This window comes from Pseudomonas sp. 1152_12, from assembly GCF_052850675.1.
The window spans coordinates 113,610-164,229 of record NZ_VXCW01000013.1; the positions used below are offsets into that span (position 1 = coordinate 113,610).

A 50,620-nucleotide genomic window follows, 5' to 3' on the forward strand; every position below is an offset into this window, starting at 1 on the left:
AGGGCAAACCTACACTCAGAACACCGTGTTCAAATTCTCCGCCGACTAATGGCTGGAAGGGGGCGTGCTCCCAATGGCCGTGTGGCAGTCAAAGCCTCTGCCGACTGACACCCCGCCATCGAGAGCAAGCGCCTTCACACCTCTTGATCCCCTCAGTTCCAGAGGCCGATTTTTTCCAGTTCCTGCTTGAAGTTTTCGCGGGTGATCAGCGTCACTTCATCCATGGCGGTGTACTTCGGTGGTTCCTTGCCGGTGGTGACCCAGTCGAACATCATCTTCGCGGTGTTGTAGCCTTCGATGTGCGGGCTGGGCAGCATCGAGCCGAAGAAGCCGCTATTGGCTTTCTTCAGTTCGCCAATTGCGTCGGTGCCATTAATGCCGATGCCGATCACATTGGTGGCGGCAAACCCGGCCGTTTCGGTAGCGCGCACGCCGCCGAGCACGGTGTTGTCGTTCATGCCGCCGATAATCAGGTTCTTGGCTCCGCTGGGCAGTTTGACCAAAGCCGAGTTGGTGGCGTCCATGCTGCCGGGTACATCGAGGGTCTTGGCGGCGGTGAACAGGATGTGATCCTTGGGGAAGCCCGCGTCTTCGAGGGATTTGACCGAACCGTCGGTGCGCTTTTTACCGGTATCGAGTTCGTTGAAGGTGTTGATCACCGCATAGGTGTCCTTCCAGTCCCAGCCGCGTTTTTTCGCTTCAGCCGCCATCGCGGCACCCTGCTTCTGGCCGACTTCAAACGCCGCCATGCCCAGGTACGGCACGTCCTCCATGAAGTCGCCCTTGGCATCGACGAAGCGATCATCCACTGCAATCACTTTCAGGCCGTTCGCCTTGGCCTTAGCAACGATGGCAGGCCCGAGGGACACGTCCGGCGGACAGATCACAAACCCCTTGGCGCCGTTGGCGGCGAGGCTGTCAATGGCCGACAGGGTTTTCTCGCCATCCGGCACTGCGATCTTGATCACCTTAAAGCCATGCTCCTTGCCGGCTTTTTCGGCAAAGGCCCATTCGGTCTGGAACCACGGCTCTTCAGCCTGCTTGACCAGAAAACCGATCTTCACTTCTTCAGCGGCCAGCAACAGGCCGCTCAAGCTCAGGGCCGACACCGCCACAGCGGCGCAGCACAGGGAACGTAAACCACGACGACGATTCATACAGGTGACTCCTTGTTGTTGTTTTTGAATGTCAGGATTTAACCGGCAAAGCGGTGACAGGGTTTGCCTGGCACGTCGACCTCGATGGCCAATACCGCGCCATCCAAAGGGTGATCCAAGGGGCTGGCGGCACTAGTGATATAGAGCGTGGTGAGATTCGGACCACCGAAGACACAACTGGTGGGGCGGCTGACGGGCAGTTCAATGACGCGGTCCACTGCACCGTCCGGCGTCAGGCGCAGCAGGCAACTGCCGTCCCAACGCGCGTTCCAGATATAGCCTTGGCTGTCCATCGCCGAGCCGTCCGGCCCACCGCGCGCATGCGGGCCAAACCAGACTTGCGCCGGGGCGAGTTGGCCGCCGTCCTGGATCACGTGCCGATAAAGCGTGCCGTCCATGCTGTCGCCGAAATGCACCTGGGTGCCGTCCTCGCTCCACAGCAGGGTGTTGGGAATGCCCAGGCCCTGCAGCAACGGCGTGACCTGCGCATCGGCATCAATGCGAAACAGGCCACCGGCACGTTGCGTCATCGGCAGGTCTTCACCCTGCTCGCCAATGTTGTTCTGCATGGTGCCCAGCCACAGGCGGCCCTGGGCATCGCAGCGCGCTTCATTGCCACGGTTGCCGGGTTGCGGGTCGGCCACGCACAGCAGGGTCAGGGCTTCGGTTTCCAGGTCCAGCCGATACACACCACTGCTCAGCGTGACCAACGCACCGCCACTTTCACAGGGGATAAAAGCCGAGACGTGCTCGGACAACTGCCATATCTGCAAGTGCCCATCCATCAGGCGCAGCGCCTGTTTGCCGACGATATTGACCCAGTACAGCGCCTGGGTGGGCACGTCCCAGAACGGGCCTTCGCCCAACTGTGCACGGTGCGCAGTGACTGCGGTACACGACATAAAACCTCCTGGCTTTTACAGCGGCTCGCGCGATGGCGTGCCATCCACCAGCCGCTGGATACGCAATGGATTAGCGTTTTTCAACGCGTCGGGCAGCAGGCTATCAGGGTAATTCTGCAAGCACACGGGGCGCAGAAAACGGTCGATGGCCAGGGTGCCGACCGAGGTGCCTCGTGCATCCGAAGTGGCGGGGTATGGCCCGCCGTGAACCATCGAGTCGCACACTTCAACGCCGGTTGGGTAGCCATTGAGCAGGATGCGGCCGACCTTATGTTCCAGCAACGGCGTCAGTTCGGTGAACTGCTCAAAATCGGCCGGCTCACCAATAATGGTTGCCGTCAGTTGACCGTGCAAGCCGTGCAGAGCGCTGCTGAGTTGAGCAGCGTCGGCCACTTCGACGAATACCGTGGTCGGGCCGAACACTTCCTCTTGCAGTACTTCATCGCCGTCGATCAACAGTCTGGCGTCGGCTTTGAACAGCTGCGGCTGCGCCTGATTTCCCGCTGGGGCGCTGCCCGCCAGATGCTCGATACCTGGGTGTGCGAGCAGCTTTTCCAAGCCTTTGGCATAGCTGCTCAGGGTGCCGGCGTTGAGCATGGTTTGCGCCGGTTGATCGCCGACCAATCGGGCCACCTGCTGGGTGAATGCAGTGAACTGCGGCGAAGCGATACCGATCACCAAACCGGGGTTGGTGCAAAACTGGCCACAGCCCTGCACCACCGAGGCGGTCAGGTCTCGGGCTATCGTTTCGGCTCGCGCGTGTAGCGCCTGGGGCAATACGATCACCGGGTTAATGCTCGACATCTCGGCAAACACCGGGATCGGCTGCGGGCGTGCCGCCGCCATGTCGCATAAGGCGCGGCCACCCTTGAGCGAGCCGGTAAAGCCGACGGCCTGGATCGCCGGGTGCTTGACCAGCGCCTCACCGACGCCGCCACCGAAGATCATATTAAACACGCCCGCCGGCATCTCGGTCGCCACGGCCGCCCGCAGGATTGCATCGGCGACCTGCTCAGCCGTAGCCATATGCCCGCTGTGGGCCTTGAACACCACCGGGCAACCTGCCGCCAGCGCGGCTGCGGTGTCGCCACCGGCGGTAGAAAATGCCAGGGGGAAGTTGCTCGCGCCAAACACCGCCACCGGGCCAAGGCCGATGCGGTATTGGCGCAGGTCCGGGCGTGGCAACGGTTGGCGCTCGGGCAACCCTTTGTCGATGCGCGCGCCGTAGAAATCACCGCGCCGCAGCACTGTTGCGAACAGGCGCATCTGGCCGCTGGTACGTCCGCGCTCGCCTTTTATACGTGCAGCGGGCAACGCGGTTTCGCGGCAAACCAGTGCGACGAAATCATCCCCCAGCGCGTCCAGCTCATCGGCCACCGCATCCAGGAACTGCGCGCGGCGCGACGCACTCAGCATGCGATAAGACGGGTAAGCCGCAGCGGCGGCCTTGGCGGCGGCATCGACTTCTTCGGGCGTGGCCTGATAGAAGTCCTGGGGCAACGCTTCGCCTGTACTGGCGTCAATACTTTTGAGCGTGACGCTGCCCTTGGCGCTGCGTTGGCCACCGATGTAGTTGTGGCCGAGAAACGGGGTCATGTTGATCTCCTTAAAGGGTGATGACATTGCCAGGCTCGAATGCCGCATCAGCACGGCCGACAGGGTTGACCAGCGGCGCACCGAATTCGGTCTGGTTGATCTCGAACACGTCACCCGGCTGGGTACGTATCCCGTCCGCGAATGACAGCGTGGCGGTGCCGAAGAAATGAATGTGCACATCCCCCGGGGTGAGGAATTGACTGTATTTAAAGTGGTGATACTCAAGGTTTTCCAGGCTGTGGCACATGTTGGCCTCGCCACTGAGGAATTCGTTCTGCCAGATCACTACGCCGTCACGCAGGATGCGGCTGGTGCCCGCTAAGTGCTGGGGCAACTCGCCCACGCGCAGTTCCGGGCCATAACTGCAGCTGCGCAATTTGGAGTGCGCCAGGTACAGGTAGTTCTTGCGTTCCATCACATGGTCGGAGAATTCGTTGCCCACGGCGAAGCCCAGGCGATAGGGCTTACGGTCGTGGCCGATCACGTAGAGACCGCCGATTTCAGGCTCTTCACCGGCGTCTTCAGCAAACGGCGGAACCGGGAAAGCCTGGCCTGGGCGCACGACAATACTGCCGTCGCCCTTGTAGAACCACTCCGGTTGCACACCGACTTGGCCAGCCGCCGGCTTGCCGCCCTCCACGCCCCATTGGAAGATGCGCATGGTGTCGGTCACGGCTATGTCGTCACCGGCCTGTTGGTGCATCTTGTCCCGCGCTGAGGCACTGCCCAAGTGGGTCAGTCCGGTGCCGCTGATCAGCATATGTGCCGGGTCCGGGTGATCGAGTGGCGGCAGGATTCTCAGCTCGGCCAGCAATGCCGCGTAGTCGTAGCTGTCGCCCAGGCCCAGGCGCTTGACCTGTTGCGCCAGGCCCACGCCAGCATCGATGGCGGCCAGCGCCAACTCACGCACGCTGCACGCTGTGCGCACCGCTCTTAGTCGGCTGCCTTGCACCACGCCAACGCGACGCTCACCGTTACGTAACTCAAACTGAACTAAACGCATGCAGCCTCTCCTTGATCAGGTACGTGTAGCGCCACGCGCACTGGCGGCGAATTGGTCAGTGGGCAGCACATGCCTGCGTTCCAGCACGCGGTAGACCACGCCGGTCAGCAGCAACCCGAACACCATCACACCCGACAGGAAGTACAAGCCTGAGGCCAGGTTGCCGGTGTACTCCTTGAGCGCGCCGATCACGAACGGGCCGATATAGCCGCCGAGGTTGCCCACCGAGTTGATCAGGGCAATGCCCGCCGCCGCACTGGCGCCAGCGAAGAAGCGCCCGGGCAGGGTCCAGAACACCGCGGTGCAAGAAAACAGCGCGGACGCCGCCAGGCACAGCGCGGCCATTTGCAGCACTGGCACACTCAACCAGGCACTCAAGAACAGGCCGATGGCGCCCAACACATAGAGCACGGCGAGGTGGCCGTAGCGATCATTCAAACGGTCGGAACTGCGCGGAATAATCAGCAGCCCGATGATGCCGAAGATGTACGGCACCGCCGAGACGAAACCGGTGACCAAGTCACTGCCGCCGAACGACTTGATCAGCGTCGGCAGCCACAAGCCGAGCCCATAAATGCTCAAAGTCACCGGCAGGTAGAACAGCGCCAGCAGCAACACGCGCTTGTCCTTGAGGGCATTCAGCGGGTTGCCGTGGCGGGTCTGGCCGTAGGCTTGCAGGTCTTTGCTCAGCTCAGCGGTGAGCCAGGTTTTTTCATCCTCGCTCATCCACTTGACCTGCGTGGGGCCATCCGGCAGGAAGCGCAGCACCGGCCAGGTCAGCAGCAGCGCCGGGGTGCCAATGACGATGAACAGCCACTGCCAGCCGTGCAGGCCGAGGACCCCGTCCATGCCCAACAAGCCGCCGGACACGGGGCCGGTGATCATCATCGCAATGGGCTGGGAGAGGATGAACAGCCCGAGGATCTTGCCGCGATGGCGCACCGGATACCACTGGGTGATGTAGTACAGCACGCCCGGAAAGAAACCCGCCTCCGCCGCGCCGAGCAAAAAGCGCATCACGTAAAAACTGTGCGGCCCTTGCACGAAAGCCATACCAATGGTGATGGCGCCCCAGGTCAGCATGATGCGCGCAAACCAACGCCGCGCGCCGAAGCGATCGAGCATCAGGTTGCTGGGAATCTCGAACAGAAAGTAGCCAATGAAGAACAGCCCTGCGCCCAAACCATACGCCGCATCACCGATGCCGACATCGGCGCCCATGTGCAACTTGGCGAAACCCACGGCCGAGCGATCAACGTAGGCGATCAGGTACAGCAGGATCAGGAAGGGAATCAGCTTCAGCGTGATGCGCCGTATAAGCCGCAGCTCCTGGCTCATGGGTCGATCTCCGATTGTTGTTTTTATAGAAGCTCGGGGGCCGCCTCTGGCGACATTACGCAAGGGCCACGGCTTAATTGAAGTCGACTATATAGTATGACTATTTGCAAAACAACACTTCCAAAGCCTAGATTTAGCGCTTATGTTTAGCCGATCATAGAACATATAGTCATACAATAAGAGAAGTCATCATGCCTGATAAAAAGCCCGCCCTCCGCTCCGCCCAGTGGTTTGGCACCGCCGACAAGAACGGCTTCATGTACCGCAGTTGGATGAAGAACCAGGGCATTGCTGACCATCAGTTTCATGGCAAACCGATCATCGGTATCTGCAACACGTGGTCGGAGCTGACGCCGTGCAACGCGCACTTGCGCCAGATTGCCGAGCACGTCAAACGCGGCGTGATCGAGGCCGGTGGCTTCCCGGTGGAATTCCCGGTGTTCTCCAACGGCGAATCCAACCTGCGCCCCACCGCCATGCTCACACGCAACCTGGCAAGCATGGACGTGGAAGAAGCGATTCGCGGCAACCCCATCGATGGCGTGGTGCTGCTCACCGGCTGCGACAAAACCACTCCGGCGCTGCTGATGGGCGCGGCCAGTTGCGACGTGCCCACCATCGTGGTCACCGGGGGGCCAATGCTCAACGGTAAGCACAAAGGCCAGGACATCGGCTCCGGCACGGTGGTGTGGCAGCTCAGCGAGCAGGTCAAGGCCGGCACCATCACCCTGGACGACTTCCTCGCAGCCGAAGGCGGCATGTCGCGCTCGGCCGGCACCTGTAACACCATGGGCACCGCATCGACCATGGCCTGCATGGCCGAGGCACTGGGTACCTCCCTGCCCCACAACGCGGCGATCCCGGCGGTGGATGCGCGGCGGTATGTGCTGGCGCACATGTCCGGCATGCGTGCGGTAGAGATGGTGCGCGAAGACTTGAAGCTGTCGAAGATCCTCACCAAGGAAGCGTTTGAAAACGCGATCCGCGTGAATGCGGCCATCGGCGGCTCGACCAACGCGGTGATCCACTTGAAAGCCATCGCCGGGCGTATCGGCGTCGAGCTCGACCTCGATGACTGGACACGCATGGGCCGTGGCATACCAACCATCGTCGACCTGCAACCCTCGGGACGTTTCCTGATGGAGGAGTTCTATTACGCCGGCGGCCTGCCTGCCGTGCTGCGCCGCCTGGGCGAAGCCAACCTGATCCCGCACCCGAATGCCTTGACCGTCAACGGCAAGTCCCTGGGCGAGAACACCCAGGACTCGCCGATCTATGGCCAGGACGAAGTGATCCGCACCCTCGACAACCCGATTCGCGCCGATGGCGGTATCTGTGTGCTGCGCGGTAACCTGGCCCCGTTGGGCGCCGTGCTCAAGCCGTCGGCCGCCAGTGCGCAGTTGATGCAGCACCGTGGCCGGGCGGTGGTGTTCGAGGACTTCGACATGTACAAGGCGCGCATCAACGATCCGGCGCTGGACGTGGATGCCAACTCGATCCTGGTCATGAAGAACTGCGGGCCCAAGGGCTACCCGGGCATGGCCGAAGTCGGCAACATGGGTTTGCCGGCCAAACTGCTGGCCCAGGGCGTGACCGATATGGTGCGTATTTCCGACGCGCGCATGAGCGGCACCGCCTACGGCACGGTGGTGCTGCACGTGGCGCCGGAAGCCGCTGCCGGCGGGCCGCTGGCCACGGTGCAGGAAGGCGACTGGATCGAACTCGACTGCGCCAATGGCCGCCTGCACCTGGACATTCCCGACGCAGAGCTGGCGGCGCGCATGGCCGACCTGGCGCCGCCGCAAAAGCTGATCGTCGGCGGTTACCGCCAGCTGTACATCGACCATGTGCTGCAGGCCGACCAAGGCTGTGACTTTGACTTCCTGGTAGGCTGCCGTGGGGCTGAAGTCCCCCGTCATTCCCACTAATTGGGATGCTATGATGCCGCCTATTTAGCCAGAGCCTCCCGTTCGTTATGGATCACCAGCCGCCCAAGCCACGCAAGAGCATGCATGCCCAGATCGTTCAGGACTTGGGCATGCACATCGTTTCCGGCCGTTTCAAACCCGAAGAACGCCTGCCCATGGAGGCCACGCTGTGTGAGGAGTACAAGGTCAGTCGCTCGGTGTTGCGTGAGGCGACGCGGGTGCTCAGCGCCAAGGGCCTGGTGTATTCCAAGCCACGGGTGGGCGCAGTGGTGCGGCCACGCTTGAAATGGCACCTGCTGGACCCGGACGTGTTGTCCTGGCTGATGCAGTCCACGCCCCACAGTGAGTTCTTCAACACCCTGGCGGGCGTACGACGCATCCTCGAACCGGAAATCGCCGCCATGGCCGCGACCACCGCCACCGCTGAAGACATCGCCACCATCGAACAAGCCTACCTGGGTATGGAAACCGCCAAGACCCACGATGCGCTGCTGCAGGCCGACCTGGACTTCCACCGCGCCATCGCCGAGGCCACCCGCAACGACCTGCTCGCCTACATGTGCAACATGCTGTCGCTGCCGCTGCGCGAGTCGATCAACATCACCAACCGCCGCCCTGACATCCAGGGCCTGAGCCTGCCGCGCCACAAGGCGATCCTTACCGCCATCCAAAACCGCGACGCCCTCGGCGCCCGGCACGCCTCACTGGTGCAACTGGATGACACACGGGTGGCACTGGACACGGTGATGAATGTGCTGACCCCGCTGTAAATCTATCGTCTACGCTCAGGGGGACTCAAAACCCAGATGGGCAAGTGACCACTGCCGGTTTAATACAATGGTTCAAGGGTAGAGGACGGCGCAATGGTCAGGCTGGTCATACTGCTATTAGGGATTGATTACCTTCGGTCATATTGGCGCACGCTGACCGTCATTGGGGGTGTCGGCGTCCTTTGCGGGAGCATCGTATTTATTGATGCACTCGATGACGCGTTGTATTTCCCGATAAACCCCTTCGCCTGGTTACTGTTGATCGAGGGCAGTGCGACGTTGGTCGTGGCACACAGTGGGATCGTCGGGCAGCGCAAGCTTCGCTACCTCAAAGGCTTCTCTTTCGTGACGGCTGCATCACTGATCCTGGCGGGCCACCACCACGGCAACTTCATTCTTTCGATGATATTCGGCACGCTGTTTTTAGCCGACGGCTTACTGCAGATCGTGTCCGCTTATGTTGTCCGCTACCGAACCTGGCGTATCGCAATGTTCGGCGGCGCGGTCGAAATCGCTTTGGCCGTGTTCTTCTTTCAACCCTACCCGACAGGCTATATCGGCACGGTCCCTTACTGCCTCGGGTTAGGCTTGTTTTTTGCCGGCTGGAATATGCTGCTTGTTGCTGGCCGCGCCCGCCGCATGGTTGCTAACCCTGCGCTTGAGGAGGATGCGCAGAGCCCCATTCCCGGGCCAAGTCACAAACAACCAACCGAGCGCGACGGTGCTAAAGGTGACAATGACCAGGCCCTTATCGTCCATATATGGACGCCCCTCGGTGTGGCGAATGCTGAAGTTGTGCGCCGTCCACTGATAGAACGATATATAGCCGCCGTGGACAAGAATGGGGTGATATCAACGGGGCACGCCGCACTGCAAGCACCGGATGGTCTGTATGTGAGCCTTTACCCAGCGGAGGACATCGAGCATTCGCCTGACCAGTTCATGCGCCTATTGCGGGCCACCGAAGAAAACGATATGCCGGGAGAATTCCAGTCCGATTACCTCACGGAGTCGCAGGCATGGTGCCCTTCTACCGTTCAAGTACATCTACGTAACTATGACCCGCAGCACTTGCATAACTTTTGGCAGACCTACCGTAAAGACACCACCTATAACCTCACCCACCGCAATTGTTCCAGCAGCGTCATACAGGTTCTTGAAGCGGCTCTGGAAGGGGCTGTAGGGCGTATATGGGGGCATTACGGGGTCTACCGTATTCTGGGGAAAATGTTCACCACACCAGAATTATGGGTGGCCATTCAAATCCGCAAACGTGCACAAACCATGGCGTGGACGCCAGGCCTGGCACTGGATTATGCGCGGGCGCTCAGTATGCTGGTAGATCCAAGACCGACTGGCTGGATCAATACCACCCAGCGTGCGTTTCAGAAAATACGGTCTTTACGCCGTCAGTGGAAACATGAAAAAACATTAGCCGAACCCAGTAGAAAAAAACCGCCGGATAATCTCAAAAAAACTCTGTGAATTTTGCTCCGCCCGCATCTGAGCCCGTATCACGCCGGGCGGACCTGCGTTAGCTGAATCGTTTGGATAAAAAAACCCGGACACTGTCCGGGTTTTTTACCCTAGGGTTTTATCAACCGCCCAACTCCCCACGGGTGTCCGCGTCGAAGCGCTGACGGGCCTGATCAGCCGCCGGCTTGAGCACCGCCAGCAGCGCCGCCTCACTGTACAGCTGAGTAACCGCAAGCGCCTTGGGGGTCGGCTCAATCGGGATCAGCACCTCTTCGCCGTCGGCGTGCAGCCAGATCGCCACAACGTGCAGTGCCGAGATGAACAACACGCGCAGCTCCACGGTTTTACCCTGCAATTGCGCCGACTGCTCCGCCAGTTTAAGCGCATCCACCGTCGCCGCTGCCAAGGTCCCGTGGTTGAGCGAGGCGAACTCCACATGCCCGCGAACGTCGGCTAATTGCGCGTCGGCGATCGTCGCTCCATCGGCAAAGACCAAGTAATGCCAATCGCCGACCTCAGCGTCTTTCAGGCCTTTACCGAGACTCAGGTCCTCCAGGCTGAGCGAGTAGCCACGATAGCCTTCGCTCAGCCTGATTTGGCCCGGCACCGCGGCCGCAAATTGGCGATTGATGCCGAATCCCTGGGTTTGCAGCGCGGTTTGCAGCGCTGGACGCAGTACCTGTACGCCATTGGAGGGCGCCTTTGGATAAGTCAGTTGCATGATGCAGCCCTCCTCAGTTTTTTGCAGTGAAGTAAGTGTTGGTCCAATTGCCGCCGCCGTTATACGAACCAGGGAACGAGTTCAGGGCGCGGGTCGAATAGCCGTAGATCGAATCTGCGATCAACAGGTAGTTGCCGTTGGTGCCATAGATCACCAGAAAGTGCGCACCGCCACCGTACCAGGCGCAACGCAAACCGATGGGTCGGCCCCTGTTGAGCTGGTTCTGGATCGCCGACATCTGCAGCGAGCCTTGACTCATGCCGTTGTAGCTGCGCGTGATCCGCAAAGCGGAGTCCAAATAGCCGTAGACGTTGCAGGGGCGCGGCTGGTTGCAGCAGTTGCGGTCCAGCGCGGTGCTGGCCACACCGCATTGGGTCCAGGACCCGGTGCCGTAGTAGTTACCGACCGATGCGGATACCGCCGCCCAACACCAATTGGTCTGGGTTTGTTTCTGCATGCTGAAGTTCAGGCTGGCGGCCGCCATTGCTTTGGGCTGATGCGCCGCTTCAACCTCGACCAATTGCGGGTCGAGCAGATGGCCGACCAGGCAGTTGGGCTGTGTATCGCCGGTGAACCGGGTTGTTTCAGGGGTTAACATTTTTCAATCCTCCATGAATGAAAACACGCGTCCAGCGTGTAAAGGTGCAGCGGTGTTGCTGAGCTATCGACGTTCCGGGATGCCCGTATTCGAGGGCGCGTTCCGATCTGGCTCGAAGTAACCATAGGTGCAAATATGCATTGGCGCAAATAATTAAATGCATATACGCATATTTAGCCGTCATCAAAAGTGGCAGGTTCTAAAAAGCGGCGGATGACCTGAATGCCCGATTTATCAAAAATCGCCGAATCTTTGCAGTGTAAAAATCAACGCAGTCTTCTTCGAAAATTCCTGGCTAGCCGACGCACCTAGTAAGTGAGCGTTTGAAACAGAGTCACATGCAACTTAAACGATTCAGGCGCAACGCGAACCTTTGCTCCTAAACGGGCGTCCGAGCTAAGGCATAGTTGTTTACCGCTCGCCACGAGGTCCTCGTTTGAAAGCCGCCATCATCAAAAAATACCGCCTGATCATCAAGACCATGGGCTATGTGGGCTGGGCCTTGTTCTGGCTGTTGTTGTGGGATGTCGCCGTCACGGTAGATTTCATGCTGTTTCTCACCACCAAGATCAATTTGCCGCTGATGCCGTTGACGCTGCTCGGTTCGGCGCTGGTGGTGCTGATCAGTTTTCGCAACAGCAGCGCCTATAACCGCTGGTGGGAGGCCCGCACATTGTGGGGTGCGATGGTGAACAACTCGCGTAGCTTTGCCCGCCAGGTGCTGACCCTACTGGATGATGCGGACGGCGAAGTAAACCCGATCAAAGCCACCCTGCTGCGCCGGCATGTGGCGTATGTAAATTGCCTGGCGGCACACCTCAGGGGCAAACCTTGCCCGGACGAAGTGCGCGCTTTTATCCCTGCCGAAGAATTCGCGCGCAACGGCGCCACCAACAACTTTGCCAATGACATCCTCACCGGTTCGGCGGCGCTGCTGGCCAAGGAGTACAAGAGCGGGCACCTCGACAGCATTCGCCTGGCGCGACTGGAATCAACCCTGGTGGACCTGTCCAACGCCCAAGGCGGCATGGAGCGCATCGCCAACACACCGCTGCCCTACCCTTACGTGTATTTCCCACGGCTGTTCATTTCGCTGTTCTGCCTGATCGTACCGGTCGGCCTGGTGGAATCCCTGGGCTGGTTCACCCCGCTGGCCTCCACGGTGGTGGGCTTTATGTTGCTGGCCATCGAGCGCATCGGCACCGATCTGCAAAGCCCGTTTCACTCCAGTGAACACCAGATCCAGATGGAAACCATCTGCGAAACCATCGAAAAAAACTTGCAGTCGATGCAGCGTGACGCGCTGGGTGGCGAGCGCATCAGCTAACCCCATCTGCGCATCACCTGATGCCTCAAGTGCCCGCTGCCCCGGCCGATATATCGGGGTAAGCATGGGCGGCTACACTCCTGAAAACACATGCGACGCTCAGCACTAACGTTTCCCCTTGCCAAAACTATAAATACCCGCGGGAGAAGTCATGAATATCAAGCAAAAGCTGACCTGGGCGTTTGCCGCTATCGCGTGCGTGCCGGTTATCCTGGTTGCCGTGCTCGTTGTATTGAACCTGCGCGAGGGCGCCCTGGCGAATTTCCTCGACAGTAGTGGCCGTGAGATTCGTCAGATCGACAATGGCATGAAGCAGTTCTTCGACGGCATCAGCCAGAACGTCGAGTACGTGGCCAAGGACCCGCGCGTTGTTGCGGCCAAAGACCTCAAGAGCTACGCCGGCGCCGATGCGGCGCAAATCCCGTTGACCCCAACGAACACCGAGCTGCTGGCAATTTTCGACCAGTTCGCCAAGAGCCACCCGAGCACCGCTTACCTGTCCCTGGGCTTGAAGGACGGCGGCTACGCCAGTTGGCCTGATGACACAAAACTGAACAACTACGACCCACGTGTACGCCCCTGGTACCAGGCCGCTATCGCCGCACCGGGCAAAACCGTGCGCACCGGCGCCTATTATTGGGCCCCGGACGATGTGTCGCTGATCGGTACCGTGCACACCGTCGCCGACGCCAACGGCAACGTGCTGGGCGTGGTTGGCCTGGACGTTTCGCTCAAGCAACTCACCGAGCTGGTGAGAAATATCAAGCTTGGCGACAGTGGCTACCTGATGCTGGTGGAAGCCAATGGCAACGTATTGGTGGACCCCAGCGATGCCAAACATAACTTCAAGCCAATGGCTGACCTGGGTGCCAACTACGCCGAGCTGGCCAAGCGCGGCGATGGCGTGGCCCAGGTCGACATCAATGGCGTGACCTACATGGCCAACGTGGTCAGTTCCAAGGACTTGGGCTGGCGCTTTATCGGCTTGATCAAACGCGATGAAGTGATGGCGCAGGCCTCCAGCCTTACTTGGCTGATCGCGGCAATCGCGGCAGCACTGGCGGTGGTGTTCGCGATAGTGGGCGCCAGCTTCGCCCGGGTCATCGTGCGCCCGATTCGTGGGGTCGCCGATGGCCTGCAAGAGATTGCCGAAGGTGAAGGCGACCTGACGCGCCAACTCAAGGTCGAGGGCAAAGACGAAACCGCCAGCCTGGCGGGTTGGTTCAACCAGTTCCTGAGCATGATCGCGCAGCTGGTGCAGCGCATCGGCAGTGCCTCCACCGACCTGCAAGCGGCCGCCGCCGACACCAGCGAAGTGGCGCATAACATGAACCAGGCCGCTGGCCGCCAGCGTGAAGCGGTGGAATTGGTGAGCACCGCCTTCAACGAAATGGTGGCCACCGCCAACGAAGTCGCGCGCTCGTGCAGCGCTGCCGCGTCGAGTGCCGACGAAGGCTACCGCGACGTGCACGACGGCCAGCAACATATCGGCGAAGCCACCGGCAGTGTGCTCAAACTGAGCGAGGACCTGCAAAAGTCGACCCATACCATGCAGTTGCTCGAGCAGGACAGCCAGAACATCAACACCATCCTCGACACCATTCGCTCCATCGCCGAACAAACCAACCTGCTGGCGCTCAACGCGGCCATTGAGGCTGCGCGCGCGGGCGATCAGGGCCGTGGTTTCGCCGTGGTCGCCGACGAGGTACGCGCCCTGGCCCGGCGCACCGCCGACTCCACCGGCGAGATCGACAGTCTGCTGGGCAACCTTGCCCGCCGCACCCAGGAAGTCACCCAGCAAATGCAAGGCAGCCTGCTGGTGTCGCACACCAGCGTGGAACGCATCCAACAGGCCCGTGACAGCTTCGACAAGATCCGTGGCTCGGTGGACTCGATTCGCGACCAGAACACCCAGATCGCCACCGCCGCCGAGGAGCAGCACCAAGTGGCTGAAGAGATCAACCGGCACATCGCGCAGATCCATGCCGATGCGCAGTTGGTGGAAGGCTTTGCCCACTCGGCGCAAACCGGTTCAGGCCGCTTGACCGATATTTCCGGTCAGCTCAAAGGATTGGTGGGGCGTTTCAAGTTCTAGTTCGGTAACGAGGCGGTGAGCCACTCACCGCCTGAGCTGCTCAGCCCAATTGCGCATCCACCTTCAGCTCGGTCGAGCGCCCGCCGGCCTTGAAGTAGATCAGTACCACCAAGCCCAGTGGCAGCCAGCACGTCGAAGCCGTGGCGCGTGGTTTGCACTACCGCCTGGTACGCACCTGAGAACCTATCATTTCTACCAGTGCACATGACCCGCCGTTTTGGCTAGCCTGTACCGCATTGATCACAAAGAGGTACAGAGCATGCAGGTACGCGAAGGTTATGCCGATTTCCGTGGCTATCGGACGTGGTTCCGGGTCACCGGTGACTTGAGTTCAGGGCGCCTGCCCTTGATCGTTGCCCACGGCGGCCCGGGCTGTACCCATGATTACGTCGACAGTTTCAAAGACCTGGCCGCGACCGGTCGCGCGGTGGTGCACTACGACCAAGTCGGCAATGGCCGCTCGACGCACTTGCCCGACGCCTGCGCGGAGTTCTGGAGCGTGGAATTGTTCCTCGCGGAGCTGGACAATTTGGTCGAGCACCTTGAGATCAGCGACTACGCGCTGCTGGGCCAGTCCTGGGGCGGCATGCTCGGCGCCGAGCACGCGGTACGCCAGCCGGTCGGCTTGAAGGCGCTGATTATTGCCAACTCGCCAGCGTCGATGGATTTGTGGTGCGCGGCCGCCAATGAACTGCGCCAGGCATTACCGCCCGAGGTGCAGGCGACGTTGCTACGCCATGAGGTTGCGGGCACCACCGACAGCGCCGAATACCATGCCGCCGCAGAGGTGTTTTACGCGCGGCATGTGTGCCGTATCCAACCGGAGCCTGCCGACGTTGCGCGTACCAATGCCGCCATCAAGGACGACCCCACCGTCTACCACGCGATGAATGGCCCTACCGAATTCCATGTGATCGGCAGCCTGCGCAACTGGACGATCATTGATCGCCTGTCGCAGATCCAGGTGCCGACGCTGCTGATCTCCGGACGTTTCGATGAGGCGACACCGGCCACCGTGCAACCGTTTGCCGACGGCATCAGCGACGTGCGCTGGCAGATTTTCGAGCAGTCCAGCCATATGCCGCATGTTGAGGAACGTGAAGCGTGCATGGCGTGCGTAGGCACGTTTCTCGCCCCCTTGGGCTGAAAAGAGAACGCTCTGTGGCGAGCAGGCTCGCCACAATGACATCCCATCATCCCAAAGCCAGTAAAAGACTATTACCGAGCAAAATGTACTAACCAGTTACTTATCTTGCTAACATTCGACATCTAGTCACTCACCTTCGAGTCCTGTCGACATGAAACGAGCATCCCGCGGCGCTGGCGCCTCACGATATCTACTGCTGGGTCTGGGCATTGTCATTGCCCTGCTCGGCGTGGCCCTGGCCGTTGGCGGCGCCAAATTGGTCAGCCTGGGCGGTTCCTGGTACTTCCTGATCGGTGGCGTAGCCATGGCCATTTCCGGCGTGCTGATCGCCCGTCGCCAACCGGCCGGCGCGTGGCTGTTCGCCGTTTTTCTGCTCGGCACGGCCCTCTGGGCGGTGGCGGAGGTAGGCCTGGTGTACTGGCCGTTGTTCTCGCGCTTGTTCATGTTTGCAGTGATTGGCGTGGTGGTGGCGCTGGTCTATCCGCTGCTCGCCGGCCGGTCTGCACGCGGCGCGTACGGCACTGCAGCGGTGTTGGCAGTGGGCGTGGCCGTGGCGGCAGGCAATATGTTCGTCGCCCACCCCAGCGTGGCACCCACGGGTAAAGGCCCTGGCATCACCCCAGTAAACGCAGCCGATGCTCAGAAAGACTGGGCGCATTACGGCAACACCGAAGGCGGCAGCCGTTTTGCCGCGCTGGACCAGATCAACCGCGACACCGTGAACACACTCAAAGTGGCGTGGACCTACCACACCGGTGACGTGGCGCTCAGCGACGGCAACGGCGCCGAAGACCAACTGACGCCCCTGCAGATCGGCAACAAGGTATTCATCTGCACGCCGCACAACAACCTGATCGCCTTGGATGCCGACACCGGCAAAGAGCTGTGGAAGAACGAAGTCAACGCCAAGTCGGCGGTATGGCAGCGTTGCCGCGGCATTGCCTATTTCGATGCCACCGCGCCCATCGACCAACCGACCCAGCCGAACAGTTCGCCCATCGTTGCCGCCAGCGTGCCTGCCGGTGCGCAATGCCAACGTCGCCTGCTGACCAACACCATTGATGCACGCCTGATCGCGGTGGACGCCGACACCGGCAAATTCTGCGAAGACTTCGGCAGCCACGGCCAGGTGGACTTGAAAGCCGGCCTGGGTGATGTACCGGACAGCTACTACCAACTGTCGTCGGCACCGTTGATGGCTGGCACCACCGTCGTCGTCGGTGGTCGTGTCGCCGATAACGTACAAACCGATATGCCGGGTGGCGTGATCCGTGGTTTCGATGTGATCACCGGCCAAATGCGCTGGGCCTTCGACCCGGGCAACCCCGAAGACAAACAAGCCCCTGCCGCCGGCAGCACCTATGTGCGCAGTCCGCCGAACAGCTGGGCGCCGATGTCTTACGACCCGCTGATGAACACTGTTTTCCTGCCAATGGGCAGCGCCTCCACCGACATCTATGGCGTGGAACGCACCCAGCTCAATCACAAATACGGCGCCTCGGTGCTGGCGCTGGACGCCTCCACCGGCGCCGAAAAGTGGGTGTACCAGACCGTCCACAATGACCTCTGGGACTTCGACCTGCCGATGCAGCCAAGCCTGATCGACTTCACCCCGCCGGGCAGCGACAAGGCCGTGCCGGCAGTGGTGATCGGCACCAAGGCCGGCCAGATTTATGTGCTCGACCGCGCCACCGGCAAGCCGCTGACCGACGTCAAGGAAGTCCCGGTCAAAGCCGCGAACATCCCTAACGAGCCTTACTCGTTGACCCAGCCAAAATCGGTCGGCATGCCGCAGATCGGCGCGCAGACGCTGAGCGAATCGGACATGTGGGGTGCCACGCCGTACGACCAGTTGCTGTGCCGCATCGACTTCAAGGGCATGCGTTACGACGGCCTGTACACCGCGCCGGGCACCGATAAATCGCTGAGTTTCCCAGGCTCACTGGGCGGCATGAACTGGGGCAGCATTTCCACCGACCCGGTGCACGGTTTTATCTTCGTCAACGATATGCGCCTGGGCCTATGGATCCAGATGCTGCCCTCGCAGAACAAGGCCCAGGCCTCGTCCGGTGGCGAAGCGCTGAACACCGGCATGGGCGCCGTGCCGCTCAAAGGCACGCCATATGCGGTGAACAAAAACCGCTTCCTCTCGGTGGCCGGCATTCCGTGCCAGGCGCCGCCGTTCGGCACCCTCACCGCCATCGACATGAAGACCCAGCAGATCGCCTGGCAAGTGCCGGTCGGCACGGTGGAAGACACCGGCCCCTTGGGCATTCGCATGCACCTGCCGATCAAGGTCGGCCTGCCGACCCTGGGCGGCACCCTGTCGACCCAGGGCGGCCTGATCTTTATCGCTGGCACCCAGGATTTCTACCTGCGCGCCTTCAACAGCGGCAACGGTGAGGAAATCTGGAAAGCCCGCCTGCCCGTCGGCAGCCAAGGCGGCCCGATGACGTATGTGTCGCCGACAACCGGTAAGCAGTACATCGTCATTACCGCCGGCGGTGCGCGCCAGTCCACCGACCGTGGCGACTACGTGATCGCCTACGCCTTGCCAGAATAACCCTGTGTTCGCGCGGGGGCGGACTACCCCAACTTGAACAATGCCGAGCAGTTGATCGAACTCAGCTACAGCTATCAGGCCACACCGTGGCTGACCCTGCGCCCGGATGTGCAGCACATCATCGAACCGGGGGCGTTTTCCGGTGTGGGTATCGACAACGCCCTGGTACTCGGCTTGCAGGTCAAGGCCGTGTTCTAAACGTCTGAATACGATGAAACATGTGGGAGGGGGCTTGCTCCCGATAGCGGAGGGTCAGTCACTTTATTCATTGACTAAAGCATTGCTATTGGGAGCAAGCCCCCTGCCACACTTGATCCCCGTTCTGCTGATACTCCCGCGGCGTACACCCAAACTCGCGCCGAAACACCGTGTGCAGGTACTGCGCCGATTTAAAGCCGCAGCGCGTCGCGATGTCGGCAATCGCCAGGGCTTGGTTTTCCAGGCCCTTGGCGGCGGCCGCGAGTTTGAAACGCAGGATTTCGTCGTGCACGCTGCACCCACGCACCTTGCGAAAGTGTGATTCCAGGGAGGAGCGCGACACACCGACATAGGCCGCCACTTGGGCGGTCTTGATGCCTTGGCAGGCGTACTGGCGAATGAACAACAGCGCCTGCATCACGTACGGATTGCCCAACGGTTGATGCAAGCTGGACGCCTGCACATTGATCGCATCCGGCGGCACCAGAATCTGCGTGCCCGCGCAGGGTTTGCCGTGCAGCATCTGGTGCAGCAGCGCGGCGGCGGTGCGGCCCATGGTCTCGGTGCCCTGGATAACTGAGCTCAACGGCACCCGCGTCAGCGTGCGGGTCAGCGGGTCATTGTCGATGCCAATCAATGCCACTTGTTCCGGCACTGCGATGCCAGCCGTGAGGCAGGCTTGCAGCAGTTGCCGCGCACGGGCGTCGGTGACGGCGATGATGCCGATGGGCTTGGGCAAACTGTGCAGCCAGGCAATCTGTTGCTCCACGGCGCTGTCCCACAACGGCGCGCTGGTGCCCAGGCCGCGATAGACCTCGACATGCAGGCCATCACGTTGCAACAGACTGCGGAAGGCTTTCTCGCGTTCCTGGGCCCAGCGATTGGCCTGGGCTTGCGGCAGACTGAAGCAGGCGAAGCGGCTCAGGCCGGCCTCGATCAAATGCTCGTACGCCATCTTCATCAACGCATGGTTGTCAGTGGCGACATAGGGAATGCCCGTGGGGTAGGCGCGCGCATCCTGATAGGAGCCGCCCACTGCAACCACGGGAAGCTTGATGTCGGCCAGCGCCTCGCCGATCAGCGGGTCGTCAAAGTCGGCAATGATGCCGTCGCCCTGCCAGCGCTCTATGCCTTTGAGGCGACACAAAAAGTCCTCCTCAAGGAACAGATCCCACGACACGCGCGTGCTGCTCAGGTAATTACCGATGCCGGTAATGATGCCGCGGTCGTAAATCTTGCTGCCATTGAACAGCAGGGCAATGCGGTGAACAGGCGGAAGGGTTTTCATTGTTTTTATCCTTAAAGCCAGTCATCACAGCCTAGACCTCTCTACTCAAAATCGCACCACGCCTTGGTGATTTTCATAATCGGCAGGCCCGATGCCGTTGCTAGTATCGCGTCACCGCCAAGAACAATAAGGAAATCGCCATGCCGTACTTCCCCGGTGTCGAGAAGGTTCGCTTCGAAGGCCCCAGCAGCGACGCTGCCCTCGCCTTTCGCCACTATGACGCCAACAAAATCATCCTCGGCAAACCCATGCGCGAGCACCTGCGCATGGCCGCCTGTTATTGGCATACCTTTGTGTGGCCGGGGGCGGATATGTTTGGTGCAGGCACCTTCAAACGCCCATGGCAGCGCAGCGGCGAGCCGATGGAACTGGCCATCGGCAAGGCGGAAGCGGCGTTCGAGTTTTTCTCCAAACTGGGCGTTGATTACTACAGCTTTCACGACACGGACGTCGCCCCCGAAGGCACCTCGATCAAGGAATACCGCAACCATTTTGCGCTAATGGTTGACCACCTGGAGCGCCACCAGGAACAGACCGGCATCAAATTGCTGTGGGGCACCGCCAACTGCTTCAGCAACCCGCGCTTTGCCGCCGGTGCGGCCAGCAACCCGGACCCGGAGGTATTCGCCTTCGCCGCCGCGCAGGTATTCAGCGCGATGAACGCGACGCTGCGGCTCAAGGGTGCCAACTATGTGCTGTGGGGCGGCCGCGAGGGCTACGAAACCCTGCTCAATACTGACCTGAAACGCGAGCGCGAACAGCTCGGACGTTTTATGCGCATGGTGGTGGAGCACAAGCACAAGATCGGCTTCAAGGGCGACTTGTTGATTGAGCCCAAGCCCCAGGAGCCAACCAAGCACCAATACGATTACGACAGCGCCACGGTGTTCGGTTTCCTGCATGAGTACGGCCTGGAACACGAGATCAAAGTGAACATCGAGGCCAACCACGCGACCCTTGCCGGTCACAGTTTTCATCATGAGATCGCCACCGCCGTGTCCCTGGGGATTTTCGGCAGTATCGACGCCAACCGTGGCGACCCGCAGAACGGCTGGGACACCGACCAGTTCCCGAACAGCGTCGAGGAGATGACCCTCGCCACCTACGAAATCCTCAAGGCCGGTGGTTTCAAGAACGGTGGCTACAACTTCGATTCCAAAGTACGCCGCCAGAGCCTGGACGATGTCGACCTGTTCCACGGCCACGTCGCCGCCATGGATGTGCTGGCGCTGGCACTGGAGCGCGCAGCGGCAATGCTGCAGAACGACCGGCTGCAGCACTTCAAGGACCAGCGTTATGCCGGTTGGGACCAGCCATTGGGCCGGGCTGTATTGGCCGGTGAGTTCAGCCTGGAGTCGCTGGCCGAGCACGCCTTCGCAAACGAGCTGAACCCGCAGGCCGTGAGTGGTCGCCAGGAAATGCTTGAAGGGGTGGTCAATCGGTTTATCTATCCCTGAGAGGATGTGTGCCTGTGACTGCTGGGCCCGCTCGCCACAACGACAGTGTTCGCCTACAGTCGTCACACCGTGTCTTTCCAACAACAATAAAAGGACGCACCACTATGAAATTATTTAAACGCACGTTGCTCGCCACTGCCCTGGCCCTGCTCACGCTGCCGGTGATGGCCGATTCCGCCCATCCAAAAATCGGTTTCTCCATTGACGATTTGCGCCTGGAACGCTGGTCCCGTGACCGTGATTACTTCGTCGCCGCAGCCGAAAAACTCGACGCCAAGGTCTTCGTACAGTCCGCGGACGCCAATGAACAAAAGCAAATCTCGCAGATCGAAAACCTCATCTCCCGAGGCGTCGATGTGATCGTTATCGTGCCGTTCAACGCCACCGTGCTGACCAACGCCGTCGCTGAAGCCAAGAAGGCCGGCATCAAGGTGGTGTCCTATGATCGCCTGATCCTCAACGCCGATATCGACGCCTACATTTCCTTCGATAACGAAAAAGTCGGCGAGATGCAGGCCAACGGCGTGCTGCAAGCGGCCCCCAAAGGTAACTACTTCCTGCTCGGCGGCGCGCCCACCGACAACAACGCCAAGGTGCTGCGCGAAGGCCAGATGAAAGTGTTGCAGCCGGCCATCGACAAAGGCGACATCAAGGTTGTCGGCCAACAGTGGGTTAAAGAATGGAACCCCACCGAAGCCTTGAGCATCGTCGAAAACGCCCTGACCCGAAACAACAACAAAATCGACGCCATCGTCGCCTCCAACGACGCCACCGCCGGCGGCGCGATCCAGGCCCTGGCCGCGCAGAAACTCGCGGGCAAGGTGCCGATTTCCGGCCAGGACGCCGACCTCGCCGCCGTCAAACGCGTGATTGACGGCACCCAAACGATGACCGTGTATAAGCCCCTCAAACTGATCGCCTCAGAAGCGGCGAAACTCTCGGTGCAACTGGCGCGCAATGAGAAACCCACCTACAGCTCGCAATACGACAACGGCAGCAAGAAGGTCGACACCATCCTGCTCACGCCTACGCCGTTGACCAAGGCCAATATCGATCTGCTGGAGAAAGACGGGTTCTATACCAAAGAGCAGATTGCCGGGCAGTGACCGCCATGGCCGACTACTTGCTGCAAATGAACGGCATCGTCAAAACCTTTGGCGGTGTCAAGGCACTGAACGGCATCGACATCAAGGTGCGACCGGGGGAATGCGTCGGCCTGTGCGGTGAAAACGGTGCGGGGAAGTCCACCTTGATGAAGGTGCTGTCGGCGGTTTACCCGTATGGCACCTGGGACGGTGAAATCCTCTGGGATGGGCAGCCCCTCAAGGCCCAATCAATCAGCGAAACCGAGGCGGCGGGCATCGTCATTATCCACCAGGAACTGACGCTGGTGCCGGACCTGTCGGTGGCCGAAAACATCTTTATGGGCCACGAACTGACCCTGCCCGGCGGGCGTATGAACTACCCGGCGATGCTGCAGCGCGCCGAAGCGTTAATGCGCGAACTCAAGGTGCCGGACATCAACGTGGCGCTGCCGGTTTCACAGTACGGCGGCGGCTACCAGCAACTGGTGGAAATCGCCAAGGCCTTGAACAAACAGACGCGCCTGTTGATTCTCGACGAGCCCTCCTCGGCCCTGACCCGCTCGGAAATCGAGGTGCTGCTCGACATCATCCGAGGCCTCAAGGCTAAAGGTGTAGCCTGCGTGTACATTTCCCACAAGCTCGATGAAGTCGCGGCGGTGTGCGACACCATCGCGGTGATCCGCGATGGTCAACACATTGCGACCACCGCCATGGCCGATATGGATATCCCGCAGATCATCACGCAAATGGTCGGGCGCGAAATGAGCAACCTCTACCCCACCGAGCCGCATGAAGTGGGCGAGGTGATTTTCGAGGCACGCAATGTCACCTGCTATGACGTCGACAACCCCAAGCGCAAGCGCGTCGACAATATTTCCTTCGTGCTCAAGCGCGGCGAAATCCTCGGCATTGCCGGGCTGGTGGGTGCCGGGCGCACGGAGCTGGTATCGGCGCTGTTCGGTGCCTACCCCGGCCGCTACACCGGCGAGGTGTGGCTGGACGGCCAACTGATCGACACACGCACGCCGCTCAGATCGATTCGCGCCGGGCTGTGCATGGTGCCCGAGGACCGCAAGCGCCAAGGCATCATTCCCGACTTCGGGGTGGGCCAGAACATCACCCTGGCGGTACTCAACAGCTACGCACGCCTGACCCGTATCGACGCCGAGGCCGAACTGGGCAGCATCGACCAGCAAATCGCGCGCATGCACCTCAAGACCGCCAGCCCGTTCTTGCCGATCACCAGCCTCTCCGGAGGCAATCAACAAAAGGCCGTGCTGGCGAAAATGCTCATGGCCAAGCCGCGTGTGCTGATCCTCGATGAGCCCACACGCGGGGTCGACGTGGGCGCCAAATACGAAATCTACAAGCTGATGGGCGCACTGGCTGCCGAGGGCGTGTCGATCATTATGGTTTCGTCGGAGCTGGCCGAAGTGCTGGGCGTGTCCAACCGCGTGCTGGTGATCGGTGAAGGTCAGTTGCGGGGCGACTTCGTCAACCAAGGCCTGACCCAGGAACAGGTGCTCGCCGCCGCGCTCAGCCAACACAACAACACTGGGAAGACCGCGTAGATGAATCAGGTCAAACAGCTTTTCACACGCTACAAAATGCTTGCCCTGATGATTGCCGTGGCGATCATCTGGCTGTTTTTCAGCTGGCAGACCGAAGGCGGCTTTGTGACGCCGCGCAACCTCTCCAACCTGCTGCGGCAGATGTCCATCACCGGGATTCTGGCATGTGGCATGGTGCTGGTGATCATCAGCGGCGAGATCGATCTGTCAGTGGGCTCGTTGCTCGGGTTATTGGGCGGCCTGGCGGCGATTCTGGACGTGGTCTATCACCTGCCGCTGCTGGCCAACCTGAGCCTGGTGGCGCTGTGCGGCTTGATGATCGGCTTGGCCAACGGCTATATGACGGCCTACCTGCGTATACCTTCGTTCATTGTCGGCCTGGGCGGCATGCTGGCGTTTCGCGGGATTCTGCTGGGCATCACCGGCGGCACCACCATTGCGCCCGTGTCGCCGTCGCTGGTGTACGTGGGCCAAGGGTATCTGCCGCACAACGTCGGCGTGGGGCTCGGCGTGTTGCTCTTCGCCTTGACGCTGCTCCTGACCTGGAAACAACGGCGCAACCGCGCGTTGCATGGCCTGGCCGCCCACGCCTTGGCACGCGATGTATTACGCGTGGCCCTGATCGGCGCCGTGCTGGCGGGCTTCGTCACCACCCTCAACAGCTACGACGGTATTCCGGTGCCGGTGCTGTTGTTGCTGGTGCTGCTCGGCGTGTTCAGTTACGTCACCAGCCAGACCGTGTTCGGTCGCCGCGTGTATGCGGTGGGCAGCAACATGGAGGCCACGCGCCTGTCCGGCATCAATGTGCAGGCGGTAAAGCTGTGGATCTTCGGCATCATGGGCGTGATGTGCGCGCTCGCCGGCATGGTCAACACCGCCCGCCTCGCCGCCGGTTCGCCCTCGGCGGGCAACATGGGCGAACTCGACGCCATCGCCGCCTGTTTTATCGGCGGCACCTCCATGCGTGGCGGCTCCGGCACGGTGTATGGCGCGTTACTCGGGGCGTTGGTGATTACCAGCCTGGACAATGGGATGTCGATGCTGGACGTGGACAGCTACTGGCAGATGATTGTGAAGGGCAGCATTCTGGTGCTGGCGGTGTGGGTCGATGTGAGTACGCGGGCGGGACGGCGGTAAATGGCTGGCACTTAGTCATGCTTTGTAAAGGGCCAGCAAGCCGTGTCTCTTTTAATTGCAGGACGTTTCCTAGACAATCCCTGCCGCCTTGTGCCTGTTGGAATCGATGGCTAGTCTGCGATCCGTCACTGCTCATCAGTGATCGGGTTTAGTCGCCCGACCTTTCATCACGTGCACGGTCTTCCATCAGTTTTATGGTGGCTGTGCGCAGGGCACCTTCGGGTGCGCCGGATTTTCCGTGATGGCCGGTCGACTAACCTGCGTACAGCCGCCCCCCATTCGTTTAGTCGCGACGGGTGTCGACTCCTAAGCCATTACGGAGTTACACCATGAATAAAGTCGTCCCCGACCCACCCCGCAGCTCAGCCAAAGCCCGCGCCGCGTTCAACCGCGCCATCGACCATTACCTGCCTACCCAAGGTGTTCAAATCGAAGACTTGAGCTTCGAAGACCCTTTGCTCTAAACCGCGAGTTTGCTCGACAGCGCTGCAGCCACCACGCTCAATTGCAGTGAGAAGCTGGCAAGTCCCGAACGGGCGAAGATTCTGGCGGTGTGGCATTTGCTGGAAATGGCCAGGACGACGGTGGACCGCTCGATCAAGTGCCTGAAACCTGAAAAACGGTAAAAAATGTGGGAGCGGGCTTGCTCGCGAATGCAGGGTGTCAGTCGCCAAATGTGTTGACTGATACGCCGCATTCGCGAGTAAGCCCGCTCCCACAGTTGAACTACGGTGCTAGCGAACTATTTAGACACCGGCATCGCAAACTCCGCGCCCTGCTCAATACTCTCCGACCAACGCTGCATGATCGACTTCTGCTTGGTGTAGAAGCGCACGCCTTCAGTGCCGTAGGCATGCATGTCACCAAACAAGCTCTTCTTCCAGCCACCAAAACCGTGCCAGGCCATCGGTACCGGAATCGGCACGTTGATGCCGACCATGCCCACTTCGATACGTCGCGCAAATTCGCGGGCGATGTTGCCGTCGCGGGTAAAGCAGCTGACGCCGTTGCCGAACTCGTGGTCATTGACCAGTTTAATCGCCTCGGCAAAGTCATCCACGCGCACACAGGCCAGCACCGGGCCGAAGATTTCTTCGCGGTAGATACTCATGTCTTTCGTCACATGATCGAACAAGGTCGCGCCGAGCCAGAAGCCATTTTCCAGGCCGGGTTCGGTGGGCACGTAGTCACGCCCATCGAGCAGCAATTGCGCGCCGGCTTGCACGCCTTGTTCGATGTAGCCGCTGATGCGCTCCAGTGCCGCGCGCGAAACGATCGGGCCCATCTCGGCCTTTAAATCGCGGCCGTCGGTGATGCGCAGTAGCTTGGCGCGCTCGGTCAACGCGGCGATCACTTTGTCGCCCACATCGCCCACCAGCACCGCCACCGAGATCGCCATGCAGCGCTCGCCGGCACTGCCGTAAGCTGCGCCCATCAACGCATCGACGGTTTTTTCGATGTCCGCGTCGGGCATCACCACCATGTGGTTTTTCGCGCCGCCCAGCCCTTGCACGCGCTTACCGTTGCGCGCACCGGTCTCGTAGATGTACTGCGCAATCGGCGTGGAGCCGACAAAGCTCACAGCCTTAACGTCCGGGTGCTCGATCAGCGCATCCACTGACTCCTTGTCGCCCTGCACGACGTTGAACACGCCTTTGGGCAAGCCAGCTTCGCGCAGCAACTCGGCCATGAACAGCGACGCGCTCGGGTCAGTCGGGCTGGGCTTGAGGATGAAGGTGTTGCCCGCCGCGATGGCGATCGGGTACATCCACATCGGCACCATCACCGGGAAGTTGAACGGCGTCACGCCAGCGACCACACCCAGAGGCTGGCGCATCGTCCAGTTGTCCATGCCCCGCGAAACCTGGTCGGAATGTTCGCCCTTGAGCAGGTTCGGAATGCCGCACGCGAATTCGAGAATATCGATGCCACGGTCGACTTCGCCCTGGGCGTCGGTGAATACCTTGCCGTGTTCGGCAACGATGATGCGCGCCAGGTCATCTTTGCGGTCACGCAGCAGGTGCAGGTATTCGAACAATACGCGGGCACGACGGATCGGCGGGGTGTCGGCCCAACTGGCGAAGGCGGCCTGGGCGGCGGCGACGGCTTCACCCACTGTCTGGCGGCTGGCCAAGGCGACGCGACCAGTCACTTCACCGGTAGCCGGGTTGTAGACATCCTGATAGCGATCATCGCGGGAAACGCGCTGGTCGTTGATGTAGTGCTCGAGGGTGGTGCTCATGGCAGTTGATCCCAGGTCGGTAACGTTGGAGCCCACAATAGGCTTTCGGTTTGTTCCAAACCAGAGCAGAATCCAGAACTGATTGTCCTTTTAGGCGAACAATAGAATCATGGAAAAGGCTGAGATCGAGGGGTTGTGGACGCACATTCACTGGTTATCGGTGCTTGAGGAACAAGGCACCTACACCGCCGCTGCGGCGCGCCTGGGCGTGAGCAAGTCCGCCGTGAGCCAGCGAATTTCCGATTTGGAAAAAGCCACCGGCACCCGGCTGGTCACCCGCACCACACGCAGTGTACGGCTAACCGACGCGGGCCTGTCATTGACCCGCGACGTGCGCAGCGCCTACGAACACATCGCCCGTAGTTTCTCGTCGGTGCGCGACTCTGCCGGAGAGATTCGCGGCCTGGTGCGCCTCACCGCACCGGTGGCGTTTGCCCGGCAACAACTGGTGCCGCTCCTGTCCGAGTTCCTGCAGCTTTACCCGCAGGTGCGCATCCAACTGGATGTGTCGGATGCCCTGAGTTCGCTGGCGGCCGAAGGCTACGACCTGGCCGTGCGGCACGGCTTCCAGGTGCCAGAAACCCATGTGGCGTGGAAACTGTGCGACACCGGCTCGGTGCTGGTCGCCACACGGGACTACCTGCAACAACACGGTGAACCGCGCGACCCCGGCGATCTCAGCGCACATAACTGCCTGTACTACCCACGGGGCACCGACCAGCCCGCGTGGACCTTCGAACGCGGCGGCAAAAAAATCGAGCGCATCACCGTGCCGATCGCCGGCAGCTTTTCCACCAACAACAGCGAAGCCCTACGTGACTCGGCGCTCAACCACTTGGGCATCGCCCTGCTCCCGGATTTCAGTGCGCAGGCCGCGCTGGCCAGTGGCACGTTGGTGCAGGTGCTCAGGGGCTGGGCGCTCAAAGGCGCGTTTGCCGATGAGATTTACTTGATTCGGCCGTACTCACCGCATGTGCCGAAGTCGGTGACTGCCTTGGTGGGGTTTCTGAAGGACAAGCTATCCGGTGGTTTTCGCTTCGTGGGCAATTGAAGTCGGCCCCCAAGCGTGGGCATGGACCTCATCGAATCTCCACACAACCTCACGGGAAACTCCACCGAGAGTCGATAACCTGATCAGCCCTACGTTCAAAGGCGATCGACATGTTGGCCCTCAACCCACGCGTGCTACTCATGGTCCTGTTGTTGCCCGCTGGGCTCTGGACTCAAGACGTTGGCGCCGCCCGCGTGAAGAACGATATCCCGCCGCGTCTGCAGTGGACGGCGAACTTCGGTTACTGCGGTGAAGTGGCCTTCGTCAGCGCCGGGCTCTACTACGGCCAATACGTTTCCCAATATGACGCCCGGGCCATTGCCAGCCCCGGTATTGACCAGTCCAAAGCGAAGAGCCAGTTGCTCGTAGGTGTGAACGATGGCGCCGCCGCCGCACGGATGCATTTGCAGACGGTGCAGTGGAACAGTGTCAGCACGCTGGACGCCTACGCCTTCCTGACGTGGTTAAAGGGCAATGTATTGGCCGGTTATCCGGTGATCATCGGTGTGTATGAAAACATGCACGCGTTCGAAGGCTCCACTGAGGCGGCGGCCGGCGACGCACAGTACGACCATATCGTGCCGGTGATCGGCGTCTCGTCGAAATACCCGCTGACGTTACCGCCGCACGCTTACCCCGACGACGTGCTGGCCCTGAGCGATAACGGCCTCTGGTCACCCGACGGCGCCCCGGCGTATCGGTATCACTACTCGTTCGACCGTTTCCAGGCCAACCGCCAGGAGGCCAACACGCCGTCACAGGCGCTGTATTCCCTGCCACGCAAACGGCAGTACGGCGTGGCTGTGACCGGCATCATCGATCACGACGGCCTGACGCTGCCGGTGCGGCTGTGGACCGAGGTGATCGCCGAGCAACCGCCGATGGCGCAACACGCCAATACCCGGCCTCCGTCTGCCGCGTTGGCACTGACCGTGACGGTTTCCGGTTTGAAGCCGAGCGTGCCCTACACCCTGTATCGCTACGACACCTTCGCCGCAGTCCCGAACGCCGCCTTTAACGCCAACGCGTCCCAGGCGGCGCAACAATGGAAGGTCAAGATCGAAACAGGCTCGACTTATACGTTGAAAGAGACCATTCGTTCGGACCAGGTCGCGGTGTATCGGGCAGTTCCAGACACGGCGCCTTAACCCCTCACCGAGTTAAGCGGAACCGTTCCCAACCACTAGCCACTGGCAACGTTAACTATAGCCAAGAGCAATAATCAACAGAACGAACAGCGTGATTTATTTATTAAGCTGTTACGAAAAAGGGCCATGAACAACAGATTATTGACATCCGAGAAAAGTCCATACAACTAATTGTAAACAGTGAATAAATCCCTCCTGACTGCGCCTGCTAAAACACCATTTTCAAACACTTCCCTTCGCAAACTTGCAAAACAACCACAACCGGCTAAGTTCATGGATAGCATGAAAGCCATCAGCCATTACGCATACAACCCGCCCTCCAGGCAAGGGGTTTTATTGCTCTAAAAACAGCGCTTAACAGTGACACGGAATTTAAGTCTTAACTCTCAAAAGGGATGCTTTGATGAAGCGCAGCCGGTGGTATCGTGCGTTTTCGAAAAAGGGGCCAGCCACGCATTTTTGGCTGTCGTTGATGGGCTTTTCTGTGCTGGTGATTGCCAGCTTCCTGTTGTTTGAACAACAGATCCAGGCGTTCCTGACTCACCTTAACCTGTACCAACCCTCGACACCCGCCCAAGCATTCAACCTGGCTCTGCTGCTGATCGCCCTGCTCGCCCTCGACGTGGTGCTGCCGGTGCCGTCGAGCATGGTCGCGCTGCTGACGGTGGCCGTACTCGGCAGCCTCGCCGGTTACCTGGTGATTTTCATCGGTCTGTGCCTTGGCGCCGGGCTGGGTTATGCGCTGGGGGCCGGTTATTTTCGGTTGCTGTCAGGCCGCCTTGGGCTGCATCAGCGCCAGCCTGGGCAGTTGGCGTATCGGCTGGGTACGCTGTCGTTGATCTGCCTGCGTGGTGTGCCAGTGTTGGCGGAAACTTCGGTGGTGGCCGCTGGGATGCAACGTTATCCACTGCGCGCATTTTTGCTGATTACCACATTAGCCAATGCAGGGCTGGCACTCGCCTACACGGCCATCGGCACGCTGCTGATCGAGCAGCACGCGCTGCTGGTCACTCTGCTCGCCAGCATGGTGTTGCCGCTGGCGTTTGTGGCCGGTTATAGCCTGCTCAAACGCAAGCCCGTTGTGGATCAACCGCTGCGTGGGCGATTCGAGGTGCATTACGACTACCCGGTGATCTTCACCGACCACCTGTTCGACCCGCTCAACCCGTGCCTGCATCAGCAGCTCACTCACCCACCCAGCGGGCCAGTGAAGGTGATGGTGTTTGCCGATGAACAACTGCTGCACAGCGCCCCCCTGTTGCTGGCGCAGATCGACGCCTACTTCGCCGCCCATGCCGACCTTCACGTGCAAGCCGCGCCCATCGCCGTGCCAGCCGGTGAGCTGAGCAAAAACGCGCAAGTGCTGGAGCAGCTCTACAGCGATATGCTGCGACACGGCTTGGACCGGCACTGCTACGTGTTGGCCCTGGGCGGCGGCGCGGTACTGGATGCGGTGGGCTACGCCTGCGCCACCTTCCACCGCGGCATTCGCCTGATCCGTATCCCCAGCACCGTGCTGGCCCAGAACGACGCCGGTATTGGCGTAAAAAACGGCATTAATGCCTTCGGCCAGAAAAACCTGCTGGGCGCCTTCTACCCCGCCACGGCGGTGATCAATGACTTCCAGCTGCTCACCAGCCTGACCCGCCGCGACCAGATCGCCGGGCTGGCCGAGGCGGTCAAGGTGGCATTGATCAAGGACCAGGCGTTTTTCGAGTGGATGGAGCAGCACGCCGACGCCCTCGCCCGCTTCGATCACCCAGCCAGCCGTTACGCGATTCGCCGCTGCGCCGAGCTGCACCTGGCGCACATCACCGGTGCCGGCGACCCGTTCGAACGCGGCAATGGTCGGCCGCTGGATTACGGGCACTGGGCCGCGCACAAACTGGAGAACCTCAGCCACCACCGGCTGCGCCATGGCGAAGCGGTCGCGGTGGGCATGGCGTTGGATGGGTTGTATGCCAATGCCCTGGGCCTGCTGAGCGATACCGACACGCAACGGGTGATGAATCTGTTGCACAAGCTGGGCTTCAACCTGTGCCCGCCGGAGCTGAGCTTGATCGACACACAGGGCCGCTCGCCACTGCTGCTGGGCCTGGAGGAGTTCCGCCAACACTTGGGCGGGCAGTTGTCGATCCCAATGCTCAACCGCATCGGCCAGTCGGTGGACCTGCATGAAATCGACAGCGCGAAGATGCAGGCGGCGCTGCACCGGCTGTCGTCATGCAGCGATGCGGCGCTGCCCCTGGGCGAGGGTTACGCACAGTGAGCCCGATGAAAACCTGGCTGACCCTCGGCCGGGTCTCCAACCTGCCCACGGTGTGGACCAACACCCTTGCCGCTGCACTGCTCGCCAGTAGCGCCGGCGCCCTGGCGCCGCCGTCGTCGCTGGTGTGGGGGCTGTTGTTGATCACGCTGTCGTTACTCTACCTGGCCGGCATGCTGCTCAACGATTGGCTTGATGCCGACTGGGACCAGCAACACCACAACCCGCGCCCGATCACCCTGGGTTTGGCCAGCCGCCAGCAAGTCGGCCTGGCCACCGCGCTGTTGCTGATACTCGCCGCCGTGGCGGTGCTGGGCCTGAGCCGTTTGATTGACGAGCCGCATTGGCTGCTCGGCAGTGTGGTGCTGTTGGTGGGCTGCATCTTCGGCTACAACCTGCTGCACAAAAAATACGCCCACAGCGTGTGGCTGATGGGCGCCTGTCGCTCGGCGCTGTACCTCACGGCAGCGGCGAGCCTGGCGGTGCCGCCGGAGCCGATCTGGCTTTGCGCGGTCCTGCTTGGGGTGTACATCAGCGGTTTGACCTACCTGGCCCGCCAGGAACACCGCAACCAGTTGATCAGCCGCCTGCCGTTGCTGCTGATGCTGAGCCCGCTGGCCCTGGCGTTCTATTCCAGCACGCTGTGGTTCTGGCCGGTGTTGTTGCTGTGGTTGGGCTGGCTGGGCTGGCATTACTGGAAGCACCTGGCCAACCCGCAACAGCGCCAGGTCCGCGCCTTTATCGGGGCTGGGCTGGCGGCCTTGCCACTGTTCGACGCACTGGTGCTGGCGGTGGCCAACCAGCCGTTGGGCAGCCTGTTATGTGTGCTGGTGTTTTTTCTGCTCCCCCACTTTCAGCGTTGGATCAAGCCGACATGAACATGCGCCAGGATTGCCTCGCCGAACATCGCCAAGCCCTTCAACAACAACTGCCCCCCGCCGCATTGCACTGGTGGCAGCACACCCAGACGCAGCTTGCCCAGCGACCGGACGCCGCCACGGCGGCGTTGTTCAGCGGCCAGTGCAAGCGTCATCTGCCGGCCCCTGATGTCGCGCTGGCGCGTGCGTTGGTATTAGCCCAGGCGCTGGAACACACCCCGGCCGACGAGCAGTTGCCGCTGCTGCGCCAGCTGTTCCTGTGGGGCGACGATCAGGAAAAAATCGCCCTGCTCAGCGCGCTCGACTGGCTCGACAGCGACGGCGAGTGCCTGGAACTGGCCTTGCAAGCCGGGCGCACCAGCAACCCGCAGGTGTTTGCCGCCCTCGCACTCGACACGGCCTACCCGTCACGCCACTACGCGGAGCGCGCCTTTCACCAACTGGTGCTCAAGGCACTCGGCATGGGCCTCGACGTCGGGCGCCTGACCGGCCTCACGCAACGCCACAGCGTCACGCTCAACCAACTGGCCCTCGACCTGCTCGACGAACAGCTCGCGGCCGAACGAAGCGTGTCCGCCGGACTGCCCAAAGTGATCGCTTTCGACCTGCTCAGCCCGGCACAACAGCAGCGCCTGCGCGGCTTGCGCTTGCCGGTGGAATGGCACGCCTACCTGCACTGACGTACATCGCCTTCCCTTGACGAGGATTCACCATGCTCAAGTACTTCGATCCGCATATTCACATGGTCAGCCGCACCACCGACGACTACCAGAACATGGCGGCCGCTGGCATCACCGGGGTCATCGAACCGGCATTCTGGCAGGGCCAGGCGCGTACCAGCGTCGGCAGTTTTGTCGACTACTTCGACACGCTGCTGGGTTGGGAACGCTTTCGCGCGAGCATGTTCGGCATCCATCATTTCTGCACCATTGGCCTGAACCCCAAAGAAGCGAATGACCTGTCGATCGCCAATGAAGTGCTCGAGATTCTGCCGCGCTACCTGGTGAAAGATGGCGTGGTCGCGATCGGCGAAATCGGCTACGACGACATCACCCCGGAAGAAGATCGCTTTCTTGCCGCGCAGCTTGAGCTGGCCAAGCAATTCAACCTGCCAGTGCTGGTACACACGCCGCACCGCGACAAGATCGGCGGCACCCAACGCACCCTGGCGGTGATCCGCGAAGTCGGAATCGCCGAGCACTTGGTGATCATCGACCACCTCAACGAACTGACCTTACCGCTGGTGCTCGACAGCGAATGTTGGCGCGGCCATTCCATCTACCCCAACACCAAGATGTCGGAGCAGCGTATGGTCGCCCTGCTCAAGGAATACGGCACCGAAAAAATGGTGGTTAACAGCGCGGCGGATTGGGGCATCAGCGACCCACTTAAAGTGCCCAAGACCGGCCAGGCGATGTTGGCCGCAGGCTTCAGCGAAGCCCAGGTAGAACAGGTGCTGTTCCACAACCCAGTGGACTTTTTTGCCCAGAGCGGCCAGTTGGACAAGGCACTGGTCAGCACACCGTTGCCCATCGACCAGCGCAAGCAATGGCAGGAAAATTCGGCCCTGCGCGGCCAGGACCCGGTGGTCAAATGAGTGCCGGCAGCGGCTGGACGGCCGCGCAGGTCGGGTATTGCAGCAATGTGCACCCGACCCGAGACCTGGCGGGGTTACGCGCCTCGATCAAGCAGCACTTTCAAGGCGTGCGCCGTCTGCGCGGGTTGGAGGAACAGGACAGCGGCCTGTGGATTTGCGCCCATGCGGCGGCGCAGTTACAGCAAGAATCAGCGCGTGCGCAGTTCCTGCACTTGCTCAACCACAGCGGTGTGCGCCTGACGTCGCTGAACGGCTTTCCCTATGGCGAATTTCACCAGGGCGCGGTGAAAGCCGAGGTGTACCTGCCCAATTGGGCCGACCCGCTGCGGCTGGCCTACAGCTTGGACCTGGCGCGCATCCTCGCCCATGCGTTGCCGCCCGACTGCCGCCACGGCGTGATTTCCACGGTGCCGCTGGGTTACGCCGCCACGTGGACCGAGGCCTTGCAGGCGCGCGCCGACGAGCATCTGAGCCAACTCACCGCTGCACTCGCCAGCCTGCATTGGGAAACCGGCAAGAAAATCGTGTTCTGCCTGGAGATGGAGCCGGATTGCGTGCTGGAAAGCACCGAGCAGGCCATCGCGTTTTTCCAGCGTCGACAAGCCATGGACCCAAACCATACGTACCTGGCACTGTGCTTTGATGTGTGCCACCAGGCGGTGATGTTCGAAGACTGCTATCAGTCGCTGCAAAGGCTGCATCAGGCGCGGGTGCCGGTGGGCAAGATTCAGCTGTCCAACGCGCTGATTTGCCGGCTGCCGTCTGACGACGAAGACCGCCGCGAACACGTGCTCAAGACCTTGAGCACCTTTGCCGAAATCACTTACCTGCACCAAGTAAAGGCGCTCGATGCAGGCGGCCACCGAGTGGCGTGGCCAGACCTGCCCGCCGCCCTGGCGCATTGCGCCGGGTTCAACGAACTGCGCATCCATTTCCACATCCCACTGTTCAGCGAACACCTGCTGTTGCCGGAACTCAGAGGCAGCCAGGTGGCCCTGGCTCAGACCTTCGACTACCTGGCCGCCCACGGCGATTTTCGCCCGGTGCTGGAGGTGGAAACCTACAGCTGGGGCGTGCTGCCCTTTGAGCTGCGGCCCGACACCGAGCGTGCTCAGTTGGAGGGCATCGCCGCCGAACTGCGCTGGGTCGAAGAGCAGCTGCGCCAGCGCAACCTGCTGCACGTGCAGGAGGCCTACGCCGATGCCCTCTGAGCAACCGCTGCTGCTGATCAATGTGGTCGGGCTGACGCCGTCGCTGCTGGGTGAGGCGACGCCGCATATCAATGCACTGCTCAAGACCGCCCAGATGGCCACCCTGCAACCCGTGTTCCCCGCCGTCACTTCGACCGTGCAGGCCTCGTTCCTCACCGGCACGCCACCCTCGCAGCACGGGATTGTCGGCAATGGCTGGTACTTTCGCGACCAGGCTGAAGTGCGTTTTTGGCTGCAGCCCAACGCGCTGATCCAGGGTGAGAAGGTTTGGCACACGCTCAAGCGTGAGCTCCCAGGCTTTCGCTGCAGCCAGTTGTTCTGGTGGTACAACATGTACGCCGACGTGGACGCCGCGATCACCCCGCGCCCGCATTACCCGGCCGATGGGCGCAAGCAGTTTGGCCTGTATTCGTCGCCGCCCGGGCTGCATGAGCAGATCGAAGCGCAAATCGGCGAGTTCCCCTTTCATGGCTTCTGGGGGCCGGCGGCGGGCATTGCGTCGAGCCGCTGGATCGTCGATTGCGCGATGGCCGAGTTCCAGATCAATCGCCCCCACCTGCAATTGATTTACCTGCCTCATCTCGACTACAGCCTGCAGCGCGTGGGACCTGATCATCCGTCAATTGCCGATGAAGTACGCGCCATCGACGCCGAGGTAGGGCGCTTGCTGAGCTTCGCCGAGGCGCAGGGCGCGGCGGTGATGGTGCTCTCTGAATACGGCATCGAAGCCGTCGAACAATCGGTATCAATCAACCGCGTACTGCGCGCCGAAGGTCTGTTGCACGTGCGCCAATCCCTGAGCTGGGAATTGCTCGACCCGGGCGCCAGTGCGGCGTTTGCGGTGGCCGATCATCAGATCGCGCATGTGTATGTGAAGCAGGCGCAGGACATCCCCCGCGTCAAAGCTTTGCTGCAAGGCCAGCCCGGTATCGAGCAGGTGCTGGACCACACCGAGCAACACACCTGGCAGCTGGATCACCCGCGCAGCGGTGAGTTGGTGGCCGTGGCCGCAGCGGGCTACTGGTTTGATTACTACTACTGGCTGGACGAGCGCAAGGCACCCGACTTTGCGCGCACCGTGGACATCCACCGTAAGCCCGGCTACGACCCGGTCGAGCTGTTCATCGACCCGGCAATTCGCTTCCCCACGCTGAAAGTCGCGTGGCGCCTGCTGCAGAAAAAACTCGGCTTTCGCTACTACATGGACCTGATCCCGCTGAACACCACACTGGTTCGCGGCAGCCACGGCCGCTTGCCCCGTAGCGTGGAGACCGGCCCACTGCTGATCACCAATTGTGATCTGGCGTTACCGCAACACCTTGCGGCGACGGCAGTGAAGCAACTGCTCCTGGAGCATTTCCTGGGGCGCCCACACGTTGAACTGGCCAATGCCAAGGAGCTTCCATGCGGCGAGCCTTATCTATCACTGTCTTGAGTGCACTGGCCGGATTGGCCCAGGCTCAAGGCGCAAACACGTCCTTCGACTGCACGGATTTCTTGCAGTTTGGTGACGACATTGACAAGACCCGGGCAACCTTCACCCAGAGCCCGGAAACCCTGGCCTGGAACTGGTTTGCCTGCCTCAACCAACCCACTGCGGTACAAAGCCCTGACCGGGTCTGGGAAACCATGAAGCCGTCGGATCAGGTCTACCTGACCAACGGCGCGCAACCCCTGACCTACGCACAGCGCGTACCCGTGCCACCCGCCGTACTGACGCAAGCCCAGGCGATGGGCATGAACGTCAACCGCATGTTCCACAACCTCAATGCCACGCAACAGGTGGACGGGCTGATCCTGGAAATGGGCGGGCAAGTGCCGCAAGCCCAGCAAGGCCAGGCGGTGCGCTTCCAGCTGCTGATGGGGCCGGACACCTTCAACTACATCGTGCAGCAGAAGGTCTACAACGTGAATGGCCAGGCCGCGTTGACCAGCGACCTGAACTTTCCCTCCACCGCCTGGGAACTCAAGGCCGCCTGGCTGTGGATCGGCAACAACCCGACCTATCAGCAGCAACTGGCCAACGACGGCTACTACATCGCCCAGACCTACTACCAACAAGGCAGTGAGTACGTGGTTGGTTATGCCGCGTTGAGCGGCTTGCACGTGATCAACAAACTCAACCCTGACTGGGTGTGGACCACCTTCGAAAACCGCAACAACGGCAAGTACACCGTGACCAACGCGATCCCGCCCACACCGATGACCAACAGCACCGGGCCAACCACGGCGGCGCAACCGGTCAACACCAGTTTCCAGGCGAGCTACCCGGCGCTGGCGCAGTACGAGCTGATCGGCGTGCAGTCCAACACCACGCCCACCCTGCTCGCCAACTCCCAGTTGGAATCGGCGTTCCAGAGCATGTCTTCGTGCTTCGCCTGCCACAGCACCGCCGCGTATTCGCCGAGCAAGGGCTACTTCAATTTCGCCCTCAAAAAACAGGGCGGCATCGTCTACCCCACCGCCGAACTGCCGGCCTCCGACTTTGTCGGCTATCACAAACTGGACTTTGTCTGGTCGCTCAAACGCGCCCAGTGGCAACGCTAAGGAGCCTCACATGAGCGTATTGAATTTCCCGCGTATCTACCTGGGCGGCCATATGTTCTGGAACCCGCCGACCGCCAACAATAACGACATGTACCCGCTCTACGATGCGGTGAAAATGCAGATGAACTGGCGGTTCCTGGAAGCCTTCAAGATCACGCCGCTGAACGCCGCCAGCAACCTGCTGCCGTGGACCATCGCGCCACTGGCACCCGCCGCCGTACCCGACTACGTGATGCAGGTGCCGGGCAATGCCGGGCAGCTGACTTCGCCGATGATCCCCGGCGAATGGAACCTGTTCGGCGACAACGCCTGCGGCACCGTGAGCTACAACCAGACCCAGTCGGTGATCACCGGCGGCGAGTTGCCTGACGGTGGTTATGTGAGCGAGGACCCGCTGATCAATCAAAGTTATCAGTTGCTCGGCAATCCGTTTGGCGGCGCGCCGAATTCCCCGGCGCGCTTTGTCGACGTGAGCCCGTGGCAGAACACCTTCACCGCGTTGTACTTCGACAAGTTGGTACTGGGTAACGCCGAATGCGGCCTGACGCTCACCCGCGAGCACCGCATGCTCGACCGTTTCCTCAACTTCAACTGGGCCAACCTCGGCGGCCTGGCGTACGTGACCACCACGTGGCAGACGTGCTTCCCGAAGGAAAACCTGGCATGGGTGATCGGCAACTCGGCCTTGCTGCAAAACCTGCAGACGCAGATGGCGCAACAAAATGCCAAGGGGCTGATGTTCCGCTTTACCACCTACCTGACGTGCTACGACAAGAACGGTATCTTCAACAACTACCCGCCCATCGATACCCACAGCTCCACGCCCGAAGCCCAGGCCAACGTGCAGGCTATGTATCAACAGGCGCTGGATAACGTCGGTGATATTTTCTTCAACCCGGCCTATAGCCGTACCGTGGGCAGCCTGGGGCTATGGTTTGAAGACGAATTCCCCACTGCGCCAGCGGGCCGGCGCCTGGTGCCGGCACAAAAAGTGCCCATCTACAAAACCTCACCGGGCACCACCAGCCAGGTCCAGTTGGGCGTGATCTCGGCCCAGGCCCATGGCACTACCTTGTCGCTGGACCTGGGCAATGCCTTCCCGTTCTATCCCATCGACAGCAAAGCCGACATTCCTGTGGCTGCCAAGTATCAAGCCGGTAACTATCAGATTGGTATCCGCCAGGGCGCACAATTCAGCCCATTGGCAAGCTTCGGCTATGACGACTACCAGCAATTGGCGTTCGACAAACGCGCCGGCATCCTCGACCTGCCGCTGACCGTCGAAGCCCAGGCGCAATTGCAGACGGGCAGCCTGGAATTGCAACAGCCAGGCACCACGCCAATCATCGCCGCGACCCAGCAAATGTGGACCGCCGAGGTGGTAGAGAGCGCCAGTTTCATCGACGTGGGCGACACCAAGACGCTGCAGGTCATGGTGCAATACGACGGCCAGCCTGCGCCGGCCGGCACCACATTGTGGGTGGCCGAATACGGCAATGCCTACATGTTGTGCACCACCGATTACTACCTGGCGTTCAGCAACGCGGCGGACTTTTCGCTGTTCAACAACGACCCGCAGAACCCGGCCAATAACAGCCCGTGCCTGCCGCAATTTAGCGGTGCGAACACCCTGCTCGGCCAGATCACCGAAGGCACCGGCCGCCAGCTCATGGCGACCCGACTCGCGGTGTCAGCCGATCAGACGACGCCGGTGACCTACCAGCAATTTCTGCCGACACCCGCCGCTGTCGCTTTGAGCCCGACGCTCAAGTTCGCCAACCCGATTGCCCTGCAAGGCACGTTGCAAGACCCGCTGAACAGCAACGTGCAATACAGCGTGACCAAGATTCAAACCGACGCCAATGGCATCGCCAACCTGACCGTCACGGCTCAGGCGCCAGGCTTTCCGACCTTGCGTTTCTTTGTGCAGGACGGTCAGCAGGCACCGGTGATTCCGTTCAGCTTCCCGCTCAACCAGGCCTTTACCGACTTCCTCGCACCGTTGCGCGTGCTGCCGCTGGAACCGCAGATGCAGCAGGACTTCGTCAACGCCTGGAACCTGATTTATCAGCGTGAAGACGCCGGCAAACTGATCTGGGAGACCTTCATCTACCCGTTCATCTTGCAGCCGTTCTATTACCTGTACCCGATCATGAGCAAGTACATGCCGCTCAATAACCTGACGCGCATCGAGGGCGCCGTCGACCAACTGATTGTGTTGATCAGCAAGGAGTACCAGGAGGAAAGCACCCTGGCCATGCCCATCACACGCGACATGCCGCAAAGCCGTCGCGCCGTGCTGGAGCTGTGGGCGCAGGCCCTGGTCAAACGCAACTATCCGCCTATCCCACTCAACATGAGTGACTACCAGTAGGCCGCAAACAGGACCACTGGGTGACGCGCCTGTCACCCGGTTTTCAAAGGAGTGTTGTATGAACGCCAGCCTCTTGAACCGACTGCTGTTGCTACTGCTGCTGAGCTCCGCTGCGTTTGCCCAGGGCGACAGCGGCGCCGTGTACTTCACCAATGGGGTGCACAACAGCGCAGGCTGTAATGCACAGAACGGCAACTGCATCGCCAAACGTGCGCCCAGCGACCCGTCCGATCCGTTTTTCCCGGCGCAATGGATCAGCGATTGGACGATGTACCGGGTGATGAACAACTACCAGAACAACCCACCGCCTTACAGCAACCCACCCTCCACACTCAAGCCTTCGGACTACACCGTCTCGCGCGGGACCAGCTACTACGACAGCACCTACATCCCAGCCGACGGCGACGGTTTCGGCGCGATGATGGAGCACTACGAGAAGTACTGCCTGCCGATCTTCCCAATCAAGAACAACAACTACAGCTGCTCGTTCGTGTCCCTGGGTAACAAGGCGTACTTCCTGACCTACCCGCAGGACCGCCCGAAAGATATGCCGGCCTGCTGCATGTTTTCACCAATGAACCATCCGCCGCGCCAGGACTTTATCGAACACCTGCCCTACAGCGCCGAGCGCAGCAAAAACCTAAGTGGCAGTGTGCAGGCCTATGCCTTGGACCTGATCTCACCGGCGGGGCCGATTCTGTTCGGGTATGCCTTTAACCAACAGCAGACCGGCAAACCGCCCTACCGCCTGCCGCAGTCGTTCTTCTTTTCCGGGGACGTGAGCGTCGCGAATGCGCCAATCGTGAGCCAGAACTACACGAACTTTCGCATCGCCAAACCCGACCCAGCGCAGACCTGGGCGCAAGTGGCCGCCATGTGCCCATCGAACCCGCCGCCGTGCCAATTGTTTGAGCCACCGGCTTCACAGAGCAACGGGCATAAGGCCCAGTGGAACCGGCTCATGCAGCGCCACCCCTGACCACAAGGACGTATCGCCATGAAAACGTTATTGAGTGTGATGTTACTCGGGCTGGTCAGCCTGTCAGCCCTGGCGCGGGAAGCGCCTCAGCCGTCGACGCAGGCCACGCAACTCAACTGCCAGCCGCCCACCAGCGCACCGGCCGCCACCGCCAGCCAGGATCAGTTCGACCAATACAGCTGGCAGCTGTTTATCGCCTTGAACTGGCCAGCACAGGACGGGCAACGTGGCACGCCCAATTGCAGCAAACAGCCAGGCGATTCGGGCTATACCGTGTGGCAAACCTACAAGACGGTCAGCGAAATCTTCCTGCCGGGGGCCGCCAATCCAGGGCCGTGGAACAGCCCGCTGACCGCCCGAAGCCTGGGCATCATCAACATCGCGGCGCTGAAGAACAGCTCGCTGGTCAACTCCATCGACCAGGCGGTGGGTGGCTGGCTGATCGATCAGGCGGGTAACCCGACCTACTACGATATCTCGGCTAACCAAGCGTCCTACAACTACATCGTCGGCAACAATTTCTACAACGCGAATGTGGTGTCCAAAGCCAGCACCATCAACTTCCCCAATGGGGTCATCGAGGTCAAATCCAGCTGGCGCATCCTCACCGCCCGGGACAATGCCAGCCATTACCTGACGCAGTTCGCGCGCGTAGCGCGGTTCAACAGCCAGGGCCAGCGCATGGGTGTCGGCGAGGCGTACCTGGGGTTGGTGGGCTTGCACATCATCACCAAGGTCAACGGTTACCCACAGTGGATCTGGTCAACCTTCGAGCAGGTCGAAAACGTGCCGCCCAAAGCCATGGTGAACGGCCAGTGGGTCGACCAACCGGTGACCGGCACGGCGTATTCCTATTTCAACGCGGCCGCGCCCGCTGCCGCGCTTAACCAGTCGCCGTGCAACTGGCAAACCCAGGGCACGCAACTGGTCTGCGTCCCCAAACCCGGCACCACGTTCCAGACGCCCAACCCGCTGAACCGCGTGACGCCGATTGCCGACGTCACCGGTTGGGTGAACAACAACTACCGCACCCACCCTGGGCTGCAACGCAGCGTGTTGAAGTATTACCAGTTGATCACCACCCAGCGCCCGTTGATGCCGAACAACCCGAGCAACCCGCTGGGGCAGCCAACCCCGGCGCTGTCGGCCAACGTGACCATGGAAAGCTATATCCAGCCCAACAGCAGTTGCATGAACTGCCACTCCATGGCGACACCGGTAAAGAGCCCGTTCAAGTCGGACTTCTCGTACCTGTTCAAATTCGCCAACCCGCCTCTTACCCCTCACGCCACGGACAAGGAATAGACCATGAGCATCCTCAATGGACCACGACTGAATTTCTGGGGCGGCATCCGCACGGACGTGAGCTTGCCGAACAACTCGCCGACCATTCCGTTCAACGGCAATGAGGAATGGCCGCTCTTCGACCTGACCACGTCAACCCTGGCGCCCGGTGCGCAGTCGTACACCGACGACCAGTTGAACAACATGATCAACGCACCCACTGGCAACTACTACACCGCCGGCGGCTGGAACCATTACGGCCAGCATGTGGTGGACATGCAGAACGCCTTGATCAGCTCCCAAGGCAACCCCGGCAACATCAGCACCACGGGTGATCAGGTCGGCCAGCCGGTGTACCTGCTCGGCTCGGTGGACCCGGCGACCGGCCAAGGACCGGTGTCCGGCCCGATGATGGTCGACCTCGACCCTAGTGCCTCAACCACCACGCAGATATTTGTCGGCGGCCTGCAAATCGGCGCAAACGACAATATCCAGCTGCTGATTCGTTGCAATGCGGTGTGCAGCAGTTTCGACGTGACCACCCGTGTGCTGGAACCGGCGAAGATGGACGCGCCAGGCTCGTTCCATGCCAGCGGCACTTTCCAGCTGACCTTCCCGCTGAGCAATATCGTCAGCTGGAATAAGAACAGCAGTGGCCTCAAGGCGATCATTCAAGCGCCAGGCGCAACAGGCATCGTCTTGCGCTTCGTGATGTTCGAGATGTGCCCGCAGATGACCACCGCACAACTCGATGCTGATTACGCCGCCGGTAAATACACGCCTAACCCGAGTATCGGCCGGGTCATCGGTACACTGGCGCCGGCCTTTGCCGGCGAGCCGCTGAGTTGTCAGCCGGGGCGGCAATTGATCAATGCATCCACGGGCAACGCCGCCTACGCGGCACTGGGCAATAACGGTTTGCTGAGCCTGGACATGGTCAATGTAATTCCCAAACAAACCTTCCGTGCCGTGCGCGACGACATCACCAGCCCTATCGGGCCAAATGCGAACTATGGGCCGGTGACGATTTCAGCTGGCACCGCCGCGCTGATAACGCTCAACCCAACGGCCAGCCCGTTGGTCAATTACTACGTGTACGGTGGCATCGTCGACGTGCCCCTGAATGCCAGCCAGCAGCAAGCAGTCAAGACCACGCCGCTACAGATCACCGGTCCCAACCCGGTGGCAGGCAAGACGCTTAGCGCGAGCGAATCCATCTATCGGGTGTATGCCGACCAGCGCAACCTGTACCTGGAGGATTACCCCAACGGCCTGACGATCAATTTGCAGGTTCGCTACCTCGGCGGGCCAGTGCCGAAAGCCACAACAGTCAGTCTGGACGCCAGCGCGCCGGGGGTTTACGAACAGAAGCAATACATCGACTTCCTCAACTTCCCAAGTTCGCTGACGGTGAGTGCTGGCCAGCAGGCCGTCAGCTTTCCCGTCACGCTTAAACCTGGCAGCGCCGCCCAGGCGGGATTTGTGGCGCTGACCTGCACGGCCAATGGGGTGAGCAACGGCGCGTTCTTCACCAACTTGCGCAAGTACGCGCAAACCGACTTCGGCATCGCCAAGGGCAGCACCATCACGTGGGAACAGGTGTACCCCAACGTACTGCGTTTTCACTACCTGGCCTTCCCCGCCATGTCGCGCTACGTGCCACTGAACCAGCCCGACGCGATCATGGCGGCGAAAAACGCCATCCTCGCGCGCACCTCGGATGCCTACAAAGGCACCACGCTGTTCATGCCGGTTGTGCGCTCGATGTCCCCCGCCCAGCGCGCACTGCTGCGCGCCTATCTCACCGGCAGCCCATGGCAGCCGCCGCAATAGGAGGCAAACCCGATGACCCCGCATATCCCTGCTCAACCCATTGAAGCCCTACGCCCTAGCACCTTCATCGCTGAAGGTTTGCTCAACCCACGCGGCGTGTGCCTGCAGGCCGATGGCAGCCTGTTGTTGGCGGAAGCTGGCTCAGGTTCAGCGGACCAGCCATTCAGCGGCCGCATCAGCCGGCTGCACCCTGACCCGCAGCAACCTGGCGCCTACGGGCCCAGCGAAGTCGTCGCCCAGGGTTTTCGCAGCATGAACATGCAGGTGCGCATGCTGCGTGATGAAATTATGGGGCTGTCCGACATTGCCTGTGGTGACGGGCGCTGCCTGGCCAGCCAGACCGATTATATCGGCGGCTCCAAGCTGCTCGACCTGCAATACAGCCCACCCGAGCCGGTTTTCCACAGCCATGGCAACCTGAATGCATTGTGCTACCACCCGACACGACGCAGTTGGTTGGCGGTGAAACCCGATACCAACCAATTGGTCGAATTTAGCAACAGCGAGCAGGAGCAGGTGCTGGCGCAACTGCCTGCATTGGATCAGGGCCAGGAAGCGGTGCCCGTCACCCTGGTGTATGAACCGCAAACAGACGCGGTATTGATCAGCCTGTTTTCCGGCGAGCTGCACGGCGACCCGGCCCGTAAAGGCATCGACTTTGCCGACTACGCCGGGCAGGTAATTCGAGTGCAACCGAGCAGCGGGCAAATCGAGGTGGTGATACGCGGCCTGCAACTGCCTACCGGGTTGGCGTGGTGCCCGCAGGGCAACCTGCTGGTGCTGGAATTGTGCAGCCACCTGCAACAACCCTTGCCGCCAAACTGGAACGGCGAGCCATTGCAGGGCGGCTTTACACGATTCAGCGGGCGATTGTTGCGCTGCAACCTGCACAGTGGCCAGGTTGAAGTACTCGCGCGCGGTCTGGATACGCCGTCCAACCTGTGTCGAGTGCAGGGGGCCGTGTTAGTGAGCGAGGGTATGGGATTGACAGGCAGACCGCTGCCAAGGCCCGACCATACGGTAGTGCCATTGAGTGGCAGGCTGCGGCGGGTGCAGTTGTGAACTTACACCGCCTCCTCTAACCGCAAAACGGTCGCGGGCCCGGCACGAAAAGACGCATTGTGCCTGGCCGCTTCCACCCCGTGCGCTGCCACGTGGTGGGCATCCAGCGCGGCTTTGGAGGCCCACTTCTCGATCAACACAAAACTGTCGTTGTTGCCGACAACCGGGTGTAAATCGTATTGCAAGCAACCGTGCTCGGCGCGAACCTGCGGGGCCAGTTGCGCAAACGCCGCGAGCTGCTGCGAACCTTTGCCGGGCTGGGTATTGATAAGGACGACAAGTCGCACTTCATCTGACATGAACACACCGTTGTGTAGGTTGGAGTAGGAACCTGCACCGTACGTGAACTGACGACATTGGTGCAAAAAACTGCAATACGCACGCATATTTCACGCGGTTTTCACAGTTGGGCGCCTAGTCTCAATTCAGCTCCTAAGCGAACACCTTTAAGCCCGCGCCCCCATCGTGGGCTTTTCTTTGCCTGCGATTTGGATCGCAACGCCGTACTTTCTCAGCCGAGAAAAATGTTCTAATTCAGACACCATCAATCACCTCAGCATCGGTGTGTGATGCTTGTCTGCACTGAAAGGGAATTCATGAAAAAGCCATTTCTGGGTCTTTTAATCGGCGTGCTGCTCGCAGGTTGCACCACCGCCCCACGCTATCAAGTGCCGGATGGGGTTTGGTATGCAGAGAAAGAAGACCCCACCCGGTACGGGTACCAGGTTTACGTTTACTTCAAGGACGACAAACAGTTTATCTGGTGGCGGACCAAGGAAACTCGGGACGTGGTGATGCAGCGCTGGGCTTACTACACCCATGACCATCCTGGCGTTGACCACCCGACCGCGTTTACCCGTGAAGGCGACTCAATAAAGGGCGAGCGAATCATCGTCAATAGAAACGATAAGGGCGTTCTTCAGGCCACCACCACTCAAACTTTTACTGGGCGCTTTCAGGGTGACACGCTTGAGATGGCGCTCACTACTTCCGCAGTTTGGGCCTCGGGTAACGATGCTGGGGGCGATGTCGTGCGATGGTCGATGAAGCGTCTAAAGCCTCAAGCGGCCAAATGACAGTGATCCGGCGATCACCGGGTTTATAGAAGCAACACAGGGAATTGAAATGCGAGTAACACCAGTCCTACTAGCACTTGCCCTTGCAGGTTGCAGCGCCAAGCCGCCCCAACTTTCAGAGAGTGCGCAAGCCCGCCTGAATGCCCCGATGCCCACCTCTGAACAACAGCGCGTCCGGGAGTGCGCGGGAACGAGCAATGTCGTCGAAGGCCACACGTTCGTGCTCAAACTGCAGGGGAGACCTGCGGACTCGGGTGGCGAAATCTGGGCGACCCTGGAGCGAGCCAAGCGTCTAGGCTGCACTAAAGCAGAAATGGACGCTGCGGATATGGGCCATTGGTCGAGCCCCTTCACAGTGCCGCGCCCGCGCTGATTTATCTGCCCAGCCTTTCGCGCTCGTCGGGCGCCGGAGAAACCGTCGAGGTCGCAGCCCTGTCACTTCGCGACCTCCGGCCGCTTCTGTACTGCGCTCCAAAACGCTGTGTTTGCGTAACCCATCGCCCACAAAACCTGCGCCAGCGGTTGAAAAAGCGCCACTTTGCTGGCGGCCAGGCGCATCAGCCAACCGCCATCACCGTCCTGCGACAGCCTAGGTCGAGCGGCTCTCGTCGCGACTTTGTTGTTTTTTAACGCCTTTCCCGGTCTTTCGCTCGTATAAATGGTGAATAACCCAGACGAGCAAAAGCAGGCCTGCCAAGCTAAAAATAAATAACAACAGCTCTATTGCGGGACCTTCGTGTGAAAACATCTTTCGTTCCTCGTCCTGAAGTCGCACAACCCCAATAAGGCTGCACCCGAAATTATTCGTAACAATTCAAACATTTTCAGGTTAGCGATCAAAACCGCAGGTGGCAACCCTGAATCGTCGTGAAACCATTGATCTAGACGGGTTGCCTATTGAGTCGAGTCATCACAGGGCCTTCAGACAAGAAGGAGATGCTTTAATGCCCGCCCTCACCTCAGCAAATGGACTTGGCCTGATGCACAAATACTTTCTGTCTTCGTTCTTGCTACTGGTCGCGGGATGCAGCACCGGCCCCTATCTGCATCCGCACTCTTCTATCGGTAAGAACGCCCTGCTCAGCCGAACCTGCCCCGGCCCAAAAGCTGCGATGAGCTTTGAGCCGTTATCTGCAGAACTCAATGGGGTTCACCTGCTGGTGTATGTGGCACCGCCGGGCACCTACAGCTGGCGGAGCAAACAGCATTCAGTGAAGCCGGAACTTCGACTGTTTGGCCGCCTCTATAATCCGCGACATCCCAGCGCAGACACTCCGCTTTGGGTCAGCGCCGCGTCGCCGGTCGTCACCGTGCAATTGGCGTCCGGTAAGACTTACCCGATAACGGTCAAGCAACTGGAAACCGGCTTCGATCCCAGGCAAACATTCAGCCCGGGCACTCACGGCATACCATTGAGCAACGACGACATCGACGATTTTACCCTGACCTTTGCGGATATTTTCGTGAATGGCGAGAAAGTCCCCATGGCGCCCATTCACTTCAAGAAACGCGAAGAGCGCTATGCACCGGTTTTCAATTGCTGAGTTGAATCCGCAGAGGCGGTAGAACGCCCCACTTTAAATTTTCAGGAAGATTGCAATGAACGGACGCACCTTGATAATCGCTACGCTGCTGGCCTTCCCCACGCTGTCGGTGGCCGCAACGCCCCCACTCGACGGAAAACTAACCGGGGCAACCGATGCTTTGATGTATTCCCGGGCAAAATTCACCTGCGGGGCTGTGCCCGCCGACCTTGCGGCCGACTATGTGAAGGCAGCCAGGCTCATCGCAGGCCCCAGTGAGGAATACGAAGCGGCCTATCAGCAGGTAGCCTCTAGAGAAAATAACTGGCCCAACATCCCAAACGCCGCAGACCGTGCGCTCGAATGCCAGAAAGCGCTTGAGTCGTTGCAGATCAAGGTCAAACTCGCACAACGCTGGTTCCCCGATGCCTACCCATCATCCTAACCACGCGACAGGCTTTTTCATCGCCACACGCCCTGCAAAACCCGGCGCAATAGCTGGGCTCGTTGGCCCTTTGTGGTCGTCAGTTATCGGGGTGCTGGCTGGCAACCGAATCGGCGGCGCCAGCAAAACGTGAACAAGGCAGCGGAGGCGCTCAACACAATCGGTGGTTTGTTCAAGTAAGCGGGGAAACCCTGTAAAAAATCCCGCGATTCAGGCTGAGTGAAAAGCTAGCCATTTGTCGCGGCGCCACACTTATTGCTGGCGACATGGTCGCGATTGATGGCAAAAAGTCCCAGCGAATGAAAAGGCTGGAATCATCCCATTAGTCCCGTCCAATAGAGCTATTAATACCGGACGGGTGACGAGCAGTTTTTGATCGAACGACCTCAAACTATAACGAAAAGTACCGCTGGATTTTGTCGCATCTCTATACGGCATCGGCACCTCTTTTGCGAACAGAGGGTTTCCTCGGCCCACTCGCGCTTAGCATTAGTGCCCTGTATAAAGACAGGATTTTTGACATTGCCAACAGGGGGACAGCCATATGGCATTTCTGACAGATACTCAACTCAAGGAAATGGGTTTCAAGAAGCTTGGCAAGAATGTGAAGATCAGCGACAAAGCCTCCCTCTACAATTGCGATCAACTTTCAATTGGCGACAACAGCCGCATCGATGATTTTTGCGTGATCTCAGGAACGGTGACGCTGGGCCGGAACGTGCACATTGCTATTTTCAGCAACGTGGCCGGGGGGGAGTCAGGAGTGACGATGGAAGACTTTTCCGGCCTGGCTTATGGGTGCCAAGTGTTTACTCAATCAGATGATTACTCGGGAAAAACGTTGACAAACCCAACCGTCCCCAGCACCTACAAATCCGAAACCAAAAGCCCGATCAATATTGGTCGGCACGTCATCATAGGCACCAACTCAATCGTGCTTCCAGGCGTAGACCTCGCTGAGGGGTGCTCTGTAGGGGCGATGTCGATGGTTACAAAATCGACCGAGCCCTGGGGAATATATTTTGGCATTCCTGCCAAGCGCATTAAGAACAGAAGACGTGACCTTCTTGATCTTGAAACCGAGTACCTTGCTTCGGAGCTCAATTAATTCGCCCGCCCGCTCGCTTGAGCATATTGAATTGCATGCCCTACCCTTGGCGCACCCAACAATCGCATTCCGGCCCATGGCCGCGTTCAACACGCAAACAAAAAAGCTGGCTTGGCGACCAGTGTTCTGGAGAATCTACCCCAAGTGCTGCTGGGTTATGGTCATGGCTGGGCACCTGGTTTTTTTGCGGACTGGTTGCAAAAGACAGCTCTTATAGCGACTTCGCAACCTTTTCCCACTCGAAATGTGGCAGCAGCATCCGGGCTGCTGGCCACAGAGGTTGAGGAGTACAGTGCACGGAAGCAGGAGGGAGAGAAAATAGTCTGGGGGGACTGGTCAGGGAGATTACCGAAAGGAATGCCTGCAATCCATCCATGTACCTATGATCAACAGGCATGGGAAGCGGATGACGAAGGGGATGGTGCGTTTGCGCCGGGATAAAGCTCGGAAAAGAGCGTAGTAAAGCGCTTTCGAAACTAGCGACCCGCAGCTAGCTGCAAAGATTGAAGGGTTTCAGTTCCGCGACATCCGGCCCAAGGCAGCTTCAGAAGTCCTAGATATCGGGGATGCCAGCCTGCTGCTCGGCCACAGCAAACAGGAGATCACCAAGCGGGTTTACAGGAGGTTCGGTGCGACCGT

39 protein-coding genes and 4 pseudogenes (1 of these 43 running past the window's edge) are annotated in these 50,620 nt (G+C 60.4%); 33 read left to right on the top strand and 10 right to left on the bottom strand.

Annotated elements, in window-relative coordinates:
- Positions 1-49 carry the 3' end of an aldose epimerase family protein gene (locus tag FW764_RS22850; RefSeq protein WP_446435832.1) on the top strand. Its footprint begins 1,100 nt before the window's first position, so the window shows 49 of its 1,149 coding nt (coding positions 1,101-1,149); its start codon lies off the left edge, out of view; it ends in the stop codon at positions 47-49.
- Between the two features lie 103 nt (positions 50-152).
- Here the strand turns inward: FW764_RS22850 and FW764_RS22855 are convergent, their stop codons facing one another.
- Genes FW764_RS22855 through FW764_RS22875 form a run of 5 tightly spaced genes read right to left on the bottom strand, consistent with a single transcriptional unit; the run spans position 153 to position 5,996 of the window.
- Complete coding sequence (locus FW764_RS22855; RefSeq protein WP_446435833.1) at positions 153-1,157, bottom strand: substrate-binding domain-containing protein; 1,005 nt, start codon at positions 1,155-1,157, stop codon at positions 153-155.
- Between the two features lie 38 nt (positions 1,158-1,195).
- A complete protein-coding gene (locus tag FW764_RS22860; protein ID WP_446435834.1) occupies positions 1,196-2,059 on the bottom strand; it encodes an SMP-30/gluconolactonase/LRE family protein in 864 nt (287 codons plus the stop codon).
- Between the two features lie 15 nt (positions 2,060-2,074).
- A complete protein-coding gene (locus tag FW764_RS22865) occupies positions 2,075-3,655 on the bottom strand; it encodes an aldehyde dehydrogenase (NADP(+)) (RefSeq protein ID WP_446435835.1) in 1,581 nt (526 codons plus the stop codon).
- 10 nt (positions 3,656-3,665) lie between these two features.
- The gene (gene araD1, locus FW764_RS22870; RefSeq protein ID WP_446435836.1) at positions 3,666-4,658 is read right to left on the bottom strand and encodes an AraD1 family protein; all 993 of its coding nucleotides are present in this window, start codon (positions 4,656-4,658) and stop codon (positions 3,666-3,668) included.
- A gap of 15 nt (positions 4,659-4,673) precedes the next feature.
- A complete protein-coding gene (locus tag FW764_RS22875) occupies positions 4,674-5,996 on the bottom strand; it encodes an MFS transporter (protein ID WP_446435837.1) in 1,323 nt (440 codons plus the stop codon).
- A 191-nt stretch (positions 5,997-6,187) separates the two neighbouring features.
- Between FW764_RS22875 and FW764_RS22880 the strand changes: the two genes are divergently transcribed.
- The 3 genes from FW764_RS22880 (at position 6,188) to FW764_RS22890 (ending at position 10,179) form a co-directional block, all read left to right on the top strand.
- A complete protein-coding gene (locus FW764_RS22880) occupies positions 6,188-7,924 on the top strand; it encodes an IlvD/Edd family dehydratase (protein ID WP_446435838.1) in 1,737 nt (578 codons plus the stop codon).
- Between the two features lie 47 nt (positions 7,925-7,971).
- Positions 7,972-8,694 carry a FadR/GntR family transcriptional regulator gene (locus FW764_RS22885; protein WP_446435839.1) on the top strand — a complete coding sequence of 241 codons (723 nt, stop codon included), beginning with the start codon at positions 7,972-7,974 and terminating at the stop codon, positions 8,692-8,694.
- Between the two features lie 93 nt (positions 8,695-8,787).
- Entirely contained in the window at positions 8,788-10,179 is a 1,392-nt protein-coding gene (locus FW764_RS22890) for an HdeD family acid-resistance protein (protein ID WP_446435840.1), read from the top strand.
- A gap of 112 nt (positions 10,180-10,291) precedes the next feature.
- Here FW764_RS22890 and FW764_RS22895 read toward each other — a convergent pair whose 3' ends face one another.
- Entirely contained in the window at positions 10,292-10,891 is a 600-nt protein-coding gene (locus tag FW764_RS22895; RefSeq protein ID WP_446435841.1) for a hypothetical protein, read from the bottom strand.
- A gap of 13 nt (positions 10,892-10,904) precedes the next feature.
- Positions 10,905-11,489, bottom strand: a complete 585-nt coding sequence (locus FW764_RS22900) for a papain-like cysteine protease family protein (RefSeq protein ID WP_446435842.1) — start codon at positions 11,487-11,489, stop codon at positions 10,905-10,907.
- A gap of 436 nt (positions 11,490-11,925) precedes the next feature.
- On the opposite strand from FW764_RS22900, the gene FW764_RS22905 reads away from it, so the two are divergent.
- The 6 genes and pseudogenes from FW764_RS22905 to FW764_RS22930 form a co-directional block, all read left to right on the top strand.
- Positions 11,926-12,816: a bestrophin family protein gene (locus tag FW764_RS22905; protein ID WP_446435843.1), complete on the top strand. Its 891-nt coding sequence runs from the start codon at positions 11,926-11,928 to the stop codon at positions 12,814-12,816.
- A 151-nt stretch (positions 12,817-12,967) separates the two neighbouring features.
- Positions 12,968-14,047 (top strand): annotated as a pseudogene (locus tag FW764_RS22910) (HAMP domain-containing protein); the annotation flags it as partial.
- 348 nt (positions 14,048-14,395) lie between these two features.
- A pseudogene (locus tag FW764_RS22915) lies at positions 14,396-14,911 on the top strand (methyl-accepting chemotaxis protein); the annotation flags it as partial.
- 259 nt (positions 14,912-15,170) lie between these two features.
- Entirely contained in the window at positions 15,171-16,058 is an 888-nt protein-coding gene (locus FW764_RS22920; RefSeq protein WP_446435844.1) for a proline iminopeptidase-family hydrolase, read from the top strand.
- A gap of 151 nt (positions 16,059-16,209) precedes the next feature.
- Positions 16,210-18,621 (top strand): glucose/quinate/shikimate family membrane-bound PQQ-dependent dehydrogenase, encoded by a 2,412-nt coding sequence (locus FW764_RS22925; protein ID WP_446435845.1) that lies wholly within the window; start codon positions 16,210-16,212, stop codon positions 18,619-18,621.
- A gap of 12 nt (positions 18,622-18,633) precedes the next feature.
- A pseudogene (locus FW764_RS22930) lies at positions 18,634-18,819 on the top strand (carbohydrate porin); the annotation flags it as partial.
- A gap of 85 nt (positions 18,820-18,904) precedes the next feature.
- On the opposite strand, the gene FW764_RS22935 reads toward FW764_RS22930, so the two are convergent.
- Positions 18,905-20,107 (bottom strand): XylR family transcriptional regulator, encoded by a 1,203-nt coding sequence (locus FW764_RS22935; protein ID WP_446435846.1) that lies wholly within the window; start codon positions 20,105-20,107, stop codon positions 18,905-18,907.
- 140 nt (positions 20,108-20,247) lie between these two features.
- Here FW764_RS22935 and xylA point away from each other — a divergent pair, with 140 nt between their 5' ends.
- The 5 genes and pseudogenes from xylA (at position 20,248) to FW764_RS22960 (ending at position 25,983) form a co-directional block, all read left to right on the top strand.
- On the top strand, positions 20,248-21,564 hold the full coding sequence (gene xylA / locus FW764_RS22940) for a xylose isomerase (protein WP_446435847.1): 1,317 nt from the start codon (positions 20,248-20,250) through the stop codon (positions 21,562-21,564).
- Positions 21,565-21,668: 104 nt separating this feature from the next.
- Positions 21,669-22,670, top strand: a complete 1,002-nt coding sequence (gene xylF / locus FW764_RS22945; RefSeq protein WP_446435848.1) for a D-xylose ABC transporter substrate-binding protein — start codon at positions 21,669-21,671, stop codon at positions 22,668-22,670.
- Positions 22,671-22,675: 5 nt separating this feature from the next.
- Positions 22,676-24,220 (top strand): D-xylose ABC transporter ATP-binding protein, encoded by a 1,545-nt coding sequence (gene xylG / locus FW764_RS22950; RefSeq protein ID WP_446435849.1) that lies wholly within the window; start codon positions 22,676-22,678, stop codon positions 24,218-24,220.
- Positions 24,221-25,357 carry a sugar ABC transporter permease gene (locus tag FW764_RS22955; protein ID WP_446435850.1) on the top strand — a complete coding sequence of 379 codons (1,137 nt, stop codon included), beginning with the start codon at positions 24,221-24,223 and terminating at the stop codon, positions 25,355-25,357. It abuts the gene before it with no gap.
- 329 nt (positions 25,358-25,686) lie between these two features.
- Positions 25,687-25,983 (top strand): annotated as a pseudogene (locus FW764_RS22960) (DUF6124 family protein).
- A 116-nt stretch (positions 25,984-26,099) separates the two neighbouring features.
- On the opposite strand, the gene FW764_RS22965 reads toward FW764_RS22960, so the two are convergent.
- Positions 26,100-27,599 carry a CoA-acylating methylmalonate-semialdehyde dehydrogenase gene (locus FW764_RS22965; RefSeq protein WP_446435851.1) on the bottom strand — a complete coding sequence of 500 codons (1,500 nt, stop codon included), beginning with the start codon at positions 27,597-27,599 and terminating at the stop codon, positions 26,100-26,102.
- Between the two features lie 109 nt (positions 27,600-27,708).
- Here FW764_RS22965 and FW764_RS22970 point away from each other — a divergent pair, with 109 nt between their 5' ends.
- From FW764_RS22970 to FW764_RS23035, 14 genes are all read left to right on the top strand, one after another.
- The gene (locus FW764_RS22970; RefSeq protein ID WP_446435852.1) at positions 27,709-28,650 is read left to right on the top strand and encodes a LysR family transcriptional regulator; all 942 of its coding nucleotides are present in this window, start codon (positions 27,709-27,711) and stop codon (positions 28,648-28,650) included.
- A gap of 110 nt (positions 28,651-28,760) precedes the next feature.
- Positions 28,761-29,798, top strand: coding sequence for a hypothetical protein (locus FW764_RS22975; protein WP_446435853.1), 1,038 nt, complete (start codon positions 28,761-28,763; stop codon positions 29,796-29,798).
- 403 nt (positions 29,799-30,201) lie between these two features.
- Positions 30,202-32,067, top strand: a complete 1,866-nt coding sequence (locus tag FW764_RS22980; protein WP_446435854.1) for a 3-dehydroquinate synthase — start codon at positions 30,202-30,204, stop codon at positions 32,065-32,067.
- A gap of 5 nt (positions 32,068-32,072) precedes the next feature.
- Positions 32,073-32,942: a UbiA family prenyltransferase gene (locus tag FW764_RS22985; protein ID WP_446435855.1), complete on the top strand. Its 870-nt coding sequence runs from the start codon at positions 32,073-32,075 to the stop codon at positions 32,940-32,942.
- Positions 32,939-33,622: an EboA domain-containing protein gene (locus tag FW764_RS22990; RefSeq protein WP_446435856.1), complete on the top strand. Its 684-nt coding sequence runs from the start codon at positions 32,939-32,941 to the stop codon at positions 33,620-33,622. The genes FW764_RS22985 and FW764_RS22990 overlap by 4 nt, the downstream gene beginning before the upstream one ends.
- Before the next feature lie 32 nt (positions 33,623-33,654).
- Positions 33,655-34,539, top strand: a complete 885-nt coding sequence (locus FW764_RS22995; RefSeq protein ID WP_446435857.1) for a TatD family hydrolase — start codon at positions 33,655-33,657, stop codon at positions 34,537-34,539.
- The gene (gene eboE, locus FW764_RS23000) at positions 34,536-35,750 is read left to right on the top strand and encodes a metabolite traffic protein EboE (protein WP_446435858.1); all 1,215 of its coding nucleotides are present in this window, start codon (positions 34,536-34,538) and stop codon (positions 35,748-35,750) included. The genes FW764_RS22995 and eboE overlap by 4 nt, the downstream gene beginning before the upstream one ends.
- Positions 35,740-37,185: an alkaline phosphatase family protein gene (locus FW764_RS23005; RefSeq protein ID WP_446435859.1), complete on the top strand. Its 1,446-nt coding sequence runs from the start codon at positions 35,740-35,742 to the stop codon at positions 37,183-37,185. Before eboE ends, FW764_RS23005 begins: the two co-directional genes overlap by 11 nt.
- Positions 37,155-38,297 carry a hypothetical protein gene (locus FW764_RS23010; protein ID WP_446435860.1) on the top strand — a complete coding sequence of 381 codons (1,143 nt, stop codon included), beginning with the start codon at positions 37,155-37,157 and terminating at the stop codon, positions 38,295-38,297. Before FW764_RS23005 ends, FW764_RS23010 begins: the two co-directional genes overlap by 31 nt.
- Positions 38,298-38,307: 10 nt before the next feature.
- Positions 38,308-40,671 (top strand): hypothetical protein, encoded by a 2,364-nt coding sequence (locus FW764_RS23015; RefSeq protein ID WP_446435861.1) that lies wholly within the window; start codon positions 38,308-38,310, stop codon positions 40,669-40,671.
- 58 nt (positions 40,672-40,729) lie between these two features.
- Positions 40,730-41,650, top strand: a complete 921-nt coding sequence (locus tag FW764_RS23020; protein ID WP_446435862.1) for a hypothetical protein — start codon at positions 40,730-40,732, stop codon at positions 41,648-41,650.
- An 18-nt stretch (positions 41,651-41,668) separates the two neighbouring features.
- On the top strand, positions 41,669-42,955 hold the full coding sequence (locus FW764_RS23025) for a hypothetical protein (RefSeq protein ID WP_446435863.1): 1,287 nt from the start codon (positions 41,669-41,671) through the stop codon (positions 42,953-42,955).
- Between the two features lie 3 nt (positions 42,956-42,958).
- Positions 42,959-44,767, top strand: coding sequence for a hypothetical protein (locus FW764_RS23030; protein WP_446435864.1), 1,809 nt, complete (start codon positions 42,959-42,961; stop codon positions 44,765-44,767).
- 12 nt (positions 44,768-44,779) lie between these two features.
- Positions 44,780-45,829: a hypothetical protein gene (locus FW764_RS23035; RefSeq protein WP_446435865.1), complete on the top strand. Its 1,050-nt coding sequence runs from the start codon at positions 44,780-44,782 to the stop codon at positions 45,827-45,829.
- A gap of 2 nt (positions 45,830-45,831) precedes the next feature.
- Here the strand turns inward: FW764_RS23035 and FW764_RS23040 are convergent, their stop codons facing one another.
- Positions 45,832-46,128 carry a putative quinol monooxygenase gene (locus FW764_RS23040; protein WP_446435866.1) on the bottom strand — a complete coding sequence of 99 codons (297 nt, stop codon included), beginning with the start codon at positions 46,126-46,128 and terminating at the stop codon, positions 45,832-45,834.
- A 297-nt stretch (positions 46,129-46,425) separates the two neighbouring features.
- Here FW764_RS23040 and FW764_RS23045 point away from each other — a divergent pair, with 297 nt between their 5' ends.
- The 4 genes from FW764_RS23045 (at position 46,426) to FW764_RS23060 (ending at position 49,981) form a co-directional block, all read left to right on the top strand.
- On the top strand, positions 46,426-46,905 hold the full coding sequence (locus FW764_RS23045; RefSeq protein WP_446435867.1) for a hypothetical protein: 480 nt from the start codon (positions 46,426-46,428) through the stop codon (positions 46,903-46,905).
- A gap of 944 nt (positions 46,906-47,849) precedes the next feature.
- The gene (locus FW764_RS23050; RefSeq protein WP_446435868.1) at positions 47,850-48,449 is read left to right on the top strand and encodes a hypothetical protein; all 600 of its coding nucleotides are present in this window, start codon (positions 47,850-47,852) and stop codon (positions 48,447-48,449) included.
- 55 nt (positions 48,450-48,504) lie between these two features.
- Positions 48,505-48,873, top strand: a complete 369-nt coding sequence (locus FW764_RS23055) for a hypothetical protein (RefSeq protein WP_446435869.1) — start codon at positions 48,505-48,507, stop codon at positions 48,871-48,873.
- Positions 48,874-49,417: 544 nt separating this feature from the next.
- Entirely contained in the window at positions 49,418-49,981 is a 564-nt protein-coding gene (locus tag FW764_RS23060) for an acyltransferase (RefSeq protein WP_446435870.1), read from the top strand.
- Positions 49,982-50,620 lie beyond the last annotated feature (639 nt).

Bases quoted from the DNA above. Each gene is read 5' to 3' on its own strand.
- FW764_RS22855 (WP_446435833.1), bottom strand. From the start codon at position 1,157: ATGAATCGTCGTCGTGGTTTACGTTCCCTGTGCTGCGCCGCTGTGGCG.
- FW764_RS22860 (WP_446435834.1), bottom strand. From the start codon at position 2,059: ATGTCGTGTACCGCAGTCACTGCGCACCGTGCACAGTTGGGCGAAGGC.
- FW764_RS22865 (WP_446435835.1), bottom strand. From the start codon at position 3,655: ATGACCCCGTTTCTCGGCCACAACTACATCGGTGGCCAACGCAGCGCC.
- araD1 (WP_446435836.1), bottom strand. From the start codon at position 4,658: ATGCGTTTAGTTCAGTTTGAGTTACGTAACGGTGAGCGTCGCGTTGGC.
- FW764_RS22875 (WP_446435837.1), bottom strand. From the start codon at position 5,996: ATGAGCCAGGAGCTGCGGCTTATACGGCGCATCACGCTGAAGCTGATT.
- FW764_RS22880 (WP_446435838.1), top strand. From the start codon at position 6,188: ATGCCTGATAAAAAGCCCGCCCTCCGCTCCGCCCAGTGGTTTGGCACC.
- FW764_RS22885 (WP_446435839.1), top strand. From the start codon at position 7,972: ATGGATCACCAGCCGCCCAAGCCACGCAAGAGCATGCATGCCCAGATC.
- FW764_RS22890 (WP_446435840.1), top strand. From the start codon at position 8,788: ATGGTCAGGCTGGTCATACTGCTATTAGGGATTGATTACCTTCGGTCA.
- FW764_RS22895 (WP_446435841.1), bottom strand. From the start codon at position 10,891: ATGCAACTGACTTATCCAAAGGCGCCCTCCAATGGCGTACAGGTACTG.
- FW764_RS22900 (WP_446435842.1), bottom strand. From the start codon at position 11,489: ATGTTAACCCCTGAAACAACCCGGTTCACCGGCGATACACAGCCCAAC.
- FW764_RS22920 (WP_446435844.1), top strand. From the start codon at position 15,171: ATGCAGGTACGCGAAGGTTATGCCGATTTCCGTGGCTATCGGACGTGG.
- FW764_RS22925 (WP_446435845.1), top strand. From the start codon at position 16,210: ATGAAACGAGCATCCCGCGGCGCTGGCGCCTCACGATATCTACTGCTG.
- FW764_RS22935 (WP_446435846.1), bottom strand. From the start codon at position 20,107: ATGAAAACCCTTCCGCCTGTTCACCGCATTGCCCTGCTGTTCAATGGC.
- xylA (WP_446435847.1), top strand. From the start codon at position 20,248: ATGCCGTACTTCCCCGGTGTCGAGAAGGTTCGCTTCGAAGGCCCCAGC.
- xylF (WP_446435848.1), top strand. From the start codon at position 21,669: ATGAAATTATTTAAACGCACGTTGCTCGCCACTGCCCTGGCCCTGCTC.
- xylG (WP_446435849.1), top strand. From the start codon at position 22,676: ATGGCCGACTACTTGCTGCAAATGAACGGCATCGTCAAAACCTTTGGC.
- FW764_RS22955 (WP_446435850.1), top strand. From the start codon at position 24,221: ATGAATCAGGTCAAACAGCTTTTCACACGCTACAAAATGCTTGCCCTG.
- FW764_RS22965 (WP_446435851.1), bottom strand. From the start codon at position 27,599: ATGAGCACCACCCTCGAGCACTACATCAACGACCAGCGCGTTTCCCGC.
- FW764_RS22970 (WP_446435852.1), top strand. From the start codon at position 27,709: ATGGAAAAGGCTGAGATCGAGGGGTTGTGGACGCACATTCACTGGTTA.
- FW764_RS22975 (WP_446435853.1), top strand. From the start codon at position 28,761: ATGTTGGCCCTCAACCCACGCGTGCTACTCATGGTCCTGTTGTTGCCC.
- FW764_RS22980 (WP_446435854.1), top strand. From the start codon at position 30,202: ATGAAGCGCAGCCGGTGGTATCGTGCGTTTTCGAAAAAGGGGCCAGCC.
- FW764_RS22985 (WP_446435855.1), top strand. From the start codon at position 32,073: ATGAAAACCTGGCTGACCCTCGGCCGGGTCTCCAACCTGCCCACGGTG.
- FW764_RS22990 (WP_446435856.1), top strand. From the start codon at position 32,939: ATGAACATGCGCCAGGATTGCCTCGCCGAACATCGCCAAGCCCTTCAA.
- FW764_RS22995 (WP_446435857.1), top strand. From the start codon at position 33,655: ATGCTCAAGTACTTCGATCCGCATATTCACATGGTCAGCCGCACCACC.
- eboE (WP_446435858.1), top strand. From the start codon at position 34,536: ATGAGTGCCGGCAGCGGCTGGACGGCCGCGCAGGTCGGGTATTGCAGC.
- FW764_RS23005 (WP_446435859.1), top strand. From the start codon at position 35,740: ATGCCCTCTGAGCAACCGCTGCTGCTGATCAATGTGGTCGGGCTGACG.
- FW764_RS23010 (WP_446435860.1), top strand. From the start codon at position 37,155: ATGCGGCGAGCCTTATCTATCACTGTCTTGAGTGCACTGGCCGGATTG.
- FW764_RS23015 (WP_446435861.1), top strand. From the start codon at position 38,308: ATGAGCGTATTGAATTTCCCGCGTATCTACCTGGGCGGCCATATGTTC.
- FW764_RS23020 (WP_446435862.1), top strand. From the start codon at position 40,730: ATGAACGCCAGCCTCTTGAACCGACTGCTGTTGCTACTGCTGCTGAGC.
- FW764_RS23025 (WP_446435863.1), top strand. From the start codon at position 41,669: ATGAAAACGTTATTGAGTGTGATGTTACTCGGGCTGGTCAGCCTGTCA.
- FW764_RS23030 (WP_446435864.1), top strand. From the start codon at position 42,959: ATGAGCATCCTCAATGGACCACGACTGAATTTCTGGGGCGGCATCCGC.
- FW764_RS23035 (WP_446435865.1), top strand. From the start codon at position 44,780: ATGACCCCGCATATCCCTGCTCAACCCATTGAAGCCCTACGCCCTAGC.
- FW764_RS23040 (WP_446435866.1), bottom strand. From the start codon at position 46,128: ATGTCAGATGAAGTGCGACTTGTCGTCCTTATCAATACCCAGCCCGGC.
- FW764_RS23045 (WP_446435867.1), top strand. From the start codon at position 46,426: ATGAAAAAGCCATTTCTGGGTCTTTTAATCGGCGTGCTGCTCGCAGGT.
- FW764_RS23050 (WP_446435868.1), top strand. From the start codon at position 47,850: ATGCCCGCCCTCACCTCAGCAAATGGACTTGGCCTGATGCACAAATAC.
- FW764_RS23055 (WP_446435869.1), top strand. From the start codon at position 48,505: ATGAACGGACGCACCTTGATAATCGCTACGCTGCTGGCCTTCCCCACG.
- FW764_RS23060 (WP_446435870.1), top strand. From the start codon at position 49,418: ATGGCATTTCTGACAGATACTCAACTCAAGGAAATGGGTTTCAAGAAG.